Source organism: Planosporangium mesophilum, assembly GCF_016863255.1.
In the GTDB taxonomy this organism is placed as follows: Bacteria; Actinomycetota; Actinomycetes; order Mycobacteriales; family Micromonosporaceae; genus Planosporangium; species Planosporangium mesophilum.
The window spans coordinates 1-47,196 of the sequence record NZ_BOON01000065.1 but is presented as its reverse complement, the minus strand read 5'-3'; the positions used below and the strand labels follow the sequence as shown (position 1 = coordinate 47,196).

At 71.4% G+C, this 47,196-nt stretch carries 36 protein-coding genes, 1 tRNA gene, 1 pseudogene and 1 riboswitch; of the genes and pseudogenes, 22 read left to right on the top strand and 16 right to left on the bottom strand.

Going from position 1 to position 47,196, the window contains the following annotated elements:
* A pseudogene (locus tag Pme01_RS28215) lies at nucleotides 1-849 on the bottom strand (hypothetical protein); the annotation flags it as partial.
* A 200-nt stretch (nucleotides 850-1,049) separates the two neighbouring features.
* On the opposite strand from Pme01_RS28215, the gene Pme01_RS28210 reads away from it, so the two are divergent.
* The 4 genes from Pme01_RS28210 to Pme01_RS28195 all read left to right on the top strand — a co-directional run bounded on the left by Pme01_RS28210 (nucleotide 1,050) and on the right by Pme01_RS28195 (nucleotide 6,475).
* Nucleotides 1,050-2,918, top strand: coding sequence for an NAD-binding protein (locus Pme01_RS28210; RefSeq protein ID WP_168115194.1), 1,869 nt, complete (start codon nucleotides 1,050-1,052; stop codon nucleotides 2,916-2,918).
* 86 nt (nucleotides 2,919-3,004) lie between these two features.
* Nucleotides 3,005-4,285: a trypsin-like serine peptidase gene (locus tag Pme01_RS28205; RefSeq protein WP_168115195.1), complete on the top strand. Its 1,281-nt coding sequence runs from the start codon at nucleotides 3,005-3,007 to the stop codon at nucleotides 4,283-4,285.
* A gap of 70 nt (nucleotides 4,286-4,355) precedes the next feature.
* Nucleotides 4,356-5,207, top strand: a complete 852-nt coding sequence (locus tag Pme01_RS28200) for a phosphatase PAP2 family protein (protein ID WP_239088512.1) — start codon at nucleotides 4,356-4,358, stop codon at nucleotides 5,205-5,207.
* A complete protein-coding gene (locus tag Pme01_RS28195) occupies nucleotides 5,204-6,475 on the top strand; it encodes an APC family permease (RefSeq protein WP_168115196.1) in 1,272 nt (423 codons plus the stop codon). Before Pme01_RS28200 ends, Pme01_RS28195 begins: the two co-directional genes overlap by 4 nt.
* Before the next feature lie 5 nt (nucleotides 6,476-6,480).
* Here the strand turns inward: Pme01_RS28195 and nagA are convergent, their stop codons facing one another.
* The gene (nagA, locus tag Pme01_RS28190) at nucleotides 6,481-7,602 is read right to left on the bottom strand and encodes an N-acetylglucosamine-6-phosphate deacetylase (RefSeq protein WP_168115197.1); all 1,122 of its coding nucleotides are present in this window, start codon (nucleotides 7,600-7,602) and stop codon (nucleotides 6,481-6,483) included.
* Nucleotides 7,599-8,525, bottom strand: a complete 927-nt coding sequence (locus Pme01_RS28185) for an ROK family protein (protein WP_168115198.1) — start codon at nucleotides 8,523-8,525, stop codon at nucleotides 7,599-7,601. The genes nagA and Pme01_RS28185 overlap by 4 nt, the downstream gene beginning before the upstream one ends.
* Nucleotides 8,526-8,802: 277 nt before the next feature.
* On the opposite strand from Pme01_RS28185, the gene Pme01_RS28180 reads away from it, so the two are divergent.
* Both Pme01_RS28180 and Pme01_RS31905 read left to right on the top strand, forming a co-directional pair.
* Nucleotides 8,803-9,588, top strand: a complete 786-nt coding sequence (locus Pme01_RS28180) for a DeoR/GlpR family DNA-binding transcription regulator (protein ID WP_168115199.1) — start codon at nucleotides 8,803-8,805, stop codon at nucleotides 9,586-9,588.
* Between the two features lie 23 nt (nucleotides 9,589-9,611).
* On the top strand, nucleotides 9,612-9,962 hold the full coding sequence (locus Pme01_RS31905) for a DUF3263 domain-containing protein (RefSeq protein WP_373315542.1): 351 nt from the start codon (nucleotides 9,612-9,614) through the stop codon (nucleotides 9,960-9,962).
* 23 nt (nucleotides 9,963-9,985) lie between these two features.
* Here the strand turns inward: Pme01_RS31905 and Pme01_RS28170 are convergent, their stop codons facing one another.
* The gene (locus tag Pme01_RS28170; protein ID WP_239088511.1) at nucleotides 9,986-12,178 is read right to left on the bottom strand and encodes an AAA family ATPase; all 2,193 of its coding nucleotides are present in this window, start codon (nucleotides 12,176-12,178) and stop codon (nucleotides 9,986-9,988) included.
* A 556-nt stretch (nucleotides 12,179-12,734) separates the two neighbouring features.
* Here Pme01_RS28170 and Pme01_RS28165 point away from each other — a divergent pair.
* From Pme01_RS28165 to Pme01_RS28155, 3 genes are all read left to right on the top strand, one after another.
* Nucleotides 12,735-13,106 carry a hypothetical protein gene (locus Pme01_RS28165; protein ID WP_168115201.1) on the top strand — a complete coding sequence of 124 codons (372 nt, stop codon included), beginning with the start codon at nucleotides 12,735-12,737 and terminating at the stop codon, nucleotides 13,104-13,106.
* A gap of 163 nt (nucleotides 13,107-13,269) precedes the next feature.
* Nucleotides 13,270-16,212, top strand: a complete 2,943-nt coding sequence (locus Pme01_RS28160) for an alpha/beta fold hydrolase (protein WP_168115202.1) — start codon at nucleotides 13,270-13,272, stop codon at nucleotides 16,210-16,212.
* Nucleotides 16,209-17,081, top strand: a complete 873-nt coding sequence (locus Pme01_RS28155; RefSeq protein ID WP_168115203.1) for an ABC transporter permease — start codon at nucleotides 16,209-16,211, stop codon at nucleotides 17,079-17,081. The genes Pme01_RS28160 and Pme01_RS28155 overlap by 4 nt, the downstream gene beginning before the upstream one ends.
* A gap of 15 nt (nucleotides 17,082-17,096) precedes the next feature.
* Here Pme01_RS28155 and Pme01_RS28150 read toward each other — a convergent pair whose 3' ends face one another.
* Nucleotides 17,097-18,014 carry a glucosyl-3-phosphoglycerate synthase gene (locus Pme01_RS28150; protein WP_168115204.1) on the bottom strand — a complete coding sequence of 306 codons (918 nt, stop codon included), beginning with the start codon at nucleotides 18,012-18,014 and terminating at the stop codon, nucleotides 17,097-17,099.
* A gap of 194 nt (nucleotides 18,015-18,208) precedes the next feature.
* Nucleotides 18,209-18,338, top strand: a riboswitch (SAM riboswitch).
* Nucleotides 18,339-18,350: 12 nt separating this feature from the next.
* Here Pme01_RS28150 and thrC point away from each other — a divergent pair.
* Both thrC and Pme01_RS28140 read left to right on the top strand, forming a co-directional pair.
* On the top strand, nucleotides 18,351-19,631 hold the full coding sequence (gene thrC, locus Pme01_RS28145) for a threonine synthase (RefSeq protein ID WP_168115205.1): 1,281 nt from the start codon (nucleotides 18,351-18,353) through the stop codon (nucleotides 19,629-19,631).
* Between the two features lie 355 nt (nucleotides 19,632-19,986).
* Entirely contained in the window at nucleotides 19,987-21,030 is a 1,044-nt protein-coding gene (locus tag Pme01_RS28140; RefSeq protein ID WP_168115206.1) for a GNAT family N-acetyltransferase, read from the top strand.
* On the opposite strand, the gene Pme01_RS28135 is transcribed toward Pme01_RS28140, so the two are convergent.
* The gene (locus Pme01_RS28135) at nucleotides 20,969-21,529 is read right to left on the bottom strand and encodes an ArsR/SmtB family transcription factor (protein WP_168115207.1); all 561 of its coding nucleotides are present in this window, start codon (nucleotides 21,527-21,529) and stop codon (nucleotides 20,969-20,971) included. The genes Pme01_RS28140 and Pme01_RS28135 overlap by 62 nt on opposite strands.
* Before the next feature lie 60 nt (nucleotides 21,530-21,589).
* On the opposite strand from Pme01_RS28135, the gene Pme01_RS28130 reads away from it, so the two are divergent.
* The 4 genes from Pme01_RS28130 (at nucleotide 21,590) to groL (ending at nucleotide 27,244) form a co-directional block, all read left to right on the top strand.
* On the top strand, nucleotides 21,590-22,843 hold the full coding sequence (locus tag Pme01_RS28130) for an MFS transporter (RefSeq protein ID WP_168115208.1): 1,254 nt from the start codon (nucleotides 21,590-21,592) through the stop codon (nucleotides 22,841-22,843).
* Nucleotides 22,844-22,906: 63 nt separating this feature from the next.
* Complete coding sequence (gene paaN / locus Pme01_RS28125; protein ID WP_168115209.1) at nucleotides 22,907-24,583, top strand: phenylacetic acid degradation protein PaaN; 1,677 nt, start codon at nucleotides 22,907-22,909, stop codon at nucleotides 24,581-24,583.
* A gap of 295 nt (nucleotides 24,584-24,878) precedes the next feature.
* The gene (locus tag Pme01_RS28120; RefSeq protein ID WP_168115210.1) at nucleotides 24,879-25,079 is read left to right on the top strand and encodes a cold-shock protein; all 201 of its coding nucleotides are present in this window, start codon (nucleotides 24,879-24,881) and stop codon (nucleotides 25,077-25,079) included.
* 542 nt (nucleotides 25,080-25,621) lie between these two features.
* Nucleotides 25,622-27,244, top strand: a complete 1,623-nt coding sequence (gene groL, locus Pme01_RS28115) for a chaperonin GroEL (RefSeq protein WP_168115211.1) — start codon at nucleotides 25,622-25,624, stop codon at nucleotides 27,242-27,244.
* Between the two features lie 83 nt (nucleotides 27,245-27,327).
* On the opposite strand, the gene Pme01_RS28110 is transcribed toward groL, so the two are convergent.
* Entirely contained in the window at nucleotides 27,328-27,528 is a 201-nt protein-coding gene (locus tag Pme01_RS28110; protein WP_168115212.1) for a hypothetical protein, read from the bottom strand.
* 40 nt (nucleotides 27,529-27,568) lie between these two features.
* Between Pme01_RS28110 and Pme01_RS28105 the strand changes: the two genes are divergently transcribed.
* A complete protein-coding gene (locus tag Pme01_RS28105) occupies nucleotides 27,569-28,723 on the top strand; it encodes a dipeptidase (RefSeq protein ID WP_168115213.1) in 1,155 nt (384 codons plus the stop codon).
* A gap of 4 nt (nucleotides 28,724-28,727) precedes the next feature.
* Here Pme01_RS28105 and Pme01_RS28100 read toward each other — a convergent pair whose 3' ends face one another.
* Complete coding sequence (locus tag Pme01_RS28100) at nucleotides 28,728-31,103, bottom strand: S8 family serine peptidase (protein WP_205864058.1); 2,376 nt, start codon at nucleotides 31,101-31,103, stop codon at nucleotides 28,728-28,730.
* Between the two features lie 410 nt (nucleotides 31,104-31,513).
* On the opposite strand from Pme01_RS28100, the gene Pme01_RS28095 reads away from it, so the two are divergent.
* The gene (locus Pme01_RS28095; protein ID WP_168115214.1) at nucleotides 31,514-33,376 is read left to right on the top strand and encodes a glycerol-3-phosphate dehydrogenase/oxidase; all 1,863 of its coding nucleotides are present in this window, start codon (nucleotides 31,514-31,516) and stop codon (nucleotides 33,374-33,376) included.
* 44 nt (nucleotides 33,377-33,420) lie between these two features.
* Nucleotides 33,421-33,765, top strand: a complete 345-nt coding sequence (locus tag Pme01_RS28090; RefSeq protein ID WP_239088510.1) for a DUF4031 domain-containing protein — start codon at nucleotides 33,421-33,423, stop codon at nucleotides 33,763-33,765.
* Here the strand turns inward: Pme01_RS28090 and Pme01_RS28085 are convergent.
* On the bottom strand, nucleotides 33,762-34,919 hold the full coding sequence (locus Pme01_RS28085) for a glycosyltransferase family 4 protein (protein WP_373315540.1): 1,158 nt from the start codon (nucleotides 34,917-34,919) through the stop codon (nucleotides 33,762-33,764). The genes Pme01_RS28090 and Pme01_RS28085 overlap by 4 nt on opposite strands.
* Before the next feature lie 178 nt (nucleotides 34,920-35,097).
* Here Pme01_RS28085 and Pme01_RS28080 point away from each other — a divergent pair, with 178 nt between their 5' ends.
* Complete coding sequence (locus Pme01_RS28080; protein WP_203935932.1) at nucleotides 35,098-37,110, top strand: amylo-alpha-1,6-glucosidase; 2,013 nt, start codon at nucleotides 35,098-35,100, stop codon at nucleotides 37,108-37,110.
* Here the strand turns inward: Pme01_RS28080 and Pme01_RS28075 are convergent.
* Nucleotides 37,107-37,715: an HD domain-containing protein gene (locus tag Pme01_RS28075; RefSeq protein WP_168115216.1), complete on the bottom strand. Its 609-nt coding sequence runs from the start codon at nucleotides 37,713-37,715 to the stop codon at nucleotides 37,107-37,109. The two genes, Pme01_RS28080 and Pme01_RS28075, sit on opposite strands and share 4 nt — an antisense overlap.
* A 28-nt stretch (nucleotides 37,716-37,743) precedes the next feature.
* A complete protein-coding gene (locus Pme01_RS28070; RefSeq protein ID WP_168115217.1) occupies nucleotides 37,744-39,102 on the bottom strand; it encodes a hypothetical protein in 1,359 nt (452 codons plus the stop codon).
* 156 nt (nucleotides 39,103-39,258) lie between these two features.
* Here Pme01_RS28070 and Pme01_RS28065 point away from each other — a divergent pair, with 156 nt between their 5' ends.
* Complete coding sequence (locus tag Pme01_RS28065; RefSeq protein ID WP_168115218.1) at nucleotides 39,259-40,773, top strand: hemerythrin domain-containing protein; 1,515 nt, start codon at nucleotides 39,259-39,261, stop codon at nucleotides 40,771-40,773.
* Between the two features lie 73 nt (nucleotides 40,774-40,846).
* Here the strand turns inward: Pme01_RS28065 and Pme01_RS28060 are convergent, their stop codons facing one another.
* From Pme01_RS28060 to Pme01_RS28045, 4 genes are all read right to left on the bottom strand, one after another.
* Nucleotides 40,847-41,014, bottom strand: a complete 168-nt coding sequence (locus Pme01_RS28060; RefSeq protein ID WP_168115219.1) for a hypothetical protein — start codon at nucleotides 41,012-41,014, stop codon at nucleotides 40,847-40,849.
* A 109-nt stretch (nucleotides 41,015-41,123) separates the two neighbouring features.
* Nucleotides 41,124-41,200 (bottom strand) — tRNA-Pro (locus tag Pme01_RS28055).
* 49 nt (nucleotides 41,201-41,249) lie between these two features.
* Nucleotides 41,250-42,392: an alpha/beta hydrolase family protein gene (locus Pme01_RS28050; protein ID WP_168115220.1), complete on the bottom strand. Its 1,143-nt coding sequence runs from the start codon at nucleotides 42,390-42,392 to the stop codon at nucleotides 41,250-41,252.
* Nucleotides 42,389-43,285, bottom strand: a complete 897-nt coding sequence (locus tag Pme01_RS28045; RefSeq protein WP_168115221.1) for a metallophosphoesterase — start codon at nucleotides 43,283-43,285, stop codon at nucleotides 42,389-42,391. Before Pme01_RS28045 ends, Pme01_RS28050 begins: the two co-directional genes overlap by 4 nt.
* A gap of 55 nt (nucleotides 43,286-43,340) precedes the next feature.
* On the opposite strand from Pme01_RS28045, the gene Pme01_RS28040 reads away from it, so the two are divergent.
* Complete coding sequence (locus Pme01_RS28040; protein WP_239088509.1) at nucleotides 43,341-43,793, top strand: GatB/YqeY domain-containing protein; 453 nt, start codon at nucleotides 43,341-43,343, stop codon at nucleotides 43,791-43,793.
* A gap of 69 nt (nucleotides 43,794-43,862) precedes the next feature.
* Here the strand turns inward: Pme01_RS28040 and Pme01_RS28035 are convergent, their stop codons facing one another.
* Nucleotides 43,863-46,376 carry a penicillin-binding protein gene (locus Pme01_RS28035; RefSeq protein ID WP_168115294.1) on the bottom strand — a complete coding sequence of 838 codons (2,514 nt, stop codon included), beginning with the start codon at nucleotides 46,374-46,376 and terminating at the stop codon, nucleotides 43,863-43,865.
* A gap of 458 nt (nucleotides 46,377-46,834) precedes the next feature.
* Between Pme01_RS28035 and Pme01_RS28030 the strand changes: the two genes are divergently transcribed.
* A complete protein-coding gene (locus Pme01_RS28030) occupies nucleotides 46,835-47,152 on the top strand; it encodes a WhiB family transcriptional regulator (protein WP_168115223.1) in 318 nt (105 codons plus the stop codon).
* Nucleotides 47,153-47,196 lie beyond the last annotated feature (44 nt).

Below are 47,196 nucleotides of genomic sequence, written 5' to 3'. Positions count from 1 at the left end.
TAGCTCGCCCACCGCGGGCAGGGTAGGCAGGGCGGGTAGCTCGCCCACCGCGGGCAGGGTAGGCAGGGCGGGTAGCTCGCCCACCGCGGGCAGCGCGGGTAGCTCGCCCACCGCGGGCAGGGCAGGCAGCGCGGGTAGCTCGCCCACCGCGGGCAGGGCGGGTAGCTCGCCCACCGCGGGCAGCGCGGGTAGCTCGCCCACCGCGGGCAGCTCACCGACCGCGGGCAGCTCACCGACCGCCGGCAGGTCACCGACCAGCGGCAGGTTGGACAGAACGCCGGGCAGCACGCCTCCGGCCACCGGCAGCGGGGCCTGGCCGACGTAGTCGTCGCCGATCATGGTTGATCCGTCCGCGCCGGGGTGGACCGTGTCCGCCACCTGCTGGACCAGGGCCTGCGGTCCGCCGGCCAACAGGCCGGCGGCGTGCGCGACCGGCGCGAGTCCCGGTACCGGAAGCTCGCCGGTCGGGGCCTGTACGGCCGGCAGCTTCCCGTCCGTCACGGTGCTGGCGAGCGAGCCTCCGGACAGGAGGCCGGGCAGGACCGAGCCGGGGGCGGGTACGCCCAGGTCCGAGGCGCCGGTGGCGTCGTTGATCGGCAGGGCGCCCAGGACGCCGGGTACCGGCGTGGTCGCCACCTCGCGGGTCGGCAGTCCGACACGGTCCAGCGACAGGCCCTGGTTGTTGGGGCCGCCGGTCGGCTTGAACAGGTCATCGACCGCCCCGTGGAGCTGCTGCGGGTCCATCGCCGCGGGCACGGATACGTGTGCGTGGGCGGTACCGGCTCCGAGCAGCAGGACACCGCCGGCAACGCCGACGCTGCCGACTGCTCGGCGAAACCACTTGTTCATCCCTCATCCATCCGTCGCGTACTCGGAACGCCGACCCCACCGGCCGGCATGCGCGCGAGGCGCATCTATGTGGACAACGAAGGAGAGCGCCAAGTGTTTTGGCTGAAAGTCTGATTATTCCGTACTTATAGCTATTTAGGGTCACCGTCGGGGTCACTGCCGGCTCCCAAGAGGTCACCCAACATCGATACGATCTCGACGTGGTCGCCGATTCGTGGTTGCGCCGCCTCGGCGCCGGTCGCACCCGGAACGCCACCGTGTCCAGGGGGCGGGCGGTGCTGCGTCGCCGGGTGGATGCCGTCCGGAACGGTAGTGACACGGGTCAGCAACGGCACCTCGTCGTGTGCGGCGACGACCCGCTCGCGTACCGGATGATCGACGAGTTGATGACGCGGTACCGCGTCCGCGTCACCGTGATCCTGACCAGCCGGCACCGCGGGCACGGCCCGCAGATCGCGCGCCTGCCGGTGGACATCGTCGAGTCCGACCGGCTCGACGGCGACGCGTTCCGGCGGGCGGGCATCGCCAAGGCGGACGCGCTCGCGCTGGTACATCAGGACGACGTCGGCAACATCCATGCCGCGCTGCAGGCCCAGGAGGTCAACCCGAAGCTGCGCCTGGTCATCCGCATGTTCAACATGAGCCTCGGCCACGGCATCCGGCAACTGTTCTCCGACTGCCGGGTGCTGTCGGACGCGGCGATGGCGGCGCCGGCCTTCGTGTCCGCGGCGCTCGGCGAGGTCGCGCCGGTGTTCGTACGGCTGAGCGGGCGGACGCTGTACGTCGCCCGCCGGTCGCAGGTGCGCACCGGGGACGTCGTCTGCGGTCTCGCCGTCACGATGGCGCGTGGTGAGCCGGACCTGCTGCCGAAGGAGCAGGACCGGGCCGACCTGGTACTCGCCGTCGCGAAGGGCGTCCGGGCGAACGGGGACGACCAGGCGGCGGGCTCCACCGATACCTCCGAGCTGGTTGTCGCGCGCAACCGCCCGGTCAGCCGGCGGCGCGGCGCGGCGGCCGCCCGGCTGCGGCGCTGGCGCCGCCGTCCGCTGCGGGCCCTGTCCACGTTGGTCAGTCGCAAGCTCCGGATCGCGGCGCTCGCGCTGGTCGCGCTGCTCGTCGCCGGTACGGCCGTGCTCAAGGTGGCGCTCGGCAAGAGTTGGCTCGAGGCCGGATACCTGGCCGTCCTCGACGCCCTGGCCGGGGCCAACGCCGACGAGGGTGCGCCCGCCGTGGTGAAGGTGACCGAGACGGTACTCACGATCGTCAGCATCGCGCTGATCCCGATCGTCACGGCCACCGTCGTCGACGCGCTGGTCAACGCCCGGTTGGCGCTCGCGCTGGGCCGGCTGCGCGAGCCGATCTCCGACCACGTGGTCGTGGTCGGGCTGGGCAACGTCGGCACCCGCGTGATCCGCCAGTTGCACGACCTCGGCGTACCGGTGGTGGCGATCGACAAGAACCAGGGCGCCCGGGGGATCCCGGTGGCGCGGGAGCTGAACATCCCGTGCATCATCGGCGAGGCGCACCGCACCGAGACGCTGCGCGCCGCCTCGGTACGCACCTGCCGGGCGCTGGTCGTGGTCTCCACCGACGACGTCACCAACCTCGAGACCGCCATCCAGGGGCGCGCGCTCCAGGACGACCTGCGGGTCGTGCTGCGGCTGTTCGACGGGGACTTCGCCGACCGGGTACAGCGGGCCTTCGGCATCACCAGCTCGCGGAGCGTGTCCTACCTGGCCGCGCCCGCGTTCGCCGCCGCGCTGCTCGAGCGTGAGGTGATCGGCACCATCTCGGTGAGCCGGAAGGTCCTGCTGATCGCCGAGGTGCCGGTGTGCGCGGGCTCCGAACTCGCCGGCGCGGCGCTGGCCGACGCGGGTGACGTCGGTGAGGTACGGGTCATCGCCCTGCTGACCGACCGGCCGCGGACCACCATGTGGGACGCGCCGCCGCAGCGGCGGCTGAAGGCCGACGACGTCCTGATCGTCGTCGCCACCCGGGCCGGGCTCGGGCAGCTGCTGACCCGTACCGGACCGCCCGAACCGGCCGTCGGTGCCGACTCGCCCGCCTGAACGGGCTTCCGCCGACACCCGAACGTCTCGTCACTCGTTACAGAGTCGGAATTGTCCGAAATGTAGCCAGTGACGGGGGACGGTCGATGCGTCGTACGGTGGGAGTGGCGGCCGGCGTGGCCGCTCTGGTGGCGATGACCGGGGTCGCCGTCGCCGCTGAGCATCCGAGCGCGCGACCGCGGGTGGCCACCCAGTCCCCGGCGGCGGTCCCCGCACCGGCAGAGGCGCTCTCGGCCGCCACCGACGAGATCGTCGGTACCGTCGAACCGGTCACCAAGGCGCTGGACTACCTCGGCGGCCAGCGCAGCACGACGTTCCGGTACCCCGGCGCCTCGTACCTGAAGGTGCACTTCAACCGGCTCCTCCTGCTGCCCGGCGACTACGTGACGGTGGCCAACGCGGCGGGCACCGAGAGCCACAGGTACTCCGGCGACGCGCTCCGCGACACCGCCGACGCCATCGGCCAGCGGGCCGGGCAGTGGGCGATGTCGCTGGACGGCGACACCGCCGTGATCACCCTGCACACCCGTACCGCCGACCCCGCCGGCCTGCGCGGTCGGCTCGCCGAGCTGGGCGTCGGCGTGGACCGGGTGGCCCGCGGGTTCACCGCCGCCGAGCGCGAGGCGCGCCTCGCGGCCCAGCGGAGGAGCAAGGCCGCCGCGGCGAGGCGGCTGGCCGCTACCGAAGGGCGGCAGGAGAGCATCTGCAGCCAGACCAGCACCGCGCGGGACGCGGTCTGCTACCGCACGGCCGACCCGGTCGCGTACGCCCGGTCCAAGGCCGTGGCCCGGCTGCTGATCAACGGTAACGAGCTGTGCACCGCCTGGCGGATCGGCCCGAACAACCGGATGATCACCAACCACCACTGCTTCACCGACACGTACTCGGCCCGCAGCACCGAGGTGTGGTTCAACTACGAGTGCGGAGTCTGCGGCGGGTTCGACGTCCTGCGCCCGACGAAGGTCATGGGCGATCGGGTCCTCGCCACCGACAGCCGGCTCGACTTCACCCTGTTCACCGTGCAGAACTTCGACTCCATCTCCCGGTTCGGCTACCTGCAGCTGGACGTACGCGCTCCGCGCGCGGGCGAGGAGCTGTACATCCCGCAGCACCCCGGCGGCGACCCGACTCAGATCGCTGTGAACAACCGGTCCAACGGCAACTGCGTGGTCACCGACCCGAGCGCCGACGGGTACGGCACCGGCACCGACCTGTCGTACTACTGCGACACCGAGGGCGGCTCGTCCGGATCGCCGGTACTGGCCCGCGGCACCAACAAGGTGATCGGCCTGCACCACTTCGGCGGCTGCCCCAACGCGGGCGTGCGCATCGACCTGATCTACAACCGGCTGTCGCGGCTGCTGTAGCCGGTGGACCGACCGCCGCTGACCCCGACGCCGCTCAGTGGCGTCGGGGTCTCCGGGTAGCGTGGCGGGCGTGCGGGCATGGGGGATCGTGACGGGTGTAGCCGTCGGGCTGTTCATCTCCTGGCTCGTCGTCGCGTTCACGCTACGCTCGGTCGCCCGCCGGGCGGACGCACCGGCGCTGCGGTGGCCCTGGTCCGGTGGCCGGGACGGCGTCGAGTCGCTCCGCCGGGCGCTGCCGTTACAGACCCGGTCGTGGTGGGTGGACACCGCGCTGCTCGCCGGCTTCGTGGGCGTCACCGTGGCGCTCGCCAACGGGTACCTGGTCCGGCTCGACCTCCAGGTGTACCAGTGGTGCGAGGCCCACCGGCCGGTGGCGCTCTACTGGTTGGCCCGCGCCGGAAACCTGCTCGGCCAGGGGACGCCGCTGGCCGTCCTGGCCCTTGGGCTCGCGGTCGTGGTCGGGTGGCAGCGGCGCTCGGTGCGGCCGGTGCTGCCGGTGCTCGCCGCCGAACTGCTCACCGGCGTGACGGTGCTCGGACTCAAGCTCGGCCTGTACCGGGCGCCACCCCGCAACCAGAACGGCGTGGCCCACCCGGAACAGCTGTTCAGCGACCCGGGCAGCCAGTCGTACCCGTCGGGTCACCTGGTCGTCGCGATCGTCTGGTACGGGATCCTCGCGCTCCTGCTCGTGGACGTGCTCCCGCTGCGTGGGCGGTCGGCGCTGCGACTGGTGCCGCCGGCCGTCCTGTTCTGCACCACGGTGTACCTGAGCTTCCACTGGTTGACCGACACGGTCGCCGGGCTCCTGCTCGGGATGCTGCTCTACCGCCTGCTCATGCGGGTGCCCTGGGACTCCCTGCCGCTCGGGCGCCGGCTGACCGCGACCGGCTGGGCCCGGCCCGGCCTGAGTGATCACCGATGACCACGCTCGAACGGCGCCTCGGTGTCGGTGACGCGGTCGTCCTCGGGCTCGGCTCGATGCTCGGAGCCGGGGTGTTCGTGGTCTTCGCACCCGCCGCGGCCGCCGCGGGCGGGACGGGGCTGCTGGCCGCGCTCGGCCTCGCCGGGCTGATCGCCTTCTGCAACGCGACCAGCTCGGCCCGGCTCGCCGCCCGGTACCCGGAGTCGGGCGGCACGTACGTGTACGGCCGCGAGCGCCTGGGCGAGTTCGCCGGGTACCTGGCCGGCTGGGGGTTCGTGGTCGGCAAGACGGCGAGCTGCGCGGCGATGGCCCTCACCGCCGGGCTCTACCTGGCCCCGGCCGCCGCGCGCCCGATCGCGGTGGGGCTGGTCGTGGCGCTCACCGCGATCAACCTGGCCGGCGTCACCAAGACCGCCCGGGTCACCCGGTGGCTGGTCGTGATCACCCTCGCGGTACTGCTTCTCGTCGTCGCCGTCGGCCTTCCGCGCGCCCGGCCGATCGGTTTCGACCCGCCGCCCCCGACCGGCGTGCTCACCGCCGCCGGGCTGATGTTCTTCGCGTTCGCCGGGTACGCCCGGATAGCCACGCTGGGGGAGGAGGTCCGCGACCCCGAGCGCACCATCCCCCGTGCGGTACCGCTGGCGCTCGGCGCGGTGCTCGCCGTGTACGCCGTCGTGGCGGTGACCGCCCTCGCGGTCCTGGGCCCCTCCCGGCTCGCCGCGACCTCGGCGCCGCTGGCCGCCGTGGCGCAGGCTTCCGGCGTACCCGGGACCGGGTGGCTGGTCCGCGTCGGCGCCGCGGTGGCTGCGGTCGGCGTCCTGCTCGCACTGCTGGCCGGGGTGGCGCGCACGACGCTCGCCATGGCCCGGCGCCGCGACCTGCCCGCCGCCCTCGCCTCGATCCACCCGGCCCGGCGGGTGCCGCACCGGGCGCAGCTGCTCATCGGCGCCGTCGTGGTCGCCCTGGTCGTGCTCGCGGACGTCCGCGGTGCGATCGGCTTCTCGAGCGTGACGGTACTGGTGTACTACGCGATCGCGAACGCCTCGGCGCTCACGCTTCCGGGTCGGGGTCGGGTGATCCCCGTCGTGGGGCTGGTCGGCTGCCTGGTCCTGGCCGCGTCACTGCCCTGGAGAAGCGTCGTGGCAGGTGTCGGGGTGCTCGCCGTCGGCGCGCTCTGGTTCACGGCGCGCCGCTTCATGATCGGCACAACGTCGCCGGAGTCGTTGCCTCCGGACCCCTCCGAGACCACACCGTCCCGGAGGTCGTGACGGTGTCAGGCGACCCAGGTGCCGGCGCGCATGACACGCAGCACCCGTAGTTCGGCGTCGAGCACGACGAGGTCGGCGCGCCGGCCGGGCTGGAGCGCGCCGATGTCGGTACGGCCGATCGCGGCGGCGGGGGTGGTCGCCGCCATCCGGGCGACCTCCTCGACCGGGAGGCCGGCGGCGACGGCGCGCCGGAACGCCACGTCCATCGTGAGCGTGCTGCCGGCGATCGAACCGCCGTCGGTGAGCCGGGCGACGCCGCCCGAGACCGTCACACCCTGACCGCCCAGCTCGTACTCCCCGTCGGGCATGCCGGCGCCCGCCATCGCGTCGGTGATGAGCGCGGCCCGCGACGCCCCGGTCACCGTGGTGGCGAACCTGAGCGCTCCGTCGTGCAGGTGAACGCCGTCCCCGATCAGCTCGCAGGTGACGGAGTCCGACCCGAGCAGCGCGAAAACCGGACCCGGCTCGCGGTGGTGCGGCGGGCGCATCCCGTTGAAGACGTGGGTACCGACCGTCGCGCCGGCGGCGATGCCGGCCAGGGTCTGCTCGTACGTGGCGTCGGTGTGTCCGATCGCGACCACCACGCCGTGGTCCACCAGGTATGCGATGGCCTCCAGCGCGCCCGGAAGCTCCGGGGCGATGGTCACCATGCGGACCGCTCCGGCGCCGGTCCCGATCAGCCGGGCCAGTTCGTCGGTTGATGGTTCGCGCAGGTGGGCCGGGTTCTGGGCGCCGCAGCGGGCGTGCGACAGGTACGGCCCCTCGAAGTGGAGGCCGGCGATGATCCCCTGGTCGACCAGCGGCGCGTACGCGCGGGTCGCGGCCACCATCAGGTCGGGCGGCGACGTGACCAGGCTGGCCAGCAGCGTCGTCGTGCCGTGCGCCAGGTGGAAGCGGGCCACGCCCTGCGCCTGCTCCGGGTCGCCGGTGGTGAACGTGTACCCGCCGCCGCCGTGGGTGTGGATGTCGACGAAGCCCGGCACGATCCACGCGCCGTCCACCGGCTGTACCTCTCCGGCGGGCCGGGCCGGGCACACGGACTCGATCGTTGCTCCGTCGACCCGGAGGTGGCCGTCGGCGAGTACACCGTCGGGGGTGACGATCCGCGGGCCGGCGAGGACGGTCATGCACACTCCCGGTTGAGGGCGTCCTGGGCGATGAGCGCGGCGCCCAGGACGCCGGCCCCGTCTCCGAGCGCGGCCCGGAACAGGGCCGGCTCGCGGTGGAAGGTGAGCCGGGCGCGAAGGGCGCGGCCGAGCGGATCCAGCAGCGCGTCGCCGGCCTCGGCGAGTCCACCGCCCACCACCAGGGCCTCCGGGTCGAACAGTGCGAGGCCGGTGAGCAGGCCGTCGGCCAGGGCGTCGATCGCCTCGTGCCACACCGCCGCCGCGACCGGGTCGCCGCTGGCGGCGAGCGCCGCGACCCGATCGGCGCCTGCCGCATCCTCGGCGCGTTCGGCGTACCGCCGGGCCACGGCCGCCGCGGAGGCGACCGCTTCGAGGCAGCCCCGCAGCCCGCACCCGCAAGGGGGCCCGCCCGGGCGTACCACGATGTGCCCGAGTTCGCCGGCCGCGCCGTGCGCCCCGGTGAAGACCTGTCCGTCGACGACGTGGGCCGCCGCGATGCCGGTACCGATCGGTACGACGAGGACGTGCCGGTACCCGCGACCGGCGCCGAGCCGTGCCTCGGCCAGCCCACCGGCGCGTACGTCGTGGCCGAGCGCGGCCGGCACGCCGAGCCGCTTGCCCACCAGTTCTCTCAGCGGTACGTCGCGGAAACCGACGTTCGCCGACCACACGGCCACACCGGACGCCTCGTCGACGATGCCGGGTACCACGACGCCGACTGCCCGCGGGCGCAGCCCGGTCCGGCCCGCCGTGTCGGCCAGGTCCGCGGAGAGGTCGAGGATCGTGGTGACGACGGCGTCCGGCCCGCGCTGGGGGGCGGTCGGGTGGCGCTCGCCGTGGCGTACCCGGCCGGCGGAGTCGACCAGTGCGCACTTGATGCCGGTACCCCCGACGTCGAGGGCGACGACCACGTCGTCCGCCATAAGTACGAGCTCCCGACTGCGCGGTCCGGCGTGAAATGGCGCTGCTTCGCGCGTCATTGTGCAGGAGGGGCGGGTCCGGGCGCCAGCCCCGTTCGGCTCCTCCGAGATCTTGGACACTTGGCGGGCCTACAGCACCGCGAAGTTGCCAAGATCGGCGACGGGGGAGGGGTGTGACCGGAAATGCGCATAGCTTGCGCTTGTCAGGCCGCCTTTCGCGCATTAGTGTGCACAACACTTCGCACGATATGAGCAGCACGATCCGCACCGGGAGGTGAACATGGACAGGTACGCCCGCTGGAACGCGCTCCTGGAACTGCTCACCGAGAGCGGCCGGGTCACCGTGGAGGAGGCGGCCGAGCGGCTGTCGGTCTCCCAGGCCACCATCCGGCGTGACTTCGACCAGCTCGCGCAGCAGCAGATGATCACCCGTACCCGGGGCGGGGCGGTTGCGAACGGCGTCTCGTACGACCTGCCGCTGCGGTACAAGACCGCCAAGCACTCGGCGGAGAAGCAGCGCATCGGCACCGCGGCGGCCGCACTCGTCGATCCCGGCATGGTGGTCGGCCTCAACGGCGGTACCACGATGACCGAGGTGGCCCGGGCCCTCGCGGTACGCCCGGAGCTGGCCGGCAACGCCGACGACGCCCAGTTCACGGTCGTCACCAACGCCCTGAACATCGCGAACGAGCTGCTCGTACGGTCCCGGATGAAGATCGTGGTCGCCGGCGGGGTGGTACGCCCGCAGTCCTTCGAGCTGGTCGGCCCGCTCGGCGCGAACCTGCTGCGCGAAGTGACCCTCGACGTGGCGCTGCTCGGGGTGGACGCGCTCGACGTGGCGCTCGGCGCCGCCGCCCATCACGAGGGCGAGGCCGCGATGAACAGCCTGATGGTCGGCCAGGCCCGGCGGGTCGTGATCATCGCGGACAGCTCGAAGCTCGGCGGCCACGCCTTCGCCCGCATCTGCCCGATCGACCGGGTCGACACGCTGGTCACCGACTCGGGCGCGTCCCACGACATCGTCTCCGGGTTCGAGCAGGCGGGCGTCCGCGTCATCGTCGCGTAGGTCAGCACGATCTAGGCTGGGTCGTGCGGCTGGCGACCAGGCTGCGTGTGGCACCGGCGATGGCGACGGGAGACGGCATGGAACCCGCGGACAACACCCAGCCGGCCGACCCGGCCCCCGACTCGGTTGAACCGCCGCACTCCCCATCGGACGCTCCACCCGCCGACCTGACCGACGGCGAGCGCGAGCTGCTCGACTTCGAGAAGCAGTGGTGGCGCCGGCCGGGCGCCAAGGAGCAGGCCATCCGCGACCGGTTCGATCTCTCCCCGACCCGGTACTACCAGGTACTGAACGCGCTGCTCGACCGGCCAGCCGCGCTGGCCCACGACCCCGTCCTGGTCAACCGCCTGCGCCGGCTACGCGCCGACCGCTGACGCGACCGGCGGAGCACCGACCGCTAGCGCGCGGCCTGCTTCTCCGCGTACGCGGCGAGCCACGCCACCTGTCCCGGGTCCAGCGACGGCCGTACCCGGGACAGCGCCGTCGCCACGTGCGCGGCCGTCACGGTCGACGCCTCGAGGGACTCACGCATCGCCGCGAGGGCGGCCTCCCGTACCAGCGCCGCGCAGTCGGCCGCGGAGAACCCGTCCAGCTCGAAGGCGAGGCCCGGCAGGTCGACGTCGGGGGCGAACGGCACGTCCTTGGCGGCGGCGCGCAGGATGTCGGCGCGGGCCCCGGCGTCCGGCGGCGGGACGTACACCAGCCGCTCCAGCCGCCCCGGCCGCAGCATCGCCGGGTCGACCAGGTCGGGGCGGTTGGTGGCGCCGATGACGACGACGTTACGCAGCGACTCGACCCCGTCCAGCTCGGTGAGCAGCGCGGCGACGACCCGGTCGGTGGTGCCGCCGTCGCTGGCCTGGCCGCGTACCGGCGCGAGTGCGTCCACCTCGTCGAGGAACACCAGTGTCGGGGCGGCCTCGCGGGCCCGGCGGAACAGTTCGCGTACCGCCCGCTCGCTCTCACCGACCCACTTGGACAGCAGCTCCGCGCCCTTGACCGACAGGACGTTGGCTCTGCCCGTGCCCGCGATGGCCTTGACCAGGAACGTCTTGCCGCAACCGGGCGGCCCGTAGAGCAGCACCCCGCGCGGGGGCTGTACCCCCAGCCGGGCGAAGGCGTCCGGGTACGACAACGGCCACAGCACCGACTCGGTGAGGACCTCCTTGACCTCGACCATGTCACCCACGTCGTCGAGGGTGAGCTTCGCCAGTTCGAGCGAGCTGTCCGCCATCGAGGTCGGGCGCACCACCTCCAGGGCGCCGTCGAAGTCGGCCATCGTCACCTGGGGCGAGTCGGTGCCGGACTTGTGCCGCAGCGCGGCGCGCACGCCGGCCTCGCGGATCAGCGCCGACAGGTCGGCGGCGACGAAGCCGGGGGTACGGGCGGCGACGTCGTCCAGCCGCACGTCACCGGTGAGCGGCATGCCGCGGGTGAGGACGGTGAGCTGCTCGCGGCGCATGGCGGCGTCCGGCAGCGGTACCCCGATCTCGTGTTCGAGCAGCCCCGGCGAGCGCAGGGAGGGGTCGACCGCCTCGGGGCGGCTGGTGGTGCAGACGACGGCGACGCCGCGGCCGAGCAGGTCCTGGACCTGCCGGCGGAAGAGGGTCGACAGCGGACCGGGGGCGTCCCGCGGTGCGAGGGCCTCGACGTCGGCGATCACCAGTACGCCCGGGTTGCCGACCTCGGCCGCGGCGGCCCGCAGGTGGGAGTCGGCGGACGCGTTGGTCAGCGCCGCGATCTCCGGCGCCCACAGCACGGTGACGTCCGCCCCGACATCGGCCGCGACCGCCTTCACCAGGGCCGACTTCCCGGACCCGGCGGCGCCGGTGATCAGTACGCCGAGCGAGACCGTGGTACCGAGCTTGGCGAGCACCTCGCCGTGGTGGAAACCGAGGTCGAGGAGTTCGGCCAAGTCGTGCGCCTGGCTGCGCAGCCCGGGAAGGTCTTCGAGGTTCGGTGCCCGCTCCGGGGCCGGGGTCGCGGCCTCGACGGTGCCCGGCTCGTGGGTGGCCTGCCCGCCCTGCCAGGCCACCACGGTGTCCATCGTGACCAGTGCGGCGCTCTCCGGTGCGGCGTCGGTGACGGTGACGAGGGCGCTGGTGAACCCGTACCCGATGGTGTTGGACAGGCTGCGCCGGGCCGCCTCCAGCAGGCCGCGCACGTTGTTGGCCGGTGCGACGTCCTGCGGCATCAGCGACACGTTGTCGCCGACCGTGACGACCTTGCCCAGCAGGGCCAGCCTCAGCATCTCCGGGCTGACCACGGCCTGGATCTCCGCCGGTCCGGTCAGGGTCACCGTACGGGCCGCCTTCGTCGGGGCCGGCGCGACCGTGACCTGGCCGCCGTCGCGGGTACCGAGGTTGCCGAGGGTGAGGTCGTCGGCGTAGAGCAGCGCACGACTGGCCCCGGACTCGGCGAGCGCGGCGATCCCGGCGGTGGCGCGCCGGCCGGTGAGCGCGACGGGGTCGCCGGGGCGCAGACCGAGCGCCGTGAACACCTCGGAGTGCAGGCGGACGACGCCCCGCCGGGCGTCGAGCGCGGCGGGGCGCAGGTTCGCGGTCAGGGTCAGGGATCGCGCCGGTTCCGTCACGATCAGGAGCCTATCGCCGCCCTACCGGGCGGCATCGTCGAGTAGGCGGCGGGGGAACGCACGATCTCGGATAAGAAACCGCCGCTGGATAAGGCACTCGGCTGAATGGCGGAAGAGGTACGGCGTACTGATCCACCGAAAGGATGACCGCGAGAAATGGCGCCGGTGTGACCGACTCGCCAATGGCGGAGCTTGACAAATATTCGGTTCCCGGTACTGCGTCGTCGCTGCTGGATCGGCCGGCGGGACAAAGATCGCCATGGCCCGATATTCAGCCTCGGCGCCGTTTCGATACCTTACTCGGGAGTAAGGTAATTGGGTGCGTGTGCGAGCGCAGTCACATGAGTCGGCCGCCACATTCACTACCGTTTCCGCCCCCGTTATGGCGTCCCCACCCCACGGTTAACCTGATGAGCGGGGGTCGGTGACTGAAAGTATGGGTAGCGGTTACCGGGAGGTCTGGGTCGGTATCCAAACGGACCTAGATGGGAATTGGGTATATCTCCCGGGCGCGATTGCTCCATAAAGTGCGGACAGCGCGAAAGGAGCCCTCCCTATGTCCGTGGTCTTCAGTCAGAACTCAGCGATGGTGTGGTTGCCCATCACCGCCTTCCTGATCGCCTGCGCCGCCAATGGCGCCGCCTACCTGATCGGGTATGCGCACGGCACCAAGAACAGCAAGATCGACGCGATTCTCAGCGCGCAGCGCGCGGAGCGCGACCAGTTGCGCGGTAGGCGCCGGCGCTCGCGCGACGAGGCACCGGCCCCGGCCCTGGCTCGGGCCACGTTCCAGCCGATGCGGCCGATCCGGGATTACGGGATCTGCGAGACCGCCGTACTCCAGCGGGTGCCGACCGTGCCGGTCAACGCCGAGCCTCGCGAACTCGTGCACGCCGTCGCCATCAGCGAGCAGCGCCGCGGCCTCTAGTCGCGCGCACCGGCCGGGCCGTCCGCTCGGCCAACCACCCCTCGAACATGACCACATAGGGCATGGCCAAAGGCAGTACCCCCACGCTCCGCGGCGTGGGGGTACGTTCGTTTTACCGGCCCTTTCAGCGTGATCACAGGAACGGGGTCGTACCGTTGGCGCCATGCCGTCCTCAATTCCGGCGCGACTCCGTCGTGCCCTGCCCCGGGTACGTCTGACCCGGCGCCGGGTCATCGCGGGCTCCGCCGTGCTGGTCCTGCTCGTCGGTCTCGTCGGGTGGGCCGCGTGGCCCACTCCGGCCGGTTACCGCACCGAGGACCGGATGATCGCCGTCAAGAGCGGGCCGAACGGCGACCAGGACATCACCCTCGACACCCGGCTGTACCTGCCGACGAGCGCCGATGCCCGCAACCGCGTCCCCGCGGTACTGCTGGCGCACGGCTTCGGGGGTACCAAGCTCGACTCCGCGACCGACGCGCAGGACCTCGCCAACCACGGGTACGCGGTGCTGACCTGGACCGCGCAGGGGTTCGGACGGTCTACCGGCCAGATCCATCTCGACAGCCCGGACTGGGAGGTCAAGGACGCGAAGAGTCTGGTCGACTGGCTGGCCGCTCGGCCGGAGATCCGCCAGGACGGGGCCGGCGACCCCCGGGTCGCGGCGATCGGCGGCTCGTACGGAGGTGGCCTCTCGCTGCTGCTGGCCGCGTACGACCAGCGCGTCGACGCGATCGTACCGATGATCACGTGGAACGACCTGGCCCGCGCGTTCCTGCCGGACGCCGCCGGGGGCAGCCCCGAGAACGGCGTGTTCAAGAAGCAGTGGGCGGGCCTGTTCTTCGGCTCGGGCGGCTCTCTGGGTGCGGGACCCGGCGCCGGGCTGGCGGGCCTGGGCGGCGCGCCCGACGCCGGCCAGACCTCCGGCGGGCCCAACCCGGGCGCCAGCCAGGGGGCCGGTGGCCGTAACCGGGGCACCCCGCCGGCCGCGGGCCCGAGCGCGGCCCCGGGCGGATCGGCGGGCCGCAACGCCCTCGGTCAGGTGGCCGCCGACCCGCCCGCCGCCCGTGCGCAGTGCGGGCGCTTCGCTCTCGACGTCTGCCAGGCGTACCTGGAGATGGCCACGGCCGGCCGGCCGGGCCCGGCGGGGCTGGACCTGCTGCGCCGCTCCAGCCCGGCGTCGGTGATCGACAAGATCAAGGCGCCGACCCTGCTCATCCAGGGTGAGGCCGACTCGCTCTTCCCGCTGTCAGAGGCCGACGCGAACGCCAAGGGCATCGCGGCCAACGGCACGCCGGTACGGGTCGCCTGGTTCACCGGCGGCCACGACGGAGGCCAGGGCCCCCAGTCCGATCAGGACCGGAACAAGTTCCTCACCGCGCAGTGGCTCGACCACTACCTGGCCGGCAAGGGGTCGAAGCCGCAGAACAGCTTCACGTACTCGCGGATCTCCGGGATCGACGCCAGCGGGGAGGGGCTCGTCGCGGCCGGCTTCACCGTCACCGACTACCCGGGCACGACCGGTACGAAGTCGGAACAGATCAGCGTCTCCGGCCCGCCGCAGGCCGCCGCCAACCCGCCGAACGGCAACCCGGCCGCCATCTCCTCACTGGCCGGGGCGGGCGGCGCCACCAGCCTCGTCAGTGGCCTGTCCACCGAGGTGCCGGGGCAGCACGCCGACTTCTACTCGGCGCCGCTGACGAAGGCGACCGACGTCACCGGCTCCCCGACCGTGCAGATCAAGGCGGCCTCCCCCACCGGTGAGGCGGTGCTCTTCGTCAAGCTGTACGACGTCGACGCGAACGGCCAGCCCACGCTGCCCAACGGTCTCATCGCGCCGATCCGGCTGACCGGCCTGCCGGCCGGCATCGACCAGGCGACCCCGACGACGGTGACGCTGCCGGCGATCGTGCGCCGCTTCGAGGACGGTCACCGGATCAGGATCACGGTCTCGGCCTCCGACCAGGCGTACACGACCCCGGCGGAGCCGACCGTGTACACGATCGCGGCGGGCGGACCGGTCACGCTGCCGATGGCGCCCGGCACGCCGATCCAGAACCCGTCCGTGATCTGGCGCTATGTCCTCTTCGGCCTGATCGCAGTGATCGCGGTCGCGCTCGTCGTGGTCACGGCGCTCAGCCGCCGCCGGCTGCGTCGCAGGGAGAAGACCGAGGACGGGTACGCGCAGACCCCGCTCGTCGTACGCGGGCTGCGCAAGGAGTACGCGGACGGCTTCGTCGCCGTCAGCAGGGTCGACTTCACCGTCGAGCGCGACACCGTCGTCGGCCTGCTCGGGCCCAACGGCGCCGGCAAGACGACGACGCTGCGTGTACTCATGGGGCTGACCTACCCGACCCACGGCGAGATCCTGGTCTTCGGCCAGCGGCTGCGGCCCGGCGCCCCGGTGCTCAGCCGGGTCGGCGCGCTGGTCGAGGGCCCCGGCTTCCTGCCGCACCTGTCCGGGTACACCAACCTCCAGCTGTACTGGAAGTCCACCGGCCGGCCGGAGGCGGAGGCGCGCTTCGAGGAGGCGCTCGACATCGCAGGCCTCGGCACCGCGGTCCATCGCAAGGTCAAGACGTACAGCCACGGCATGAAGCAGCGCCTCGCCATCGCGCAGGCCATGCTCGGCCTGCCGGAGCTGCTGGTACTCGACGAGCCGACCGACGGGCTCGACCCGCCCCAGATCGCGGAGATGCGCAAGGTGCTGCGCCGGTACGCCACCGACGGGCGGGCCGTACTGGTCTCCAGCCACCTGCTCGCCGAGGTGGAGCAGACCTGTACCGACGTGGTGGTCATGCACAGGGGGGAGATCGTCGCGTCCGGGCTAGTCGACGACATCGTGGGCGACTCGCCCAGCGTCCAGTTGGACGTGTCCGACGTCGACGAGGCCGAGAACGTCCTCGACAAGCTCGGCGTGGTCCGGTCGGTGGCCTGGTCCGGAGGCAACGGGCTGGTCGTCGACCTGGACGGCACGCCGCGTTCCGAGGTCGTCGCGGCGCTGGTCAAGGCCGGTATCGGAGTGGACCGGGTGGTGCCCAGGCGGCGTCTGGAGGACGCGTTCCTGGCCCTCGTCGGCGGCGACACGAAAGCGAGCGGAGAACGATGACGACCACGGCTGTGACCGCTACGGACACCTACCGCCCCACCCGTACCTTCACCTTCGCCACCGAGTTCCGCCGGCAGGCCAGCCGGCGGCGCACCCAGCTCGCGCTCGGGTTCATGGTGGTGCTGCCGCTGATCATCCTGATCGCGTTCCAGCTCAACAGCAACGACAACAGCAACAGCGGCCGCCGGCGTGGCCAGTTCTCCAGCCTGGTCGACCTCGCCACGGCGGGTGGGCTGAACTTCGCGCTGTTCACGGTGTTCGTGTCGGCGTCGTTCCTGCTGATCGTGGTGGTCGCGCTGTTCCACGGCGACACGGTCGCCAGCGAGGCGAGCTGGGGGAGCCTGCGGTACCTGCTGGCGATCCCGGTACCGCGCGGCCGGCTGCTCGGGGTGAAGCTCGCCGTGTCGCTGGCGTACTCCGGGCTCGCGATGCTGCTCCTGCTGGCAACCGCGCTCGGCGCCGGCACGCTCCGGTACGGCTGGCACCCCCTGCGCAGCACCATCGCCGGCGACATCGCATCGGGCGAGGCGCTGCTGCGGCTGCTCGGCATCATGGGGTACCTGGCCGTGAGTCTGCTGGTGGTCGCGGGGCTGGCATTCCTGCTGTCGGTGGCGACCGACGCGCCGCTGGGCGCGGTCGGCGGCGCGGTGCTGCTGCAGATCCTGTCGAGCATCCTCGACCAGATCACGGCGCTCGGCGCGATCCGCAGCTTCCTGCCGAGCCACTTCGCCCAGGCCTGGCTGGGCCTGCTGTCCACTCCGATCCAGACCGACGACCTGGTACGCGGCTGCGTGTCTGCGCTCTGCTACGGCGTGATCTTCTTCGGTCTGGCGTGGTGGCGCTTCCTGCGCAAGGACGTCGTCAGCTGACGGCCCCCAGCGTGATCAGGAGCTGCGCGAGGCGTACTGCGGGATCGTGGTGATGGGAGGGCGCTTGCCGCCGCCGACCGGCCGGTCGACGGCGGTGATGGCGTCCTTGACCCGATTGAACTGGGTCAGCGTGTCCCAGCGGGGATCGTTCGGGTGTATCCGTTCGAGCACGGTGTGCAGGACGGCCGTGGCCACCTCGCCGAGCGCGGCGAGCTCCCCGCCGCCGTGCGTGCGCTGACCCAGGTCGACCTGGGCGACCGCGTCCAGGCCGGACTCGAGCACGGTGTCCAGCAGCAGGCCGGTCTCCACACCGTGCCCGACGGCGAACGGCAGGGTCTCCAGCAGCGATCGGCGGGCGGCGTACTCGCCGGCGAGCGGCTGCACCATCCCGGCCAGCTCCGGGAAGTACACGTTGAGCAGTGGCCGGGCCATCAACTCGGTGACCTGCCCACCCGGGTGGGGGCGGTCGTAGCACGCCTTGACCAGCGACACGTCCGGCTCGGACAGCAGCGGCCCGAGCAGGCCGGTGATGAAGTACGACCGGAACTCGGCCAGGTCGGCGTCGACGTAGACGATCAGGTCGCCCCGCGCCACCATCAGCGCCTTCCACTGTGCGTCGCCCCGGCCGGGCAGCAGCTCGTGTTCGGACAGGATGTCGCCGTGGTGGTATACGGTCGCGCCGGCGTCGGTGGCGGCCTTCATCGTGCCGTCCTGCGACCCGGAGTCGACCACGACGACCTCGTCGACGAGGCCGGTCTGGTCGGCCAGGATCCGCACTCCGTCGACGATCTCGCCGACGGTCTGCTCGTCGTCGAGGGTGGCCAGGGCAACGGTCACCGTGGCGTCGCCCTTGAGTCGGGCCACCCGGTCGAGCGGCCAGTCCCGCCATGAGGACGTGCGGCGGTCAAACCAGGAGGTGGCGGTCGGGTGCATGGCTCCACACTCGATAGACGTAGTTCGGTGTCACATAGGTAAAAATCTGGTGGAGTATCGCACCTCAGGGCGGTCAGCGGTACCGCTGGGCCGGCGGAGGCCGCCGGATCGACCTTCGTGACCTCACTCACGACGTGAGGTTGTTTCGTAGCGGCGTTCGTTACATGTCCCTAGACTTGTGAGCACAACTGAATACCTCATCCAGAGGGGCTGAGGGAACGGCCCGATGAAGCCCCGGCAACCACCACTGACGACTCGATGACGAGGCCGCGCGTGGCAGGTGCCAATTCCGTCCCGGTGTGCGACTCCCGGGAAAGATGAGAGGAAGGCCTCGACATGACGTCGACCGTCGACGCGTCCCCGTTCGTCAACTCGCCCGCCCGCGCGCTGGTCTGCCGCGGCTGTGGCACGGAGTTCCCGCTCGCCGCGCAGCACGCGTGTTATGAGTGTTTCGGGCCGCTGGAGGTCGCCTACGACCCCGCGGCGCTGAAGCGGGTGACCCGCGAGGAGATCGCGGGCGGTCCGCCCAACATCTGGCGGTACGCCTCGTTGCTGCCCGCCGGCCAGGACCCCGCGACGCGGGTGACCCTCGATCCGGGCTTCACCCCGCTGGTACCCGCGCCCGCGCTCGCCCGCGAGGTCGGCCTGCGCGCCCCGCTGTGGGTCAAGGACGACTCGGCCAACCCGACTCACTCGTTCAAGGACCGCGTCGTGTCGGTGGCCCTCACCGCGGCGCGCGCCCTCGGCTTCGACCGGTACGCCTGCGCGTCGACGGGCAACCTGGCCAACTCGGTGGCGGCGCACGCCGCCCGGGCCGGCGTACCGAGCATGGTCTTCATCCCGTCCGATCTCGAGCCCGGCAAGGTCATCACCACGGCCGTGTACGGCGGTGACGTGGTCGCGATCGACGGCTCGTACGACGACGTCAACCGGCTCTGCTCGGAGCTGACGGAGACCGACGAGTTCGAGAGCACCGCCTTCGTCAACGTCAACGTCCGGCCGTTCTACGCCGAGGGCTCGCGCACGCTCGGGTACGAGGTGGCAGAGCAACTGGGCTGGCGGCTGCCGAAGCAGGTCGTGATCCCGATGGCCAGCGGCGAGCTGCTGACCAAGATTGATAAGGCGTTCGCCGAGCTGGTCGAGTTCGGCCTGGTCGAGGCGCCGGCCGACGGGTGGCGCGTGTTCGGCGCGCAGTCCGCCGGCTGCAACCCGATCGCCCTGGCGCTGCAGGAGGGCCGCGACGACATCATCCCGCAGAAGCCGACCGGCATCGCCAAGTCGCTGAACATCGGCGACCCGGCGGCCGGCGTGTACGCCCTCGAGGCGGTCCGCCGCTCGGGCGGCTGGATGGCGTACGCCGACGACGAGGAGATCCGCGACGCGATCGGGCTGCTGGCCCGTACCACCGGCATCTTCGCCGAGACGGCGGGCGGCACGACCGTGGCCGCGCTGCGCAAGCTCGTCGCCGAGGGCCGGCTGGACCCGGAGGCGGAGACGGTCGTGTACAACACCGGCGAGGGGCTGAAGACCCTCGACGCCGTCGCCGACCGGGTGGGCCCGACGTACCGGGTCAAGCCGTCGCTGCGGGCGGCGCGGGACGCCGGCCTGCTCGGCTGAATTTCCGCCATCTGTAACGGGTCGTGACGTACGTCGATCCGTACTCGCGAGTGGACGGTGGGTTCGGGGCGCTGACGCGCCCCGCCCCGCCGAGGAACGCGAACGCGATGAGTGTCGCGACGAACGCTCGGCGTACAGGTCCCCCCATCGGGGGCCTTGACTGCGCCGTCCGGTAGCCGGCACGATTCTCGGTGCGGGAGGACGCGTCGCCGCGAGGCCGCCGATCCGTTCGGCAGGCCCGCGACCGCAGCGCCGGAGGCGTTGTGCGAGCGTCCTCTCGACCATTTCGCCGCGAAGTCCGGTTTCCCGGTAATTCGGTCGCGCTCCCAGTCCGAGTTGACGCACAGTGCCGGGTATGAGTACCGATACCCGCGCCTTCCGTATCGTCGAGATCGAGCCCGGTGACCCCGCCGCCCTCGACGCCTCGTACGAGATCCGGCGCGCGGCCCGGGCGCACGACGTACCGGACTTCCCGCCGCTGTGCCGCCGCCTCCACGACGGGGCGATCCGGGCCGGGTGGCCGGGCGTGGCCCAGTCGACGTGGCTGCTCCGCGACGGCGACCGGCCCCTCGGGGTGGGCACCGTCCGGTTGCGGCAGGTGGACAACCTCGACAACGCGGACTGTGAGATCGACGTGCACCCCGACCACCGTCGCCGGGGCGCGGGCCGGGCGCTCTACCGGCACATCGCCGGGTACGTCCGCGCCGCCGGCCGGCGGCGCCTGTTGGCAGAGACGTGCGGGACGCTGCCGGGCGGCCCGGCGCGGGACGGCTGCGGTGCCGGGTTCGCCCGCGCCATGGGCTTCGCCGACGCGCTGCACGAGGTCCGCCGCACGCTCGACCTGTCCGGGGTGGACACCGACGGGTACCAGCGGGCGCTGGCCGAGGCGTGGCGGCACGCCGACGGGTACTCGCTGGTCCAGTGGCGCGACGGCACCCCGACCGAGCACCTGGCCGGCGTCGCGTACCTGGGCGGCCGGCTGCTCTCGGACGCGCCGAGCGGCGACGTGGAGTGGGAGTCGGAGGAGATCGACGCCGACCGGCAGCGCGCGAGGGACGAGGCGCGGGCGGCCCGTGGCATGCGGACCTACAGTTCGGCGCTGCGGCACGACCGGACCGGCCGGCTTGTCGCCTGGAGCATGCTCGTCCTGCTCTCCTCCCCGCCCGACCACGCCTGGCAGGACATCACCCTCGTCGACCCGCCGCACCGTGGTCACCGGCTCGGCACGATCGCGAAGATCGCCAACCTCCGGTACGCGATGGCGGGCGAACCCGCGCTGCGCTTCGCACACACCTGGAACGCCGCGGTCAACGAGCACATGATCTCGATCAACCAGGCTATGGGGTTTCGTCCGGTGGACGCGTGGATCGAGTGGCAGCAGGAGATTCCTCGCGACTGACGTCGGCGTGGAAGGCGACGAAGACCGAGTACGGTCGGCCGGCCGGGTCCCGTGGGCGGGCGGCGTACTCGTCCAGGATCGCCTGGATCCGTCTCCGCAGCTCGTGGTAGTCGTCCTCGGTCAGCCGCAGGCCGAGCCGGCTCATGTCGACCCGGTCGAGGCCGGCCGTCTCGGCCTCGGCGAGGAAGGCGTCGAGCATCGCCGGGCGGGGGCCGGGCACCGCGGCGTCGCTCACGTCGAGCGTCCACGACTTGCCGGTCGAGAGGTAGGGCACCTCGCGGGAGCCCCGGGCGCCCCGCCGGGTCGGTTGCGGTACCAGAAAACCGGTGTCGACGAGGGTACGCACGTGATGGAGGGTGGTCGCGGCGTTCGCGCCGAGGCGCTCGGCGATCTCCTTGTTGGTCAGCGCCCGGTCCAGGCACAGCCGGATGATGCGCAGCCGTACCGCCGAGGCGAGCGCCCGCGCCTCAGCCTCGGTCGCCGGTCGCCTTTCTGTCATACGCCCGAAGCGTAGCCGTGACTGGTTGACTTTTCCCAATGAGTCGATGACGCTGCCGACATGAGGCTCGGTCTGCTCCGCCACCACGACTTCCGGCAACTGTTCGTGGCCGACACGATCAGCCAGTTCGGCACCCAGGTCAGCATCCTGGCGCTGCCGCTGATCGCCGTGCTCGTCCTGCACGCCGACCCGCTCGAGGTCGGCGTGCTCGCCGCCTGCGAGACGGCCGCGTTCCTGCTGGTGGGTCTGCCCGCGGGAGCCTGGGTGGACCGGATGCGCCGGCGCAACGTCCTCATCGTCGGCGACCTCGGCCGGGCCGTCCTGCTCGGCTCGGTACCCGTCGCCTGGTGGCTCGGCGTGCTCACGATGCCGCAGTTGTACGCCGTCGCCCTGCTCACCGGCGTGTTCACCGTCTTCTTCGACGTGGCGTACCAGAGCTACCTGCCGCACCTCGTCGGCCGGGAGAACCTGGTCGAGGGCAATTCCAACCTGGAAGCGGTGCGCGGGGTCAACCAGGTCGCCGGGCCGACCGCCGCCGGCCTGCTCATCGGCTGGCTCACCGCACCGGTCGCCGTGGTGGTCGACGCGGCGAGCTTCGCCGGTTCGGCGCTGTTCGTCGGGCTGATCCGCAAGCGGGAGCCGAAGCCTGAGCGCAAGCCCGACGCCCACCTCGGCCGCGAGATCGCCGAAGGGCTGCGGTTCGTGTGGGGCAACCGGCTGCTGCGCGCGATCGCGATGTGTACCGGCTCGTCCAACCTGTTCTCGAACATCATCGCGGCGGTGCTCGTCGTACTCCTCGCCCGCGACCTGCGGCTGTCGCCCGGCATGATCGGACTCTTCTTCTCCTTCGGCGCGGTCGGTGGACTGATCGGCGCGTTGGTCGCCACCCGCGTCGCCGCGCGGATCGGCCAGGGCCCGGCGATCTGGATCCCGGTCGCGGTCTCCGGCCCGTTCCAACTGCTGTTCCCGCTCGCCCAGCGCGGCTGGCTGCTGTGGGCCGCGGCCGCCGGATACTTCGTGTACGCGGTCGGCGTCGTCGTCTACAACGTCACCCAGGTCAGCTTCCGGCAGGGGCTGACCCCGGAGCGGCTGCTCGGCCGGATGAACGCGACCATGCGTTTCCTGGTCTGGGGCACGATGCCGATCGGCGGGCTGATCGGTGGCGTGCTCGGCAAGTACGTCGGCATCCGCGAGACGCTGTGGATCGGGGCGATCTGCGGCATGTTCACGTTCCTGCCCGTCTTCCTCTCCCCGCTGCGGAGCATGCGCGAACTGCCGACCGGCCATGACGAGGAGCCCGCGCTGGCGCTTTGACGATCTCGGACAGTTGGGTCGCACGACTGTCCAAGATCGCGGAGGAGGGTGGAAGATGACGGCATGAGCGAACCTCATCCTCATCCCCTGTACGGCAAGCATGCCGCCACCCTCGACCGGGCACTCACCGCGATCCGGGAGCGTGCCTACTGGTCGGCCTTCAACGAGTCGCCCAGCCCGCGAGTACACGGCGAGGACGCCGCGCCCCGGGGCAAGGCGGCCTTCGAGGCGTACCTCGACGCGAACTTCTCTCTCGACCAGCCGGGCACGACCGGCTGGGTGGGCGGCGAGAAGAGCCCCTTCGGCGTACCGCTGGACGTGCGCTACCCACGCCCCGACGTGGACGCGTTGCTGGGCGCCGCCACCGCGGCCATGCCGGCCTGGCGCGACGCCGGACCGCAGACCCGCGCCGGCGTCTGCCTGGAGATTCTCACCCGGCTGTCCGAGAACGTCTTCGAGCTGGCCCACGCGGTGCAGTTCACCAGCGGTCAGGCGTTTGTCATGGCGTTCCAGGCCGGCGGCGCGCACGCGCTGGACCGGGCCCTCGAGGCGCTGGCGTACGCGTACGCGGAGATGACCCGTATCCCCGCCTCGGCCCGCTGGGAGAAGCCGGCCGGCAAGGGCGAGCCGCTGCGCATGGACAAGACCTGGCACGTGGTGCCGCGCGGCGTCGGGCTGGTCATCGGCTGCAACACGTTCCCCACCTGGAACTCGTACCCCGGCCTGTTCGCGTCACTGGTCACCGGCAACGCCGTCGTGGTCAAGCCGCACCCGGGCGCGGTCCTCCCGCTCGCGGTCACCGTGAAGTACGCCCGCGAGGTCCTCGCCGAGGCCGGGTTCGATCCGAACCTCGTCACGCTCGCGGCCGAGGCGCCCAGCGAGGGGTTGGCCAGCGTCCTGGCGCTGCGGCCGGAGGTCAGGATCGTCGACTTCACGGGGTCGACGGAGTACGGCGACTGGTTGGAGGCGAACGCCCGGCAGGCCGCCGTGTACACGGAGAAGGCCGGCGTCAACACGGTCGTCGTCGACAGCACCGACGACTTCGCCGGAATGTGCAACAACATCGCCTTCTCGCTGGTCCTCTACAGCGGACAGATGTGCACGACCCCGCAGAACATCCTCGTGCCGCGGGAGGGCATCGCCACCGAGGGTGGGCACAAGAGCTTCGACGAGGTGGCCGAGGGGATCGGGGCGGCTGTCGGGAAACTGACCGGCGACCCGGCCCGTGGGGTCGAATTGACCGGAGCCATCGTCAACGAGGGTGTGCTGGAGCGCCTGGAGCGCGCCCGCGGCCTGGGGAAGGTCGTACTCGACTCGCGTGCGGTCGTCCATCCGACCTTCGGTGACGCGGTGGTACGGACGCCGTTGATTCTCGCGTTGGATGCGGACGGTGAACAGGCCTACGGCAATGAGTGGTTCGGTCCCATCTCGTTCCTGGTCTCCACGGATTCCACAGAGCACAGTCTGGAGGTCTTCCGGCGTACCGTCGGGCGGCGGGGTGCGCTCACCGCGGCGGTCTACTCGCGGGACGACAAGGTCCTGGACGACGTGGAGCGGGCGGCGCTGGACGTCGGTGTGCACCTGTCGGCAAATCTGACCGGTGGTGTCTTCGTCAACCAGTCGGCGGCCTTCTCCGACTTCCACGGCAGCGGTGCCAACGCGGCCGCCAATGCCGCACTCACCGACGGAGCGTACGTGGCCAGCCGATTCCGGATTGTGCAGTCGCGTCGGCACAGTTGAGGGGATCTACGGAATGCACAATAGACATATGTCGATGTAGCAAGGTCTATACGACTACCCCTGGAACGCCGTTCTCTAACTGATATCCGCCATGACGATCGCGAATCTCCAGGTACGTCCAAGTGTCCGATTTGGGGCTGTACGGCGTCGCCGCAACTCGTGTAGCGTGCGTGTTCGGTCGTCGTTCGTCGTCGGTGTCCACTGGGGGCACGTCGAGACACCGGCGACTCCGGCGTCGCGACCGCGACGTCGGGGGTTGGCAAGACCCAGCACCACCGAAGTGAGGAAGTGCACCGTGGCACAGGGCACCGTGAAGTGGTTCAACAGCGAGAAGGGCTACGGCTTCATTGCCGTCGACGGGGGGCAGGACGTCTTCGTCCACTTCTCGGCGATCCAGATGGACGGCTACAAGTCTCTGGAGGACGGTCAGCGCGTCGAGTTCGAGATCGCGCAGGGCAACAAGGGCCCCCAGGCCGAGAACGTCCGTCTCGCCTGACTACTCCAAGCTCGCACCACTTCAGGACACCGTTCCTCTGTCGGGGAACGGTGTCCTTCGTTTTTGCGGATCATTCGTACCCCTTTGTCCGCGGTCGCGTGCCGATCTTTTAGTCGTAACTCTTTGTGGTCCGTTCGGATACCTCGGCGACTTTCGGGAAGTTGTCGTGTCAGCCGGTGCTAAGCCCGCGACTTCGGGGAAGTCGTGGGTCGTGCTCCGTGGGTCACGCTGCTGGCGGGTCGGGGCCGTTCCCGATCGTTTGCTTGCACTCTCCACCCGAGAGTGCTAAACAAGTCACTGGCACTCGGAAGTGCCGAGTGCCAAAGGTCGGGGTCGGTGGGGTCACCGGCCGTGGCCGGGCCGTCCGGCGGTTGACGCCGAGCGGGCCGGGCGCGGCAGGGGACCAGTCGTCGCGGGCTATCCGGTCCGGCCTACGAGGGTCCGGCCAGCATCCGCTGGACGGACCGCCGAAGGTGCGTAAGCAGCGGAGCGTCACTGGGAACCAGGGCGAGCCGTGACTGTGTCCAGGAGGACAACGCCGAATGGCCAAAATTATCGCGTTCGAGGAAGAGGCGCGCCGCGGCCTCGAGCGGGGCATGAACACCCTCGCCGACGCCGTGAAGGTGACGCTGGGCCCGAAGGGCCGCAACGTCGTCCTCGAGAAGAAGTGGGGCGCTCCCACGATCACCAATGACGGTGTGAGCATCGCCAAGGAGATCGAGCTCGAGGACCCGTACGAGAAGATCGGCGCTGAGCTGGTCAAGGAGGTCGCCAAGAAGACCGACGACGTTGCCGGTGACGGCACGACGACGGCGACCGTCCTCGCCCAGGCGATGGTCCGCGAGGGCCTGCGCAACGTCGCGGCCGGCGCGAACCCGATGGCCCTCAAGCGGGGTATCGAGTCCGCCGTCTCCGCCGTGGCCGAAGAGCTGGCCAAGATTGCCAAGGACGTCGAGACCAAGGAGCAGATCGCCTCGACCGCGTCGATCTCCGCCGGTGACCCCACCGTCGGTGAGATCATCGCCGAGGCGATGGACAAGGTCGGCAAGGAAGGCGTCATCACCGTCGAGGAGAGCAACACCTTCGGGCTCGAGCTCGAGCTCACCGAGGGTATGCGCTTCGACAAGGGCTACATCTCTCCGTACTTCTGGACCGACGCGGAGCGGATGGAGGCCGTCCTCGACGACCCGTACATCCTCGTCTACAACGGCAAGATCTCGACGGTGAAGGACCTGCTCCCGCTGCTGGAGAAGGTCATGCAGTCGGGCAAGCCGCTGGCGATCATCGCTGAGGACGTCGAGGGCGAGGCGCTGGCCACCCTGGTCGTCAACAAGGTGCGCGGCACCTTCAAGTCCGTCGCCGTCAAGGCGCCCGGCTTCGGTGACCGCCGCAAGGCCATGCTCGGTGACATCGCCGTCCTGACCGGCGGCCAGGTCATCAGCGAGGAGATCGGCCTCAAGCTGGAGAGCGCCACGCTCGACATGCTGGGTCGCGCTCGCAAGGTCGTCGTCACCAAGGACGAGACCACGATCGTCGACGGCGCCGGTGACGCCGACCAGATCCAGGGTCGGGTCAACCAGATCCGTGCGGAGATCGAGAAGAGCGACTCCGACTACGACCGTGAGAAGCTGCAGGAGCGCCTGGCCAAGCTGGCCGGCGGTGTTGCGGTGATCAAGGTCGGTGCGGCCACCGAGGTCGAGCTCAAGGAGCGCAAGCACCGCATCGAGGACGCCGTGCGTAACGCGAAGGCGGCCGTCGAGGAGGGCATCGTCCCCGGTGGTGGTGTCGCGCTGGTGCAGGCCGGCAAGACCGCGTTCGACAAGCTGGAACTGGCCGCCGACGAGGCGACCGGCGTCCAGATCGTGCGCGTCGCGCTGGACGCTCCGCTGCGCCAGATCGCTGCCAACGCCGGCCTCGAGGGCGGCGTCGTGGTCGACAAGGTGCGCAACCTGCCCGTCGGCCACGGCCTCGACGCGGCGACCGGCGAGTACGTCGACATGCTGGCCGCGGGCATCATCGACCCGGCCAAGGTCACGCGCTCGGCGCTGCAGAACGCGGCGTCGATCGCCGCGCTGTTCCTGACCACCGAGGCTGTGGTCGCGGACAAGCCGGAGAAGGAGAAGGCCCCGGCGGGTGCGCCCGGCGGCGGCGACATGGACTTCTGAGAAGTCTGATTCCTCGGCAAGGGGGCGGGCCCGTCAGGGCTCGCCCCCTTGCCGTATCCCGGCCGTCTGCCCGGTAGCCAGGATCATGGAGAGCTGGGGCCGGGGTCGGGGTCGGACAGCATCTCGTTCAGCGAGGACGTGGTCGGGTCGGCCGCCGACGGGCGCTCCGGTACGTCGACCTCCGGCACGCTGGAGCCGGTCGGCTCGCCGGCGTCCCGGCGGCTACCCGCGACGCCGGACACCCCGGTCGCCCTCTGCGGACTCGGATCACGAGGTTCGGTCATGCCGGTGTGATACCCCGGCAGCCGGTAACGTACTCGGACGATGAGTGAGCTGATCTTCGACGGTCACAACGACCTCGCGTGGGAACTGCGCCAACGGGTGCGGTACGACTTCGACGCCCTTGACATCGCGGCCGACCAGTCGGCCACCGGCCTGCACACCGACCTGCCCCGACTGCGGGCGGGCGGCGTCGGGGCCCAGTACTGGTCGGTCTACGTCGCGGGCGAGCCGGCCGGCGAGGCGGCCGTCTCCGCCACCCTCGAACAGATCGACGCGGTACGCCGCCTCGTGGCGCGCCACCCCGAGCACCTCGCGCTCGCCACGAACGCCGACTCCGTCGAGCGGGCGCGCGCACAGGGGCGCATCGCGTCGCTGCTGGGCGCCGAGGGCGGCCACTCGATCAACTGCTCGCTGGGCACCCTGCGGATGCTCTACGAGCTGGGCGTCCGGTACCTGACGCTGACGCACGTCCGCAACACCCCGTGGGCCGACAGCGCCACCGACGAGCCGGCGGTCGGCGGGCTGTCGCCGTTCGGCCACGAGGTCGTACGCGAGATGAACCGCCTCGGGATGCTCGTGGACCTCTCGCACGTCGCGCCGAGCACGATGCACGCCGCGCTCGACACCTCGCAGGCGCCGGCCTTCTTCTCCCACTCGTCGGCGCGGGCGCTCTGCGACCACCCGCGCAACGTGCCCGACGACGTGCTCACGCGGGTACGCGACAGCGGCGGCGTGGTGATGGTGACCTTCGTACCCGGGTTCGTCGTCGAGGAGTGCCGCGCCTGGACGGCCGAGATGATCGACGCCACGGAGCGCCTGAGCGAGACGTACCCGGACCGCGGCCCGGCGTGGGAGGAGGCCCGCGCGGCCTGGAAGCGGGCCAACCCGCGGCCGCCCTGCACCGTGGCGGACGTCGCCGACCACGTCGAACACGTACGGGAGGTCGCCGGCGTCGACCATGTCGGGCTGGGCGGAGACTACGACGGCTGCCTGAACCTGCCGGACGGGCTGGAGGACGTGTCGGGCTACCCGGCGCTGCTGGCCGAGCTGGCCGGCCGCGGCTGGTCCGACGCCGACCTCGGCAAGCTCGCCTGGCACAACGCGCTGCGGGTACTTCGCGACACCGGCTCGGTGGCCGCGCGGGTACGCCAGGAGCGCGGCCCGTCGAACGCCACCATCGATCAGCTCGACGGCTGACGCCTCACCGGGCGCCCCGCCCGGTCTCTACCGCCCGGAACGCGTCCACCAGGCCGGTGCCGATCAGGTCGGCCCGGTCGCCGCAGTTCTCGGCCGGCGCCGATGCCGGTCCGGCGGTCGTACGCAGGAGTTCCCGGGTCCGCGGGATGTCGCCGATGAGGCGCGGGTCGGCCGACCACAGCAGCGCGACCACGCCGGCCACGTGCGGGGTGGCCATCGACGTGCCGCTCTCGACGCCGTACCCACCGCCGGGCAGCGCGGACAGGATGTCGACCCCGGGGGCGACGACGTCGGGCTTGGTACGGCCGTCCGGCGTCGGTCCCCGGCTGGAGAAGTCGGCCAGCCGGTCGTGGCGGTCGACCGCACCGACCGTCAGCGTCTCCGGGTACGGCGCGGGCGGATCGACCACCGTCCGGCAGGCCGGGCCGGAGTTGCCGGCGGCGCCGACCACGAAGATGCCGGCGGCGGTCAACCCGTTGATCGCGGGCCGCAGCGATCTCAGATCGCACCCCTCGAGCTGCGTGCAGCCCCACGAGTTGGTCAGGACGTGCGGCGCCCGCTCGGGCCGGCCGTCGCGCAGCGGGTCCCCGCCGTACGGGAACGGGGCGAGCATGAACTGCAGGCAGTCGAGGTAGCGGCCCGGGCTGCCCAGGTTGCGTTGGAGGTTGACGCAGCCGACCCAGCTCGCACCGGGCGCGACCCCGACGTTGCCCCCGCCGATCGCGGTGCCGAGGGTGTGGGTGCCGTGGCCACCGTGGTCGACCGGCACCCGGCTGTGCGACCACGGGTCGTACCACGAGTCGTCGCCGCCCCGGAACCGGCCGGCCAGGGCCGGGTGGGCGCCGTCGACGCCGGAGTCGGAGGTACCGACGACGATGCCGGCACCGGTCACGCCCAGCTCCCGCCATACCCGGTCGGCACCGATCATCGACAGGTTCCACTGCGGCACGGGCGGCGCCGGCTGGTTGCCGCGCATCGGCGGCGCCAGCTCGGGGATCGGGCGCAGCCGGGGGCTGTCGAGGATCTGTTCGACCTCCGGGCGGGTGGAAAGCCAGGTCCGTACCACCTCGCCGCCGTCCACCTCCAGCGCGTTGACCAGGTAGTACGGGGTATAGCCGATGTGCAGCCGGCGCAGCTCCCGGCGCAGCGGCGCCTGGGTGGAGTTCGCGGTGTCCACCAGCCGGCGATAGGTTCCCCGTACCCGGGCGTCGCGATTGCCGATGGCGTCCAGCCCGGACAGGTCGGCCTGCCGCTTGAGCACCACGAAGAGGCGGTCGCCGTACGTGCCCGGCCGGCCGGCTCCGGTGTAGACGGCCACGCCGGCGATCGTGACCACGCCCGCGAGCGCCGCCGCCAGCCACCGGCGCGGTACGACGCCGCGGCCGAGGCTCAGCGCGTACCCGAGATCGACGAGCAGCCCGACGGCGAGCGACGCGACGGCGGCGGTCAGGATCCACCGCGGCGCGTCGTCGAAGCCGAGCACGAGGGCGGTCTCCTGCGGGTCGGCGAGGGCCAGCGGACCGGCGGTCGCGGCCGCTACCAGCCAGCCGACGGGCCGGGCGCGGCCCGCGGCGGCGCGCAGGGCGGCCGCGGCGAAGCCCAGCGGTGGCAGCACGAGCAGCTCGGCCAGCGCGACGCCGGAGGCGCCGGTACCGGCCGCGATCGCGGTCAGCGCGACGGCTGCGACCAGGCCGCCCACACCGACGCGGACCCAGGCCGAGCCGTGCGCCGGAAGAAGGTCGTCGAGCACGGTCGCGGCGAGGAGACCGACCGCGGCCGCCGCCGCGACAGCGAGCACCGTCTCGCCTGCCCCGCCGAGCGCCCCCATCGCCAGCCACGGCAGCGTGACGGCGAGCCCGCCGGCGAGCCCGAGCGCGTCGGCCCGCCCATCGGCCCGACGGTCGCGTCGCGTCGCCCCCCACCGGTCGCGTCGCGTCGCCACCCACCGGTCGACCGCGCGGAACAGTACGGCCAGCGCGACGGCGACCAGCGCGAGCAGCACCAGGTACAGCTCGTGCCGCGACACGTCGACCACGCCACGGACGGCGCCGAGCGCGACCGCCGCGACAACGGCGCGCGTCCACACCCGACCGGCCGCCCGTGCCGTGGGCAGCCTCGGCACGAGGGCCAGCAACAGCGCGGGTACGACGGCGAGCAGCCCGGAGAGCGCGCTGCCGAGCAGCCACGCCCAGCCGGGCAGTTCGCGGCCGACGAGCATGGCGCGGAGCTGTTCGGCACCCCAGACGGCGGCCTGGCCGGTGGTGAGGACGCCCGCCACCCACAGGCCGACGAGGACCGTGAGCAGGATCGTGACCGGCCGGCGCCACCCGTCGGCCGGCCCGGGGCGCGGCGGCTCCGGTGGCGGTTCGGGCACGGACATGCCTGAGACGGTACGACCCACGGGCACGCTCTCGACGGGTCTCGGCGGGCAGGTAGCCTACCGGCGCCGGTAGGTCCACCGAGGGTGCCCGTACCGGACGCTGTCAAACCCGTACCCTGCGATACCTCGGTTTGCGCGGAAAGTGGCGGAAGCGAGGTTTAAACCCGCGACCGTACACAAAGTCGCGCCCATTGCGAGGGCGACCCGAGGTCGTTCTGCGACGGTGAGGGACGCAACAACCGAGACTCCTTCAGATCGACGCGTCGCTCCGCCACCGGAAAGCCCGCGCCGCGTTGCCGGGCGTTTCGGTTATGACGCGCAGCGATCCGTCCGGCCATTGGAAGTACCGAACATGAGTTTCCGCGCTACTAATAGGTAACTTCGCGCCTTCGGGCGCTACCGTGGAGTACGTGCGCAGAGATCCTCAGGCGTCCCGCTTCGGTGCCGGGCAGCTCTCACCCCAGCGGCGCGCCGCCGACCTGGCGAGACTCAAGTCGGAGCACTTCGATGTGCTCGTGATCGGCGGCGGGGTCACCGGGGCCGGTGCCGCGGTCGACGCCGCCTCCCGCGGCCTGTCGGTCGCCCTGATCGAGGCCCGTGACCTCGCCTCCGGTACGTCGAGCCGGTCCTCCAAGCTGATCCACGGCGGACTGCGCTACCTGGAGCAGTTCGAGTTCGGCCTGGTCCACGAGGCACTGCGGGAGCGGGGGCTGCTCGCGACGCGGCTCGCGCCGCACCTGGTGCGCCCGGTGCCGTTCCTGGTGCCGCTGACCGCGCCGGCCGGCCCGGTCGGTGTGCCGCAACGGGTCTGGCACCGGGCGTACTACGGCGCCGGTGTCGCGCTCTACGACGCGTTCGCCAGCGCCTCGGCGCTCGTCGGCCGGTTGTTGCAGGGGCAGCCCACCCGGGGCATGCCCACCCACCGGCACCTGTCGCGCGGCGCCGCCCGCCGGCTCTTCCCCAGCCTGCGCGAGGACGCCGTCACCGGCGCGATCGAGTACTACGACGGGCAGGTCGACGACGCCCGCTTCGTGGCGACCCTCGCGCGCACCGCGGCGAGCCTGGGTGCGGCCGTGGTCACCAGTACCCGCGCCGTCGGCATCCTGCGGTCGGCGCGTGAGGTGACCGGGGTACGGGTCCGTGACGTGGAGAGCGGCGAGGAGTTCGACGTACGGGCCCGCACCGTGGTGTCGGCCACCGGCGTGTGGAGCGACGACGTCTCCGAGTTGCTGTCGGAGAACGGGCGGCCGGCCGAGCACACCGGCCTGCGGGTACGGGCCAGCAAGGGCGTGCACCTCGTCGTACCGCGCTCGGCGATCACCGGCGACGCGGGCCTGATCCTGCGTACCGCGTCCTCGGTGCTGTTCGTCATCCCGTGGGGAGGCCACTGGATCATCGGTACGACCGACACCGACTGGAACCTCGACCGGGCCCACCCGGCCGCGACCGCCAACGACATCTCGTACCTGTTGGAGCAGGTCAACCAGGTGCTCGACCGGCCGTTGACGCCGGACGACATCGAGGGCGTGTACGCCGGGCTGCGCCCTCTGCTCTCCGCGGAGGCCAAGCACCGCCCCGGCCCGCACACCCGTGACGAGCAGACCTCCGCGCTGTCGCGCGAGCACGCGGTGGTCGAGCCGATGCTCGGACTGATGATCGTGGCGGGCGGGAAGTACACCACCTACCGGGTGATGGCCGCCGACGTCATCGACCAGGTCGCGCGCCGGCTGGGCGGGCTGCGCACCCACGGCGGCCGGGTCTCCGGCTCCCGTACCTCCGACCTGCCGCTGCTGGGCGCGGACGGGTACCAGCAGACCTGGACCAACCGGGCCGACCTCGCGCGCCGGCACGGGCTGCCGGTCGGCGTGGTCGAGCACCTGCTGGAGCGGTACGGGACGCTGACCGGCCAACTGCTGACCCTGGTGTCGGAGGACCCGACGCTGGGCCGGTCGCTGGAGGGCGCTCCCGAGTACCTCGCCGCCGAGATCGCGTACGCCGCGCTCGCCGAGGGTGCGCTGCACCTGGACGACGTGCTCGCCCGGCGTACCCGGATCTCCATCGAGACCGCGCACCGGGGCGTCGACAGCGCCGAGGACACAGCGTTGATCATGGGGCGGGTGCTCGGCTGGGATGACGCCTCGCGGCGCCGAGAGATCGACCACTACCTGGCGCGGGTGGCCGCCGAGCGGGAGTCGCAGCGGATGCCGGACGACGCCACGGCGGAAGCCGCCCGCCTGGGCGCGCCGGACCCGCGCGGGTACGCGGCCGCCTGAGATTCTTCGATCTTGGACACTTGTGCCGGCCACAGGTGGCACAAGTGTCCAAGATCGCGACAGGGGAGGTCGCGACGCTCTATCTGGATCCAGCACGTTGGCCAGCCCATGGGCGGCTGTGGTCACATCTGGTCAGCGACACCTCCTTCGCGGAGCTCCATGCGTTCGCGGAGATGCTGGGTGCGCCCCGGCGGGCGTTCGAGCGGGACCACTACGACGTGCCTGCGGAGCGGGTCGCGATCGCCGTCTGGCTGGGGGCGACGGTCGTACCCAGCCGCGAGCTCGTCGCGCGGCTCACCGCGGCCGGCCTGCGTCGACGCAAGGCCGCCCCGTGCCGACGGGAACAGAGGCGAACAGCGGTGGTCCGGCCGAGCGTCGGACCGCGCTAGCTGGCGGCGCCGCGGCGCTCGCCGATCGTGGACAGCACCCGCGTCGGTACCAGCGCGGTCTGCCGGCGCGCGCCCCGGCGAGGGCGCCGGGCGTTCGTGATCGCCTGCCGGTACACCCGCTCGTAGCGGCGCGCCATCCGCTGGACCCCGAAGGTCGAACGGGCGTGGGCCACGCACTCGCGGGGGTCGAGCTCGCCCGCCCGGAGCAGGGCGGCCGGTAGGTCCGCCGGGTCCTCGCAGATCCATCCGGTGACCCCGTGCCGGACCACCTCGGGTACCGAACCGCGGCGCAGCGCGACCACCGGCGTACCCGACGCCATCGCCTCGATCATCACCATGCCGAACGGCTCGTGCCAACGGATCGGCATGATCAGGCAGCGGGCCTCGGTGAGCAGCCGGTTGGTGGTCGTGCGGTCGCCGTTGCAGACCAGTTCGACGTCGTCCTCCAGCATCGGGCGGATCACCTCGTCGAGATAGCGCCGCTCGCTGTTCTCGTTGCACTTCCCCGCGAGGACCAGGGGGAGACCGGCCTCCCGGCACGCCTTGATGGCCAGGTCGGGCCCCTTGTCGGGGGAGAAGCGGGCGAGCCAGACCACGGGCCCGTCGGGGTTGTGGGCGGGCACGAACTGGGTCGGCTCAATTGCGTTGTGGATCGTCGCGGCCCACCGCAACTCCGGTCGCTGACGCCGCTGCGAGTCGGAGATCGCCACCAGATGAATGTGCTCGCCCAGTGCCGCGTAGTAGTCACCCAATTCGCCATCGGCCGGACCGTGGACCGTCACCACCGTCGGCGCGCTGCGATATCCGGCGGTGAGGGGTCCGGACAGCGAGTGGTCGTGGACGACGTCGAACTGGGTATCGGCGAGAAGTCTGCCGACGCGTGCGGCGTGCAGCGCGTCCGGCATGGCCTCGCCCAACCGCTCGTACTGTGGTGTGCTCACAGTGCTGACGAAGTGGGCCGCGGTGCCCGTACGTACGCCCGCACCGAACATCGTCACGTCGTGACCTCGGGCGCACAGTGCGTCGACAAGCGCGGCGCAGATCAGTTCGATACCTCCGTAGCCGCATGGTGGCAGCTCATACCACGGCGGAACGACCATTGCGATTTTCAGTGGGGAAGTAGGGTCGCTATGGTCGGCCTCAGTCGGGATCACTATCCGGCCCCTTCCGGTTGTGTCATCACTCGCCGGGTACGGCACCCGAGGCGAGGTCGAGACCTGAGCCGACACCCGACTACCCCATCTACGCCGAATCGAACATCCCAGGCCATTTGCGAGCGGCTGAAAAATTGTCAGCTTTGAACAAAGTGGACCAATTGGAGATTTGGTGAAGCTGCCCCAGGTGAACATCCTCGAAGGCATTACATTCGTCGTGAGTGATATGCGCGGGGACATCACGCCGGATCCCGACGAACCGGCCGGCCTGTTCTACCGCGACATGCGCCATCTTTCCCGTTGGCAGGTCCGGCTCAACGGAAACCAGTTGGACGCGCTCTCCGGCGAGGCCGTCGAGTACGACGAGGCTGTCTTCTTTCTGGTCGAACCGACCGGCACCATCTACCGCAATCCGACCGTGTCGCTGCTGCGCCGCCGCAACGTCGGGGACGGCATGCGGGAGTCCCTGGAGTTGACCAACCACAGCGTCGAGCCGCTGCCGCTGGAGCTGTCGATCCTTTTCGGAGCCGACTTCGCCGACATCTTCGAGGTGAAGGACCGCCTGCAGAAGACCGGCCGGTCGTACCGCCGGGTCGGGCCGGACCAGGTCACGCTGGGGTACGAGCGCGGCGACTTCCGCCGCGAGACGATGATCCGGGCCACCGACGCCTTCTACACCGACGAGTCGGTGACGTTCCGGATCATGCTGCAACCCCGCGAGACCTGGCGGACCGAGGTCGAGGTGGCGGTCGCGACCGCCAACCTGCGCCCGACGGTGAGGCGCGCCCACGAGCCGAACATGCCGTACGGCCTGCAGGAGTGGCTCGACGCCGCACCCCGGCTGGAGTCGGGCTGGGACGACCTGCGCCGGATCTACCACGGGAGCCTGGTCGACCTCGCCGCTCTGCGCTTCTACCCCGACACGATCCCCGAGTCGTCGCTGCCCGCCGCCGGGCTGCCCTGGTTCATGGCGCTGTTCGGCCGGGACAGCCTGATCACCAGCTACCAGGCGCTGCCGTTCGTGCCCGAGATGTGCCGTACGACGCTACGGGCGCTCGCGGCGCAGCAGGCGACGGAGATCGACGACTTCCGCGACGCCGAACCGGGCAAGATCCTGCACGAGCTGCGCCACGGCGAACGCGCGTACTTCCGGGAGGCTCCGCAGTCGCCGTACTACGGGGCCGCCGACACGACGCCGCTGTTCCTGATCGTGCTCGACGAGTACGAGCGGTGGACCGGCGACCGGGAGACCGTACAGGCCCTGGAAGGCCCGGCCCGGGCGGCGGTGACCTGGATGGAGAAGTACGGGGACCTCACCGGCGACGGGTTCATCTCGTACCTCAGCCGCAACCCCGAGAGCGGACTGCGCGTCCAGTGCTGGAAGGACTCGCAGAACTCGATCGTGTACCCCGACGGCACGCCCGCCCCGCTGCCGCAGGCGACCTGCGAGATCCAGGGGTACGCGTACGACGCCCGCCGGCGGACCGCCCGGCTGGCGCGCGAGTGCTGGGGCGACCTGGGCCTCGCCGATCGGCTGGAGCGCGACGCCGACGCGCTGCGCAAACGCTTCCACGAGATCTTCTGGCTCCCGGACGAGGGCTTCTACGCGCTGGCCCGGGACGGTGAGGGCCGGCCGGTCCCCACGCTGGCCTCGAACATCGGCCACCTGCTGTGGAGCGGGATCGTGCCGGACGAGAACGTGGACGCGGTCGTCGGCCACCTGATGGGTGAGAACCTCTTCTCGGGCTGGGGGGTGCGGACCGTCGCGGACGGGCAGCCGGCGTACAACCCGATGGAGTACCACAACGGCACGGTCTGGCCGCACGACAGCGCGCTGATCGCGATGGGGCTGACCCGGTACGGCCGGCACACGGAGGCGGCCCGGCTGGCCGAGGCCATGCTGGAGGCCGCGGCGTACTTCCAGTACCGGCTGCCGGAGGCGCTCGTCGGCTTCGACCGGAAGGCCACCGGGGTGCCGATCGGGTACGCGAGCGCCTGCTCGCCGCAGGCGTGGGCCTCCGGTACGCCGCTGCTCCTGCTGCGCAGCATGATGGGGCTGGAGCCCCGCCGCGACGGTCTCGGCGTGGACGCCCACGTGCCGCTGCGCTTCGGCCACCTGGCGCTGTCGGGCATTCCGGGGTGGTGGGGCCGGGCCGACGCCTTCTCGCTGGCCACCGTGGCGACCTCCTAGCGCAGGCTGCTCAGTTCCCGTTCCAGGTTGGCCCGCGCGCGCACCTCCCACTCCTCCCGGTGCGGGACGATCCGGTACAGCGCCGGCAGGGCCAGCAGGCCCTCCAGCACGCCCGAGCGGCCGGCGCGGAACGCCGCCTCGGGCACGTGCGCGTACTCCCGGCGGATCGCGGCCGCGTACCGGTCGTAGGCATCCCGGTCGGCGGCCAGGATCGCGAGGTCGGCGTCGGCGAGCAGGGCACCGTCGGCGTCACCGTCGGCCACCGTGTGACCCGCGGTCAGCCGTACCAGCCGGACGGTCTCCGCCACCCGTGCGGCCGGTACCCCGGCCGCGGGCAGCCGGTTCGACGCCAGCTCCGCGCTGCGCTCCTCGTTGTCACCGGACCTCGGGTCGTACACCGCGTCGTGGAACCAGCCGGCCAGGCGCACGGCGTCGGCGTCCGGGGCGAGGTCGGCGTACCGGTCGATCACCGCAAGGACCGCGGCCAGGTGATGACGCGTGTGGTACCGGCGATGCGGCTCTGACCAGCGGGCAATCAGCTCCTGACCGAGGCCGTCGGCACCGGGCAGCAGTGCGCGCCAACGGGCAAGCAGATCCTTCGACACCCGATGATTCTTACCCGCTGAGCAGCTCTCAAGTGACCAGCAGCCGCCCGTAGCGGGCGAGCCGGTCCAGCCCCTCGATCGCGGCCGCCGTCGACAGCGGCGGGGGAGGCGGGGAGTCGTACGGCTGCTCGCTCAGCACCCGGCTGATGTGCCGCGGATCGACGATCCCGAGCGGGTAGTTGCGCCGGCAGGTGGAGTCGAGGACGCCGCGGTCGGTCGCGAACCGGGGCAGCGCGGCCAGCCGGTCCCGCGGTACGACCTTGGGCGACAGCCGTCCGGGCGGCTCCACCAGCAGGTCGATGCTGCGGAACGGCTCGCTGCCGGCCAGCCAGTACTCCAGCGCGTCGACGTCGCTGTGCAGCGGACGGGGACACCAGTACGGGACCAGCCCGGCCCGTACCACCTGCCACGGGTCCAGCATGGTCCCGCAGCCGATCACCAGCCGGTTCCCGGTCTTGCCGGCGGCGCGCAGCCAGGAACGGTACACGTCCGCGACCGCCGCGCTCAGGGCCGCCGAATCGGTGATCGCGACGATCCGCAGCCGCCGCCCGTGCTCGCCGCTCCACCTGCGAAGATCGCCCAGCAGGCCGGGGTGGATGCCCTGCTCGGCGTCGACGTCGCCCCCGTCGGGCTGGGGGACCGTACGGCTCTCTTCGTCGGCGGGGGCGTCCCCGCCGTCGTCGCTCAGCCGGCGCAACTGGCGGCAGTAGTCGGGCCAGGACAACCCCGAGCCGACCGTACCGACCTGGAAGCGGTACCCGTCGTCGGGCTGGGTCGCCGGCCAGCCCCGGCAGTCCCGGATCAGCACGACGGTGCCGCCGGGTGCGAGCCGCTCGGTGAGGAACCGGCGCAGGCGCCCGGGGACGGCGGTCCACTTCACGTAGAAGTCCAGCATGGCGTTGCCGCACGGGTTCTGCCCGATGGGGTCGCAGCGCTGGTACACGGCGATGCCGGGGTCGGTGTCGAGCAGGTGCGCGGCGATCGTACGGCCCTGTCGCAGCGCCACCAGGGGGCGCCTGGACTCGGTGGGGGAGCAGCGAACCGACAGCCGGAAACCCGCCGGCAGCCACGGCGCACCCAGCGCCGCCGCCAGGTGCAGCGCACCGACGTGCGGGGATCCCACCACGACCGCCGGGTACCGCTGGCGGCCGTACCCTCCGGTCATCCATCCGGCGACCTCGTCCGCCCGCACGTCAGCCACCCGCGGGCGGGGGATTCCGGAGTCGAGGCCACGGCGGCGGGACCACCAGGTGCGCCGCTTCGTCGTGGGGCCGGCCCACTCCCGTCCATCGACGGCATGCACCCCGGCGCGCAGCATCTCGGTCGACAGATCAACCTGGTAGACCAGTTGCTCCGGCGACCACGCGGGACCCGCCAGGGCGCTCATGTCGAGGTCGTCTACCCGGCACTCTCTCGTTCAATCCTGGGGGCCGATTAACTCGTGCGTGGAGGTTTCGGTTGGTGACCAAGGGTAGAAGCGGGCCGATCCGCCTTGGGCCGCCACTGCCGGTGGCCGCCACCGCGACCAGTACCTGGAGAGGCCGTGTTCAATCCCCTCGAATACAACGGCATCCCGTTGGAGCGCCAGACGCGCGACTGGCGCGAACTCGACGTCTCACCGATCGACGCCGAGAGCGTCGATCCGTACGTCACCTCCCGGATCATCGCCGTGAACAGTGTCGAGAACGAGGCGATCCAGTTCGACTACCAGATCGCCCGCAACCACGCCGACTCGGACGTGCGCCGGGAGATGGACTACCTCGGCTTCCTGTCCGAGCAGCAGCACCGGGTGGCCAACCGGCTGCTGCCGGAGGCCGGCAGCCTGCTGGAGACGGCGCTGGAGTACGAACACGCCGCCGTGGACCTGGACTCGTGGCTGGCCCGCGCCGAGCCGGACCCGCAGCGCAGGGAGGTCTACGAGTGCGACGCGCTGGAGGACTTCGATCATCTGTACCGGTACACCGACGTGGCGGAGATGGCCGGCCGGCGGGGCGCCGAGCGGGTCGTCGACGAGCTGACCGATGTGCTGCCCGAGCGGCCCGGAGCCGGGCAGGCGCCGGCGGAGGCGGAGCGGGGGCGTGAGTCGACGACGGCGCCGATGTCGGACCTGAACGCGCTGACCATGCTGTCGGTCGAACAGTTGATGAGGAGCTTCTACCGGAGCGCGGACCCGAACTACGCCGACCCGCTCACCCGCCCGGCGTACCGTGAGATCGGCCGGTCCGAGGAGGAGCAGGTTGCCCGGCACCAGGCGCTGGTCGACCCGGCCGCGAGCTGGTGGGAGCAGTTGGTGATCCACCAGTACAACGAGTGCTACCTGTACTACGCGTTCCTCCAGCAGGAGAGCGATCCTCGGGTACGGGCGGTCTGGGAGCTGTACCTCGACATGGAGCTGACGCGGCTGCGGGTGGCCCGGGACCTGTTGCGGCGCTTCGGCGGCCGCGAGGTCGAGGAGATCGTCGGCAGCGGACTGCCCGAGCCGCTCGGCTTCGAGCGCAACCGGGATTTCCTGCGGCAACTGCTCGCCAGTCGGCTCGACCCGGAGACGCTGGGCTCCGGCGGGATCAGGGAGGTACCGGAGATCCGCGAGGTGCGTGCCCGCATGGCGAGCGCCCCCGCGACGGACGGCGCATCCGACGTGATCGACGTGCTGACGGATCAGCACAACCGCATCGAGGTGCTCTTCGGTGAGCTGGAGATCGCCGCCGACGAGCGTCGGCAGGGCGTCTGGGACGAGCTGGTCCGCCTGCTCTCCGAACACGAGGCCGTCGAGGACGAGGTCGTACACCCGCTGGCCAGGGACACCATCGTCGGCGGGTTCGACGTGGTACGTGACCTGGTGGAGGAGGAGCGCAAGATCAAGCAGATGCTGCTGCGGTTGATCGACGCCGGTACCGGGTGGGAACGGTTCGACGACGAGGTCACGCAGCTCCGGGACGCGGTCCTGGCGCACACCCGGAACGAGGAGCAGTACGAGTTCCCGCAGCTGAGGGACAGCGTGCCGACGGAGCAGTTGCGCGAGCTGGCCGTCGCGGTGCGCCCAGCGGTCGCCGCCTGATCCGCTGTCTTCGCCCATCACCGCACTCGTCGGTCCCGGGGAGTCCGGGTGCCGGACTCCCCGGGCGGGCGGTTCACCCCGCCGGGCAGATGTCCAGTTCCGTCATGGTCACCGGGTCGCCTTCCGGATCGACGACGTACCGGTAGCAACGACGCACCGTTCCGTTGCCGAACATTCCCGGCTTGACTCCACGCGCCTCCAGTACGAGCGAGACTCCGTCTGTGGCTCGGGTGATCGTCACGACCCTTGCCCAGGACCGGCCAGCGTGCGGGTATCCGTGGGCCTGCCGTGCTGAGCGGCCCCGGATGCAGTTCAGGGTCCCTCAAGAGGGACCCTGAACTCGCACCGGCTGGTCGGGGTGGCCGGATTCGAACCGACGACCTCTTCGTCCCGAACGAAGCGCGCTACCAAGCTGCGCTACACCCCGGCGTGCCGAGCAATAGTAGCCTACGGAACGCCACCGACAACCGGGGGTATCACCCCGGGGCGACCTCGCCCACGAAGGCGGCGAGCTCCGCCTCGTACCGAGCCGGATCCACGTTCCAGGAGCGGGTGTGCCCGCCGCCCCGCGTCTCCACCAGGCGCACCAGATCGGGGCGCAGCCGGGCGAACAGGCGCGTCGGCGCGGGATCGGCCACCACGTCGTCACCGTCAAGGAAGATCAGCGTGGGTACCCGCAGCGACCCGACGTGGCGCACCTGGTTGAGGTCGGCCAGTGGGACGCCGACGCGCTGCTCCACCAGCCGCATCGCCGCCCAGGCCAGCGGCGTCGGCAGGTTGCGGCGGCGGGCGTTGAGCCGCAGCGTGGCGGTCCAGTCCAGGGCGGGGCAGTCCATCACGAGAGCCCGTACGAAAGCGGCCTCAGGAGCCCGGCGCAGCGTCATCATCGCCGCCGCGCCGCCCATGGACCAGCCGTACAGGATGACGTCGGAGGCGCCCTGTGACCGGGCGTACCGGATGGCGGCAGCCACGTCGCGCCACTCGGTCGCCCCCAGGTGGTACCGGCGGTCCGGGCTGGGCGGCGCCCCCTCGTCGTTGCGGTAGGTCACCGCCAGCGTCGGTAACCCGGACTCGGCCAGCGTCGGCAGGACCCGTAACGCCTCGGCCCGGCTGCCGCCGCGCCCGTGCACCGCGATCACCCAGGTCGACGAGGCGCCCGGTACCAGCCACGCCGGCATCGGGCCGAGGTCACCGGGGACTGTCACCTCCTCGAAGGCCAGGCCACGGGCGGTCAACGGATCCCCGTCGAAGACGGCGCTGCTCGTGGACGCCCGGACACCGGCCCGGAGCGTTCCCCGTGTGACATCTGTCACCTGCCGGACGACCGCGTCCCGCTCGGCACGGACGAGCCCGCCGAGCCGGGCGTGCCCGTCCGGCCAGAGCAGCCCGTACGGCACGTCGCGTTCGGTGTCCTCGGTACGGGTCAGCGTCACCAGGTCGCCGTCGAAGCCCCGGACCTCGAGCGGGTACTCGCGCGGCCGGGCGTCGACCACCTGGTTGGCGAAGTACCAGCCGGCGCTCGCCGTGCTCGTCGGTACCAGCACGGCGAGGCCCGCCAGCCCGTACGCGGTGCGGCGGGGCCAGCGTCGGATGGGTACCGGTAGTGGTTCTGCGCTCATCGTGGAATCAGGGTAAGCACCGAGGCCTCGGGCGGGCAGGCAAACCGGACAGGTGCCGTCGGATGCGTGCCCAGCCCGGCCGAGACGTGCAGCAGCGCGTCCGAGCCCGGCCAGCGGTGCAGCCCCTTGGCCATCCGCCGGTCCAGGCCGCAGTTGGTCACCAGGGCGCCGACGAAGGGTACGCAGACCTGACCGCCGTGGGTGTGCCCGGCCAGGACCAGGTCGAACCCGTCGGCCGTCATGGCGTTGACGACCGGCGGCTCCGGCGAGTGGGTCAGCGCGATCCTGAGGTCGGCAGTCGGGTCGGCCGGGCCGGCCACCGCCGGGTAGTCGTCGCGGCCGACGTGCGGGTCGTCGACGCCGACCAGCTCGACCGTGCGGCCGCCGGCCTTGATCGTGGTACGGGCGTTGTTCAGGTCGACCCAGCCGGCTCCGGTGAGCGCATCCCGCAGCTCCTCGGTCGGTAGCGCCACACCCTGCGTGTACTCGCGGTCGGCCCGGAAGTACCCGAAGGGGTTCTTGAAGACCGGCCCGCGGTAGTCGTTGGAGCCGAACACGAACGCCCCCGGCCGGTCGAACAGCGGCCCGTAGGCGGCCAGCACGGCCGGTACCGCGTCGACGTGGGCCATGTTGTCGCCGGTCACGATCACCAGGTCGGGGTCGGTGGCGGCCAGTTCGGCGACCCAGCGCTGCTTGCGGTGCTGACCCGGGGTCAGGTGCAGGTCCGACAGGTGCAGGATCCGCAGCGGCTCCGCGTCGGAGGCGAGCACGGGTACGTCGTAACGGCGCAGCGTGAACAGGTTGCGCTCGACGAGCGAGGCGTACGCGAGGGTGGCGGCGCCGAGCACCGTGGTGCCCGCGACGACGCGGCGGAGAGTGGATCGCTTGGCCATGCCTGCCAGATTATCGGGCGGTGTTTGCGGGCCGGCTTGGGTAGCTTTCATAGTCATGACGCTCAAGGGACGGCTGGAATCAGACCTGCGCACCGCCATGAAGGCGCGCGACGAACTCGTGACGTCGACGCTGCGGATGGCGATCACGGCCGTGCGCGCCGCCGAGGTGGCCGGCACCGCCGCCCGGGAACTCACCGACGACGAGGTGCTCGCGGTGCTGACCAAGGAGGCCAAGAAGCGGCGGGAGGCGGCCACCGCGTTCGCCGACGCGGGCCGGGCCGAGCAGGCCGACCGGGAGCGCGCCGAGGAGAAGATCCTCGACGGGTACCTGCCGTCGCAGCTGTCGGATGAGGAGCTGGCCGACATCGTCGGCCAGGCGCTCGCGGGTGGTGGCTTCGCCGGCCCGAAGAGCATGGGGCCGGCCATGAAGGCGGCTCAGGCCGCGGTGGCCGGCCGGGCCGAAGGCGGCCGGGTGGCGGCCGAGGTACGCCGGCAGTTGGCCGGCTGACGACTGAACGGCAGCGGGGGCAGGTCATCGACCTGCCCCCGCTTCGCGTCTACCGTCCCGTGTCCCGCTTTACGGTCGTGTCCCGCACAGCCACGGGATGCGCTGGCACCGTGGATCCTGCGGCGGCCCGGAGCCGGGCCCGCCTCCGCGTCCCTGACCGGGGCCGTCCTGACCGGGGCCGGGAGCACGACTACCGCCCCCGCTGCTCAGGTAGAGGGTGACGACATCGTTGGGGTTGGTCTCCTCGGCCGGCTCGGTCCTGGCCACCGAACCGGGTGGGCAGTCGGACTGGACCGGGTCGGGGTCGACCACCACCTGGAAGCCGACCGTACGCAGGGCGCCCTTCGCGTCGTCCACCGACCGGCAGGTCACGGCGGGTACGCCGGTACGTTTGCCGAACGCGATGTCCCTGCTCGGTGCGGTGAAGTTGATCGCGGGCTTGCCGGCCATCGCGTCGCGCAGCGAGTACTCCACCGCCTTGTTGACGTACGCGTGCGGGTCGCCGAGGTCGGGCTTGAGCCGGTTGGTCAGCGGCGTGTCCGGATCGCCCAGGAGGCCGGCCATCGCCACCTGCTTGGTCATCGCCACGAGCGCCGCCGTCTTGTCGCCGTCGGTGGTACCGGTCTTGCCGGCCACCGGGCGCCCGACGATGCCCTTCACCTCGCCGCTGGTGGCGCCGTCGCACCGGCCGTAGGCGGACTGGTCACCCACCGGGCAGCGGGCCGCGTCGACGGCCGCTCGCGCCACGTTCTCCTTCACGACCTGGCGGCACTGCGGCTTCGCCACGTTCAGCTTGTTGTCGTCCATGTCGCGGATCTCGGTGATCGGGGTCGGCTCGCAGTAGTTGCCGTCGGCGGCGAGGGTGGCATACGCGTTGGCCAGGTCCAGCGGGGTCGTGGAGGTGACCCCGAGGGTGAACGGACCCCAGGTGTTGGCCAGGCGGGGGTTGTTGGCGAACTCGTAGTCACTGGGGTAATCGGGGGTGCCCTTCGCCCGGAACTGGATGCCGAGGCGCTTGGCCACGTCGACCACGTTCTCCGCACCGACTCGCTCCTGCAGGGGTACGAAGTACGTGTTCACCGAGCGGCCGAAGCCGCTCCACATGTTGCGCGGGCCGTTCATCCAGCCCGGGTTCGCGTTGACCGGGCAGTAGTAGCTCGTGCCCTTGCAGGCCGCCTCGCCCCGGCTGTCCACGATGTACTTCCTCGCCTGGTACGGCGACGTCGCGTTGATCGAGTAGTCCAGGCTCAGCCCCTTCTCCAGGGCCGCGACCATCGTGAACATCTTGAACGTCGAACCGGCCTGGTAGCCGACGATGTCCCCGCCGCCGGTCAGCAGGGGCGCGGTCGTATTGGGGTAGTTACCCTTCTGGCCGCGCTTGTTCGGGTTCGTGTTCGGCCCGTTGTTGCTCTGGTCGTTGCTGAAGGTGCGGTTGGTCGCCATTCCGAGCACCCGACCGGTACCCGGCTCGACCGCCGCCACCATCACCGCGTACGGGCTGCCGGTGGCCAGGGCCTTCTCGACGTTGCGCCGCATCGCGCCCTGGGTGTCGACGTCGAGCGAGCTGATGATCTTGTATCCGCCGCTCTTCAGCTTGTTCTCCCGGCTGAACGAGTCGGGGCCGAAGTCGCGCTGGCCGAGCCACCACCGGTACAGGAAGTCACAGAAGAAGCCGGCGCCCAGGTCGCCGCGGGGCATCGAGGCGCAGCCCTCGGGCGACCGCTGACCGATGATCTTCAGCTCCGAGGCCTTGGCCTGGTCGGCCTGCTGCTGGGTGATGTACTTGAGGGTGACCATCTGGCGCAGCACGTACTCGCGACGCTCCAGCGCGGCGGCGCGCTTGTCCGGGTTCTCCGGGTCCGCGGGGTCGTACGAGCTCGGCGCCTTCACCAGGCCGGCGAGCAGTGCCGCCTCGGGCAGCGCGAGGTCCTTCGGCTCTTTTCCGAAATAGACCTGGCTGGCGGCGAAGATGCCGTACGCGCCGTGGCCGAAGCTGGAGATGTTGAGGTAGCGCTCCAGGATCTCCTGCTTGTTGTACTTCTTCTCGATCGCCAGCGCGAACTTCATCTCGCGCACCTTGCGCGCCGGCGTCTGCTCGGTCGCGGAGACGATCTCCTCGTTGGTCTGCGCCGAGTACGCGAGGGCCTGCCGCACGTACTGCATGGTGAGGGTGGATGCGCCCTGGGAGACCTGACCGGACGAGTTGCGGTTGGCGACCGCGGCCCGCGCCACGCCCTTCATGTCCACGCCGTGGTGCTCGTAGAACCGGGCGTCCTCGGCGGCGACGATCGCCTGCTGCATGACCGGTGCGACGTCACCGAGGTGCACGTCGCGACGGTTCTCGTCATAGAACATGGCGAGCAGCGTCTTCGCGTCCGAGGCGTACACGTACGAGATCTGCGGTGCCGGCAGCTCCGCCAGTTGCGAGGGCAGGTGGTCGAAGGCATCGGCGCTGGCCTTGGCGGCCAGCCCTGACATGGCGACGACCGGGAACGCCGCGGCGGCGACCACTATCCCCGCGAGCAGACCACAGACAAGCAAGGAAGCTGAGTTGGTGAGGACGCCGTGTTCGCGTTTGCGCATCCATGTCACGCGGACAGGGTACGGGACAACTGAAACACAGCGCGTCCTTTCTGGACCCCACCTCGTTGTGATAGACGGATGACTCTAGGTGTAGTGGTGTCCGCGCGACCCTGTCCGCTGCTTGGGCGGAATATGTACCGGTTTGGATGACCCGTTTCGGTGGTTGATGCGGCCGGAAAGTGAAAAAGTCCGGTTTAGCATGTTTGGCGTCGCTCAATATGGGGTCTAACCTAAGGCGACAACGTTGCGTGATCGCACGACTACAGAGCATGATGACCGGCGGAAGTGAATTGATCCCTCCGGGCCTGGAGGGAACGGACGCCGGTGGTATGAGCGGTTGGCGGTTGATGTCGGAGTTGGCGGGTCGCGGTGTGGGATCGCGATCCGCGTCGATGGGGGTCGACCAACGGCTTGGGTGTTAGAGGCCCGGGGGGGCTTTTCTAGGGGGGACGTAAGAGATGACGATGGTCGTCGACTGGCCGAGCATGGCGGCTTGCCGAAATGGCGACCCGGACGCCCTGTTCGTCCAGGGAGCCGAGCAGAACGTCGCGAAGCGGATCTGCAGAGGCTGCCCGGTCCGGTACGAGTGCCTCGCTGACGCGCTCGACAACCGTACCGAGTTCGGTGTCTGGGGCGGCATGACCGAGCGGGAGCGGCGGGCGCTGCTGCGTCGCCACCCGAACGTGACCAACTGGCGGAAGACGTTCGAGGCCGCGATGGTCAACCAGACCGGCAAGCAGCCGGTCGGTGAGAAGGAACTGGTAACGGCGGGCTGACGCCCGTACCACGGCGGGCGCGGCCGCGGGATGCGGCCGCGCCC

Coding starts and splice junctions, on each gene's coding strand:
- Pme01_RS28205 (WP_168115195.1), top strand. CDS start 3,005: ATGCGTCGTACGGTGGGAGTGGCGGCCGGCGTGGCCGCTCTGGTGGCG.
- Pme01_RS28195 (WP_168115196.1), top strand. CDS start 5,204: ATGACCACGCTCGAACGGCGCCTCGGTGTCGGTGACGCGGTCGTCCTC.
- nagA (WP_168115197.1), bottom strand. CDS start 7,602: ATGACCGTCCTCGCCGGCCCGCGGATCGTCACCCCCGACGGTGTACTC.
- Pme01_RS28185 (WP_168115198.1), bottom strand. CDS start 8,525: ATGGCGGACGACGTGGTCGTCGCCCTCGACGTCGGGGGTACCGGCATC.
- Pme01_RS28180 (WP_168115199.1), top strand. CDS start 8,803: ATGGACAGGTACGCCCGCTGGAACGCGCTCCTGGAACTGCTCACCGAG.
- Pme01_RS28165 (WP_168115201.1), top strand. CDS start 12,735: ATGTCCGTGGTCTTCAGTCAGAACTCAGCGATGGTGTGGTTGCCCATC.
- Pme01_RS28160 (WP_168115202.1), top strand. CDS start 13,270: ATGCCGTCCTCAATTCCGGCGCGACTCCGTCGTGCCCTGCCCCGGGTA.
- Pme01_RS28155 (WP_168115203.1), top strand. CDS start 16,209: ATGACGACCACGGCTGTGACCGCTACGGACACCTACCGCCCCACCCGT.
- Pme01_RS28150 (WP_168115204.1), bottom strand. CDS start 18,014: ATGCACCCGACCGCCACCTCCTGGTTTGACCGCCGCACGTCCTCATGG.
- thrC (WP_168115205.1), top strand. CDS start 18,351: ATGACGTCGACCGTCGACGCGTCCCCGTTCGTCAACTCGCCCGCCCGC.
- Pme01_RS28140 (WP_168115206.1), top strand. CDS start 19,987: ATGAGTACCGATACCCGCGCCTTCCGTATCGTCGAGATCGAGCCCGGT.
- Pme01_RS28135 (WP_168115207.1), bottom strand. CDS start 21,529: ATGACAGAAAGGCGACCGGCGACCGAGGCTGAGGCGCGGGCGCTCGCC.
- Pme01_RS28130 (WP_168115208.1), top strand. CDS start 21,590: ATGAGGCTCGGTCTGCTCCGCCACCACGACTTCCGGCAACTGTTCGTG.
- paaN (WP_168115209.1), top strand. CDS start 22,907: ATGAGCGAACCTCATCCTCATCCCCTGTACGGCAAGCATGCCGCCACC.
- groL (WP_168115211.1), top strand. CDS start 25,622: ATGGCCAAAATTATCGCGTTCGAGGAAGAGGCGCGCCGCGGCCTCGAG.
- Pme01_RS28110 (WP_168115212.1), bottom strand. CDS start 27,528: ATGACCGAACCTCGTGATCCGAGTCCGCAGAGGGCGACCGGGGTGTCC.
- Pme01_RS28105 (WP_168115213.1), top strand. CDS start 27,569: ATGAGTGAGCTGATCTTCGACGGTCACAACGACCTCGCGTGGGAACTG.
- Pme01_RS28100 (WP_205864058.1), bottom strand. CDS start 31,103: ATGTCCGTGCCCGAACCGCCACCGGAGCCGCCGCGCCCCGGGCCGGCC.
- Pme01_RS28070 (WP_168115217.1), bottom strand. CDS start 39,102: ATGAGCGCCCTGGCGGGTCCCGCGTGGTCGCCGGAGCAACTGGTCTAC.
- Pme01_RS28050 (WP_168115220.1), bottom strand. CDS start 42,392: ATGAGCGCAGAACCACTACCGGTACCCATCCGACGCTGGCCCCGCCGC.
- Pme01_RS28045 (WP_168115221.1), bottom strand. CDS start 43,285: ATGGCCAAGCGATCCACTCTCCGCCGCGTCGTCGCGGGCACCACGGTG.
- Pme01_RS28040 (WP_239088509.1), top strand. CDS start 43,341: ATGACGCTCAAGGGACGGCTGGAATCAGACCTGCGCACCGCCATGAAG.
- Pme01_RS28035 (WP_168115294.1), bottom strand. CDS start 46,376: ATGCGCAAACGCGAACACGGCGTCCTCACCAACTCAGCTTCCTTGCTT.
- Pme01_RS28030 (WP_168115223.1), top strand. CDS start 46,835: ATGACGATGGTCGTCGACTGGCCGAGCATGGCGGCTTGCCGAAATGGC.